Below are 57671 nucleotides of genomic sequence, written 5' to 3'. Positions count from 1 at the left end.
GGCCTGATCCGCTTCCGGCGCACGATGGACGGCGCGGAGCTGCTCGCCGAGGAGCGCGCCCACTTCTGGTGGCCGGGTCCACGCCTGTACACGGCCGTCGGCAACGGCCATCACCGTCTGGAGCAGCGCTTTTCCGCCTACGACGACGAGAAGCTCTACGGCCTGGGCCAGCACCAGCACGGCCGGCTCGACCAGAAGGGCCTGGTCCTGGACCTGGTCCAGCGCAACGCCGAAGTCGGCATCCCGGTGCTCACCTCCAGCCGCGGCTACACCCTGCTGTGGAACAACCCCGCGATCGGCCGCGTGGAGCTGGCGCACAACGGCACCCGCTGGGTCGCGGACTCGGCCCGGCAGATCGACTACTGGATCACCGCGGGCGACCCGGCCGAAGCGCAGCGCCGCTACAGCGCGGTGACCGGCCGTACGCCGATGCTCCCGAAGTGGGCGGCCGGCTTCTGGCAGTGCAAGTTGCGCTACCGCACCCAGGACGAACTCCTCGCCGTGGCCCGGGAGTACAAGCGCCGCGGACTCCCCCTCGACGCGATCGTCTGCGACTTCTTCCACTGGACGCACCTCGGCGAGTGGAAGTTCGACCCGAAGGAGTGGCCGGACCCGGCTGCGATGGTCCGTGAACTGGACGAGCTGGGCGTCAAGTTGGTGGTGAGCGTCTGGCCGTCGGTGTCCCCGCTGTCCGAGAACCACCCGGTGATGGAGCAGCGCGGCTACTTCATCGGCACCCAGTACGGCCCGATGGCGCACGCCGACTGGCCGGACAAGGAGGTCGCCTCCACCGTCCAGGTCGCCTTCTACGACGCCACCAACCCGGACGCCCGGGAGTTCGTGTGGTCGAAGATCCGCGACAACTACCTCCTCCCGTACGGCATCACGGCATTCTGGCTGGACGCCTGCGAGCCGGAGCTGAAGCCGGGCTTCCAGGAGAACCTGCGCTACTGGGCGGGCCCGGGCCTGGAGGTCGGCAACCTCTACCCGGCGGAGAACGCCCGTGCCTTCTACGAAGGCCTGCTGGCGGCGGGTGAGTCCGACATCGTCACGCTCAACCGCTCGGCTTGGGCCGGCAGTCAGCGCTACGGCGCCGCCCTGTGGTCCGGTGACATCGGCACCGACTTCCCGACGCTGCGCCGCCAGATCGCGGCGGGCCTGAACACCGCGCTGTCGGGCATCCCTTGGTGGAACACCGACATCGGCGGCTTCCACGGCGGCGACCCCGAGGACCCGGCGTACCGCGAGGTCATGGTCCGCTGGTTCCAGTTCGGCGCGCTGTCGCCGCTGATGCGTCTGCACGGCTTCCGCGACCCCGGTATGCCACTGGGCCCGGACATGACGGGCGGCCCCAACGAGGTCTGGTCGTACGGCGAGGAGGCCTGCGCGATCCTGGAGCGGTACCTGCGTTTGCGCGAACGGCTGAAGCCGTACGTCCTCCAGGTCATGCGTGAGGCGCACGAGGAGGGGCTGCCCGTGATGCGGCCGCTGTTCCTGGAGTTCCCCGAGGACCAGGCCACCTGGGCGGTGGACGACGCCTATCTCTTCGGCCGCGATCTGCTGGTGGCGCCGGTACTCACTGCGGGCGCCACGGCCCGGACGGCGTATCTCCCGGCGGGCGCGAGCTGGACGGACGCGTGGACGGGTGAGACGTACGAGGGAGGCGCGGCCGTGACGGTCGACGCGCCGCTGGACCGCATCCCGCTGTTCCTGCGGGACGGGGCGGAGCTGCCGATCGCCGAATGACGGGTGCGGCCCGGTCCCGTAGGGGAGGGACCGGGCCGCACCTTCTCTCACCAGGTCAACTGCTGCTGACCGTCAGGTTGTTGGTGATGAAGTCCAGGCCGCCGGAGGACGAGGTGATCTCGTAGCCGAACTGGACGTCGCCGATCGTCTCGTTGCTGGACATCCAGCCCTTGGTGCTCGATATCCAGGTGAGGATCGGCTTGATGTTCACGGTGCCGGAGTTCGAGTCCGAGGTACGCAGGAACGAGAAGACCTCGTTGGCGCCGTTGTTGCCCTTGTAGACGTTCCAGGTGTGGCCGCCGAGCGTGACCGAGCCCTGGGAGGTGCCGAGCGGGCCGACGGCGCCGTTGTAGTTGACCCACAGCATGATCTCGTAGTCGTAGTCCGTGTCCCAGATGTCGTACGACGTGTTGTAGGCGCCGGACGACGGGACGGTGACGTTGTAGCTGCTGGTCAGCGAGGCGAGCGAGGTGATCGTCTTGTTGACCACCTTCTTGGAGTTCGGGTACGACTTGATGCCGCCGGTGTTGGGGTGGTTGGCCCAGACACCCCAGTTGGTACCGGAGTTGGCCCAGACGCACTGGCTGCCGGCGCCGGAGCCCCAGATGTTGTTGTAGAGCGTGTAGCCGTTCAGGGTCGTGTTGCCCCACTGGTCGCAGGAGCTCCAGACGGCGGCCTGGGCGGGCGCGGAGGCGAGGCCGACGGTGGCGCCGAGGGCGAGCGCCGGGGCCAGCAGGGCCTTGGTGATGCGGCCGAGCGTGCTGGTTGTTGCCATGGTGTCCCTTCCATGGGTGGGGGGAATTGCGGGGAGTTACCACGTCCCCGGCGACAGGGCGTGGTCTTCTCCGGCGACGAGGTCGAGCGGTCTCGCGCCGGTGGAAGTCCTGAGCTCGACGCGGAGGGTGCGCGTGGGGCGGATCACCACGGTCGCTCCCTCCGGGGTCCAGCTGAGGTCGATCTCGGCACCGAACCGGGTGCGGATTCCACGGAGTTCGCCCTTCGGGTACGCCTCCGGCAGTGCGGGCAGCAGGACCAACCGGTCGGGGGTCGACTGGACGAGCGCCTCGATCAGCACCGCGGGCAGGGTGTGGGCGGCGTCCGCGTTGTAGACGTCGCGTTTCGGGTAGTGCGCGCTCATCAGGGAGGCGTGGAAGAAGTCGCCGTCCAGGACCTGGCCGAGGGCGTGGGCGACGCGGTCGCCGTCGCGCAGCCGGGCGGCGACCAGGGCGTGGTGGAGATGGCCGTGCGCGGAGTCGTTCTCGGCGCCGCGGAGTTCGAGCGCGCGATGGGCGGCCCGGGCGAGGTCGGGGGTGTCGTAGGGGTTGATCTCGTCGAGGGGCCACACGCCGTACAGATGGCTGAGGTGCCGGTGGTCGTAGGTGTCCTCAAGGCCGGGCCAGGCCCATTCGGCGAGGGCGCCTTTGTCGTTGACGCGGTGTGGGGGGAGCTTGTCGGCGAGCGCTCTCCAGCGCTCGGCGTGCTCGGGGTGGTAGTCGGCGGCCGTACGGAGTGCGTGCCGGGCCGCCGAGAGGTCCATGGCCGCGTTGAGGGTCCCCCAGCTCGCGTTCGCGGGCCGGTTCTCGGGTGAGTAGGAGGGGACGACGATCAGGTGGCCCTCGTCGTCGATGCGGGTGAGGAAGTCCTCGTAGAACCGGGCGATTTCGGCGAGCACGGCTCCGGTCCCGGGGTCGCGCTCGCCGCGCGTCTCGTCGTGGTCGACGAGGGGCTTGAGCAGCCAGTCGGCGCCGGCGGTCCACAGGTGCAGGGGGTATTCGCGGCTGAAGTGGTAGGCGTGACCGGACTCGCCGTCGGTGTGCGCGGGTGCGACGACGCCTCGGGCGCCGAAGACCGCGCGGGCGTTCTCGCGCCAGTGCGGGAGCTGACGGTGAACCAGGGCTGCGTAAGCCTCGGTGACTTCGGGAAGAGCGGCGGCTACAGCCGAAGCCGTCTGGAGGTTGAGGTTGGCGTCGTTGGTGAAGGCGCCGGACCAGGCCGTGTTCCAGTCGCCGGTCCACAGTCCGGTGAGCCGGGGCGGAAGGAGACCGCTGCTGGACAGCAGGTGGTAGCGGCCGGATGCGAAGAGCCGCTCCAGCAGGGCGGCGCTGCGGGTCCGCTTGAGCAACTCGGATCCGGGCAGGGCGCGTTCGGCCGGGTCGCCGTCGAGGTCGAGGGTGACGCGCTCGTAGGCGGTGCGGTGCAGGGGCAGATGGCGGGCGAGGAGGGTCTCGTACGGCTGCTCGCCCTCGGGGAGCAGCCCGCGCAGGGCACGGCCCTCCTCGATCACGTCGAGTTCGCCGGTGTGCCGGTGGACCCGGGTGAGCAGCAGGACCGAGGCGGCGCCCTCGACGCGCAGGCCGGGCGGTACGAGCGTGGAGGTGCCGCCGGTGACCACGACGAGGGTGGCTCCGGTGTACGCCCGGTCGCTGTTCGGGTAGCGGGCGCGCAGGCTGAGCAGGGCGCCCTCGGGGGTGAGCAGCGCGCCCTGGCCGACGCCCAGGCCGTCCGGGGCGCCGGGGAGGCGGTGGTCGAGGGCGATGTCGAGGCGCGGGCCGCCGGTCGTGACCTCCTGGACGATCACGTCGTCCGCGCGGGAGACGAAGACACGGCTGGACCAGTCGGCGCACTCGGCGGTGGTCTCGCCGGTGGTGAAGTCGACGGAGCGGCGGTAGCCGTGGGCATCGCCGGGCGGTCTGCGCAGCCGTACCTGGAAGGCCGGGTGGAAGGGCTGGACCCATTGGAGGGGGCGGCCGTCCGTGAAGGTCTCGGCGGCGGTGGTGTCGCCTGCCAGCAGGCGGTCCTGGAGTTGGTGAAGTTCGGCGGCGAGCTCCGGCGGGCGGGCCTCTTCGCCGCCGTTCGGGCGGACGAGGGCGTGCTGGGTGACGATGACGCGATCATCGTTCGGATCGCCGAACACAAGGGTGCCCTGGTGGCCGTTGCCGCTCAGGAAGGCGTCCTCCCAGCGGGCGGCGGCGGTGGGTTCCCAGGTGCCGTGGACGGGGGCGTCGGTCATGGCCTCAGCACCGCCACTCCGTAGCGGCCGAGGGTGAGTTCGTCCGTGACGGTCGTCCCCGTCAGAAGGTCGCGGTGGGTGCCGGGGACCTTCGCCGTGACGGGCTCGCGGCCGTGGTTGAGCACGAAGAGGGACTCGCCCCGACGGACGGCCTCGACCTGCGGGGGCAGCCCGTCGAGCACGGGCCGGACGCCCGCCTCGGCGCCGATCCGCCGGAGCAGCCCGCGCAGTTCCGGCGGCTCGGGGAGCGTGGAGAGGTACCAGGCGCGGCCGGTGCGCAGAACGGCGGGCAGGCCGTCGAGATCACCGCCCTTGTACGCGGCCTCGGTCCGGGCGTCGTCGGTCTTCTCGATCTCCTCCGACCACAGCGTGCCGCGGAATCCGTCGCACTCGACGCTCTCCCCCGCCTCCAACGGCCACCACTCGTGCAGCGTGCGGATGCCGAACAGCTCACGCAGTCGGGCGTCCATGCCTCCGGGGCGCACCCGGTCGTCCTCGTCGGCGACACCGGTGAGGAAGCCGGAGACGAGGGTGCCGCCCTGGCGGACGTAGGCGAGGAGGTTGTCGATCGCGGTGTCGGTGAGGGCGTACAACTGGGGGACGACGACCAGTTTGTACCCGGTCAGGTCGTGCTCGGGGTGGGCGAAGTCGGTGGTGAGGTGGGCCTCCCAGAGGGCCCGGTGCCAGGCGGTGAGGACCTGGGCGTAGTCGACCTCGGTGGAGAGACGGCCCTCGTGGGCGCCGGCCCACCAGGAGTGCCAGTCGTGGAGCACGGCGATGTCATTGTCGCTGTGACTGTCCGTCACCTCATCGGCGATGCGGGCGAGTTCCGCACCGAGCCGCTTGATCTCCTGGTACGTACGCCCCTGCTCCCCCGCATGGCCGACCATCCCGGAGTGGAACTTCTCGGCGCCCTGCCGGGACTGGCGCCACTGGAAGTAGCAGACGGCGTCCGCGCCTCGGGCCACGGCCTGGAGGGACCAGAGGCGGTTGAGGCCGGGGGGCTTGGGGTGATTGACGCCTCGCCAGTTCACCGGCCCGGCCGCCTGTTCCATCAGCATCCAGGGGCCGCGCGCCTGGGAACGGGTCATGTCCTGGACGAGGGCGCCGTGTTGGGCGCCCAGGGGGTCGCGGGGGTCGGGGTACAGGTCGACGGAGACGACGTCCTCCTCCTCGACCCAGCGCCAGGCGTCCTGTCCGGCCCACAGCGGCATGAAGTTGGTGGTGACCGGGAGGTGCGGGGTGTGCCGGCGGACGATGTCGCGTTCGGCGAGGTAGCACTCCAGGAGCATGTCGGAGGTGAACCGCTTGAAGTCGAGCACCTGGGTGGGGTTCTTGAGGTAGTGGGCGTGGCGTGGGGTGTGGATCTCCTCCCAGTCGCCGTAGCCCTGGCTCCAGAAGGCGGTGCCCCAGGCGGTGTTGAGGGCGTCGAGAGTGCCGTACCTTCGCTGGAGCCAGCCTCGGAAGCGGGCGGCGGCCTGGTCGCTCCAGTCGTAGGTGCAGTACTCGTTGTTGATGTGCCACATGGTGAGGGCCGGGTGGGTGGCGTAGCGGGCGGCGAGGTCCTCGGTGATGGCGGCGGCGTAACGGCGGTAGGTGGCGCTGGAATGCGAGAAGTGCTGGCGGCCGCCCCACCATTCGGTGCGGCCGTCCTGGTCGACGGGGAGGGTGTCGGGGTGGAGGCGGCCGAGCCAGGGCGGGGGTGAGGCGGTGGGGGTGGCGAGGACGACGCCGATGCCGCTGTCGTGCATCAGGTCCATCAGGCGGTCGAGCCAGCCGAACTCCCGCTCTCCCGGCCGGGGTTCGAGCTTCGCCCAGGAGAAGACGCCGAGGGTGACGGAGTTGACGCCGGCGTCGCGCATCAGCCGGACGTCGTCCCGCCAGGTCTCCTCGGGCCACTGCTCGGGGTTGTAGTCGCCGCCGAAGAGGATGCGGCCTCGGGTGGCGTCGGCGAGGGTCGGCTTCACGTGGGCTCCCCGTACTGGACGCCCCGGCCGTTGGTCGCCAGGTACACGCGGCCGTACACGCGCGGGTCGCCGGTGATGGTCTCGCCGATCCAGCCCCACTGATGCTGGTCGTCATTGATGCGGACCCAGCTCTTGGCGCCGTCGTCGGAGCGGTGGACGGCGGTGATCGCCTCCGTCGAGCCGACCTGGTAGATCGCCGGATAGTCGGCGCCGTCGGCCGCCTTGCCGAATCCGAGGGTGTACGAGGCCCAGCAGCTGTCGACCTTCGAGAAGCTCGCTCCGCCGTCGGTGGAGCGGTAAAGGCCGTTCCACTTGGCGCTCAGCCATAGATCGCCGGATCTGCCCGGCGCCGCGACCACCTTGAACTGGCTGTCGCCGGAGGGCAGCCCGGTCGCACGCGCTGTGAAGGAGAGGCCACTGTCAGTGCTCGCGAGTAGCGTTCCTGTATCGGTGTCGTACGCGTAGAAGAGCGTCGGGTCGGCCGGGTCGGCGACCGGCGTGGCGCCCTTCGGGAAGGAGGGGACCTCGGTCCAGGTGGAGCCGTTGTCCGTGGAGCGGTAGGCGGGGTACTTGGTGCCGTCCCAGTGCACGAAGACCCAGAGCAGCGCGCTGCCGTCCGCGTTGGTGGCGATCGGCCCCGGTGCGTTCCTGGCGATGTCGGGCTGGCCCGCGAAGGGCGCCCAGGTCCGTCCGCCGTCGTCGGAGTACGCGCCGTTGCCGTGGTCGCCCCAGCCCGTGCGGACGACGTACGCCGGCTTCGCCGCGGCCTGCGCGAGTCCCGTCGCCGACCCGAACACGGGGTTCGTGGCCATGCCGCGCGAGGGGGACGCGGTGAGCGTGTCGTGGTACATCACGCCGATGTCCCTGGACCCGCTGAGCAGGTGCGCCTCCCCGACCGGGGGCGACACCAGCTGCACCACCGAGGCCTCCTCCAGGCCGCGGATCTGCGGGGCCCAGTTCTTCAGGTCCCGGGTGCCGTAGAGGGTGGCGCCGGTGCCGAAGACGAGGTGCTTGGAGTCGTACGGGTCGAGGGCGAGCGCCTGGATCCACCAGCCGAACTTGGGGGCGTCACCGCCCCACTTGAGATAGGGGGTCTCGGACACGTCGAGAACAGCGGAGTCCTTCAGGGACGTCCAGGTGCGCCCGCCGTCGGTGCTCCGGAAGACGGTGTCGACGGCGGCCCACCGGTTGTTGGTGGAGACGACGACGGTTCCGGGCCGACGGGGGTCGACGGCGACACCGCCGTACCCGAAGGCGTCGTCACCGCCTGGCTTCACCGGCGTGACCTCGGTCCACTTCCCGTCGAGGGTGCACAGCCGGTGCACGCTGCCGTCGGACTGCCCATTGGGCCCGGGCGCGTTGGCGTACGTCAGGTACAGGTGCCGGGTGGCCTTGTCGTAGGCGGCGCGGATCGGCACCCTGGCGGCGGTGCCGGAGGGCTGCCCGGGTACGGCTTGCCAGGTGGTGCCGTCGGAGGTGCGGTAGAGGTTGGCGCCGGTGCCGTCGGAGTCACCCCAGCCGGCATAGACGGCACGCTCGGCGGCGACGAGCAGGGTGACGCCCTGCCCGGAGGCACTGGGCGCGCCCGGGAAGCCACTGACGGCGGCCCAAGTGGCCCCCCGGTCGGTCGACTTCAGCAACCCGTCGTGCCGGGTCCCGAGCCACAGGGTGTCACTGTCCCGAGGATCGACGAGCAGCCGCTCACCGGCCCCCCGCCCGTCCTCATTGGCCCCGAGCTTCACATCGAGGTCGGTACGGGTCCAGGTGGCACCGCGGTCGTCGGAGCGCAGAACGGCACCATTGGAGGCCCAGGACTGGGCGTACGTACCGACGGCGAGATAGAGCCGCCCGGGGTGGGCCGGATCAACGGCCATGGCCTCGACACCGAGCAGATTCCAGTCGTCCCACCCGAGGTGATCGAGGAGGGGGGTCCAACGGGCGGTGCGGTCGTCCCATCGATAGGCGCCCCCGATATCGGTACGGGCGTAGGCGAGCCCACGGACGGAGGGATGGAAGAGAACACCGGTGATGAATCCGGTACCGCCGATGACGGCGTTGCGCCAGCGGTACCCAGTGGGGGCGGCAGAGGCGGCCTGCGCGCGCCCTTGGACGGACGGGAGGCCGGCGAGCACCACACCGGCGGCACTCCCGACGAGGACGGCTCGTCTGGTAGGTCGGGACATGTGCATGACACACCTCAGTCTTATAAGAAGGGGGACGTGAACCTACCCAGGGGCGCGAGGAACTGCATCAACCCTTTACCGCACCGGTCAGCATGCCCTTCTTGAAGTGCCGCTGGACAAAGGGCGAAAGAACAGCCACCGGAAGCAACGCCATCACCATGACCGCCATCTGCACGGCCAGCCCGGACAGTTGCCCCGTCTTGATGGCCTGACCCAGTCCCACTGGGGCCTCTTGCTTCTGCACCAGCTGAATCATCACGTTCTGCAACGGCATCATGTCCTGATCGTTCAGATACAGCGACGCGTTGAACCACGCACTCCAGTACCCGACCGCGTAGAACAACGTGATCACGGCGACGACGGCCCGGGACAGCGGAAGGACGATCCGCCAGAGGATCCGGACATCCCCCGCCCCGTCGATCCGCGCACTGTCGATCAGCTCCTGCGAGATCCCCATGAAGAACCCACGCAGCACAAGGATGTTGAAGACACTGAGCGCACTGGGCAGGATCAGCGCGAGATAGCTGTCGGTCAGCCCGAGCGTCTGCACCAGCAGATACGTCGGAATGAGACCGGCACTGAAGAACATCGTGGCCAGCAGGGTCATCAGAATCCACCGGTGCCCGAGCGACCCGCTGCGGGAGAGCCCGTACGCGCACAGCACGGACACCGTCATCGAGAACGCCGTACCGACGAGCGTGACGAGCACGCTGATGATCGCCGCCCGGGTCACCTGCCCACCGCTCAGCAGCTCCTGATAGGCGACGAAGGTGATGTCCTTCGGCACCATCACCAGACCACCTGCCTCGTCGATGGTCCTGCGCGTGGAGAGACTGGTGACGATGACGATCCAGAGCGGGAACAGGATCGCGAGGCAGGCGATGCCCAGCACCAGCCCCTTGCTCGCGAGGCCGACCTTCGTCGGCTGTTCCTCCCAGACCGGCCGTGGCGGAGCGGCCCAGCGATTGCGTACCGGCTTCTCAAGGACCGTGGTCACTTCTTGTACACCCCCTGCTCTCCCATCAGATGGGCCACCTTGTTCGCGGCCAGGACGAGTCCGATGCTGATGACGCCCTTGACGAGCCCGGCGGCGGCCGCGTAGCCGAAGTCCTGGTTGCGGACGCCGTTCCACCACACGAAGGTGTCGAGCACTTCCGACGCGCCCGGTCCCACGGCATCGCGTTGGAGCAGGATCTGTTCGAAGCCGACGGTCAGGGCGTCGCCGACGCGCAGCACCAGCAGCAGCGCGATCACCGGCCGCAGCGCGGGCAGCGTGACGTGCCACATCCGGCGCCGGCGGCCCGCGCCGTCCATCGCGGCGGCCTCGTACAGATCGGGGCTGACGGCCGCCAGCGCGGCGAGGAAGACGATGATCCCCCAGCCGGCGTCCTTCCATACCGCCTGGGCGGTGACCAGGAACTTGAAGGTGCTCGGGTCGGTCATGATGTCGAGCCCGTCGTACCCGTGGTCGCGCAGCAGTGTCGAGAGCAGCCCGGCGCCGCCGAGCAGTTGCTGGAAGACCGCGATCACCAGCACCCACGAGAAGAAGTGCGGCAGATAGAGAACAGCCTGCGCGATCGCCCGCACCCGGGGCCTGACCACGCTGTTGATGAGCAGCGCGAGCAGAATCGGGATCGGGAAGAACAGCACGAGCTGGAGGAAGAACAGCACCAGCGTGTTCTGGACCGCCTGCCAGAAGGCGGAGTCCTCGAAGATCCGCTGGAAGTTCTCAAAGCCCACCCAGGGGCTGTTCCAGATGGAGACGATGCCGTTTTCACTGATGTACGGGTCGTAGTCCTGGAAGGCGACCACGTTGCCGAGAATCGGCACGTAGTTGAAGAGCAGGATCAGGGCGACGGCCGGCAGGGTCATCAGGAGCAGGACGCGATCGTGTCTGAATCTGAGCCGCAGACTCAGTTTCCCCGAGGGCGGCTTGCCCCCCGCCCCGGCGGCGCCGTCGGACGCCACCGGGGACTTCGCCGTCATGTCGGCCTCGGGTCTGCTCCGAGGCACCGTGCTGTGGGACACGGCCGTTCTCCTTGCCTCGGTGCCCGGTCAGTTGGCCGCGGAGCCGTTCTCGTCGAGGATCTGCTTGTACCAGTCGCGCAGCTTGTCGCCGCCCTTGCTCTTCCAGTCGGAGATCCACTGCTGCATGTCGCTGATCTTCTTGCGGCCGCGGACGACGTCGTCCTCCATCTGCTCCATGTCGTTGGACAGGTTGGTGTAGCGGCTCGGCTCGGTGATCTGCATGCCCCAGAAGGAGGACTTCTTGGTGAAGGCACCCATCCGCTGCTGCCACTCGACCTGGCCCTTGGCGACCTCGGGGAAGTCGGGGTGCGCGAGGGTCGCGGCGGGGCTCGCCACCATGACATAGGCGTTCATCACGTCGATGTTGCCCTGGTCGGTCTTGGTGGGGACGCCGTCCTTGACGGTGTAGTGGGTGCCCTCCACACCGTAGTTGGTCATCATGTACTCCTTGGTGCCGTACGGCGCCGCGGTGACGTTCGCGACGGCCAGCACGTCACGGATGACCGCCTCGGAGGCCTTCTTGTTGACGAAGGCGAAGATGCCGGCGGGCTGTTCGGCATAGATGGTGGGGTCGCCGCCGTCATGGCCCCAGACGTCCATGCCCCAGATCTTGAAGTCCGGGTTCTGGACGGCCTGTTCAGCGGTGCGGCTCCACCACTGGGAGATGTTGTTGGGGTAGATCAGGAACTCGCCCGCCGCGAACTTGGGCCCCGCGTCAGGGGCGTTCTTGCCCATCTTGGAGTCGGGGTGGACGACGCCCGCCTCGAAGAGCTTGCGGGACCACTCCAGCGCTTCGAGGTACTCCTCGGTCTCGATGCGGTAGACCAGCTTTCCGTCGACCATGTTCCAGCCGAGCGGCTTCTCGCTGCCGGAGAAGACGCCGAAGGCCTGCCAGGCGGTCCACTTCATGTCCAGGCACGCCCAGCGCTTGGCCTTGGCGTTGGTGATGTCCTTGGCCAGGGCCATGAACTCGTCGCAGGAGGTGGGGATTTCGTACCCCTCCTTGTCGAAGATGTCCTGGCGGTACAGGGGCACGATGCTGGGGGCCCATGGCGCCGGCATCGGCAGACCGCGCAGCTTGCCGCCGAAGATGGAGCGCTGCCACGACTCCGTGGGGATCGCGGCGAGGTTCGGGTAGTCCTTGACCGCGTCGCCGGACAGGTAGGGGCCGAGGTCGGCGAACTTGCTGATGATGGCGGTGGGTATCTTGCCGTTCATGTTCCAGCCGGGGACGACCACCACGTCCGGGACGTCGCTGGAGGCGAGCACGGCGCCGAGCTTCTGCTCGTAGGTGTTGCCGTCCTGGTTCTGCCAGACGACATCGACGCCGATGAGGTCGTTCATGCCCTTGTAGTAGGCGTTGTCGCTCTTGGGCGGCGAGCCCCAGAACGGCGACATGATGGTGACCTTGGAGCCCTTGCCGAGCTTCTTGGGGACCGACGTCTTCAGGGTGGCGAGGTCCAGCTTGCTGGTGAAGCCGATCGCGGAGCCGTTCTTGGCGGGGATGTCCGGCACGACGACATTGCTGGCGACGTAGGCCGGCAGGATCTTCTTGGCGTCCTTGCCCGAGGTGGTGCCTTCGCCCGAGCCGCTGCCCGAGTCGCCGCACGCGGCAAGCAGCGGCATTCCTCCCGCCACCGCTGCGGCGGCGACCGCCGAGGAGGCGAGGAAGCTTCTCCGGCTGGGTGCGGACGAGGCGGAGGAGGCGTTCGGCGTCATTGCGTCAACCCTTCATGGCGCACCTGGACACCCGGCGGTGGGCCGTCGGCTGCGGTGTCGTAAGTGGAACTGGCTGAGCGGAAGCAGTCCTCCGACCAATCTGTCGCCCTGTAGTCGAAGCGCTTCGATGTGCTGTGAGGTTAAGTGAACACCCAGGGGTGCACAAGGGTCGCTTCCAAGATTCCTCCGACGCAGGTGACCCGACCATTCCTTATGCGCCGCTTGAATGGGCGGTCCTGATCCCTTGACACCCACCCCTCTGTCGAATGAGCATCGAAGCGCTTCGAAAGAGCCGCGCCGATCCATCGCAAGGGGATCCCAAGTGACCGCACCCTCGCCGCCCACTCCACCCTTTCGCGATCCCCGCCTGCCGGTCGCGAAGCGCGTCGACGATCTGTTGGCGCGGCTCACGCTCGACGAAAAGATCGGATTTCTGCATCAGTTCGCCCCCGCCGTCGAGCGGCTCGGTGTCGCCGCGTTCCGCACCGGCCAGGAGGCGCTGCACGGCGTGGCGTGGATGGGCCCGGCGACGGTGTTCCCACAGGCGGTCGGGCTCGGCGCGACCTGGAACCCGGACCTGGTGCGCCGGATCGGCGAGGCGGTGTCCCGGGAGACCCGCGCGATGCGCGCCCGCGACGAGCGCGTCGGCCTGAACGTCTGGTCCCCGACGGTCAATCTGCTGCGCCACCCCTTGTGGGGCCGCAACGAGGAGGGCTACTCCGAGGACCCGAAGCTGACCTCGGCCATCGCCACCGCGTACACCCGGGGCCTGCGGGGCGAGCATCCGACGTACTGGCGCACCGCGCCGGTCCTCAAGCACTGGCTGGCCCACAACAACGAGACGGACCGCGACACCTCGTCCTCCTCGATCCACCCGCGCGTCCTGCACGAGTACGATCTGCGCGCCTTCCAGGAGACGGTGGAGGCGGGCGCGGTGGCCGGGGTGATGCCGGCGTACAACCTGGTCAACGGCCGCCCCAACCACGTATCGCCCCATCTGCGCGAGCACTTGCGCACCTGGACCGAGGAGGAGCTGCTGGTCTGCTCGGACGCGGGCGCGCCCTCCAACCTGGTCGACTCCGAGCACTACTTCGACACCCACGAGGAGGCGACGGCGGCCTCGCTGCGGGCCGGTGTCGACAGCTTCACTGACCACGGTACGGACAGCTCGAAGATCACCGCCCGGGTGCGGAAGGCGTACGAGCGGGGCCTGCTGACCGAGGCCGACGTCGACACCGCGGTCCGCCGTCAGCTCTCGGTCCGCTTCCGCCTCGGCGAGTTCGACGACCACGAGGACCCCGGCGCCTTCGACACCCCCGAACACCGCGCACTCGCCCAGGAGGCGGCCGAGCAGTCGGTCGTCCTGCTCCGCAACGACGGCGTACTGCCCCTGGCCCCCGGCAGCCGTGTCGCCGTGGTGGGCCTGCTCGCCGACGAGTGCAAGCTCGACTGGTACAGCGGCACGCTGATCCACCGCTCCACCCCACTGGAGGGCCTGTACGAGCGATTCGGCGCCGAGCGCGTGGAGTTCGCGGAGGGCGTGGACCGCATTCGGCTGAGAACGTCGACGGGTCTCTTCCTGTACGTCCAGGAAGGCGCCGCCTCCGACGAAGTGCGGGGAGCCGAGGGCGCGTTGGACCCCGCCCTGCTCGCGGGCCGCACCGACCTGCCACCGCTCACCACCGACCCCGTCGGCACCGAACTCGCGCTGGTGGACTGGGGCGAGGGCCTGCTGACGCTCCGGGCGCCCGACGGCCGCTATCTGTCGGTCGCCGAGGACGGGTACGTACGCGCCTCCGCCGACCAGCCCGGCGGCTGGGTCGTACAGGAGACCTTCCGGCTCGAACCGCACGGCAAGGGACACCTCCTCAGGCACATCGGTACGGGTCGCCACGTCTGTGTCGCCGCAGACGGCGTGAAGGTTGCCGAGGAGAATCCGGAGGTCTTCGAAGCGGTCGTGGTCGAGCGAGGCGAGCAGGCGGTGGCCCGGGCCGCGGCACAGGCCGACGTGGTACTGGTGGTGGCGGGCAACGACCCGCACATCAACGGCCGTGAGACCGAGGACCGTACGAGCCTGCACCTGCCCGCCCACCAGGAGCGGCTGCTGCGCGCGGCCCGCGCCGTCAACCCGAAGACGGTCCTGGCGCTGGTCTCCGCCTACCCCTACGCGGTCGAACCGGGCTCCCTTGCGGCCCTGCTCTGGACGGCCCACGGCGGCCAGGCCACGGGCACCGCGCTGGCCCGGATCCTGGCCGGTGACGTCTCCCCCGCCGGCCGCCTCCCGCAGACCTGGTACGCGAGCGACGCCGACCTCCCCGACCTGCTCGACTACGACGTGATCGGCGGCCGTCAGACGTATCTGTACTTCGAGGGCACCCCGCTCTACCCGTTCGGCCACGGGCTGTCGTACGCGTCGTTCTCCTACGGCGACCTGTCCACGCGCGTGACCGAGGACGCGGTGCACGTGTCGTTCACGGTGACCAACATCGGCGGGGTGACCGCCGACGAAGTGGCCCAGCTGTACACCCGCGCGGTGGACCCCTCGGTCCCGCGCCCCCGTCGCGAACTGCTCGACCACCGCCGCGTCACCCTCGGCCCGGGCGAACGCACCGAGCTCACCTTCGAAGTCCCGCTGTCCGCCTTCGCGTTCTGGGACGTGGCACACGGCCGATGGCACCTCGACCCGGGCCTGTACGACGTGATGGCCGGCGGCTCCAGCGAGGACATCCGGCTGCGAACGACGGTGATCCTCGACGGCGACCCCGTGGCCCCGCGCGCGGTGCGCGAACGCGGCCTGGACGCGGCCGACTTCGACGAGCAGAGCGGTACCGGGATCGTCGACCGCACGAGGACGACGGGCGACGCGGTGACACCGGCCGGCGACCGGGCGGGCGAACTCCTCTACCGGGCCTGCGACTTCGGCACCGGCGTCACCGAGGTGACGGCGACGGTGGCCGGCGAGGGAACGGTGGAGATATCCCTGGGCGGCACGCCACCGCTGGCGACCCTCACAGCGGACACCTCGTCAGGCCCGTACGCCTACACCACACTCACCGCCGAGTTCACGGCCGAGGGCGTCCACGACGTCCGCCTCAGACTGCGCGGCCCGCTGCGGCTCGCGCACGTCGGCTTCTCCGGTTGAGGGTCCGGACCAGGCCGACGCAGAGGAAGGGGCCCGGCGCCGGAAGGCATCGGCGCCGGGCCCCTTCGGGCAGCGTATATGAAAATGGTTCCCATTAGCCAGGGGTTGGAGGCGGAAAGAAGCGACGGCCGGAGCCCCCGCACAGTGGGCTCCGGCCGTCGGGGCCGTCGGGTCGGCTCAGAGGGCGAGGCCGGTCAGGACCAGCACCCGCTCGTAGGTGTAGTCGTCCATCGCGAATTTCACGCCCTCGCGGCCCACGCCGGACTGCTTGGCGCCGCCGTACGGCATCTGGTCGGCGCGGTAGGACGGGACATCGCCGACGACCACGCCACCGACCTCCAGCGCGCGGTGGGCACGGAAGGCGGCCTGGAGGTCGTGGGTGAACACGCCCGCCTGGAGGCCGTACTTGGAGTCGTTGACGGCGGCGAAGGCCTCGGCCTCACCATTGACCTTCTGCACGGAGAGCACGGGACCGAAGGCCTCCTCGCAGGCCAGCGTGGTGCCGGCCGGCAGGTCGGTCAGGACGGTCGGCGCGTAGGAGGCGCCGTCGCGCTTGCCGCCGGTGAGCAGCGAGGCGCCCGCCTCGACCGCCTCCTGCACCCAGGCCTCGACGCGCTTGGCGGCGTCCTCGCTGACCAGCGGGCCGACGTCGGTCTTGTCGTCGGAGGGGTCACCGGTGACCTGGGCCTCGACGGCGGCGACGACACGCGGCAGCAGACGGTCGTAGACGGACGCGTCGGCGATGACCCGCTGCACCGAGATGCAGGACTGGCCGCCCTGGTAGTTGGAGAAGGTCGCGATGCGGGTCGCGGCCCAGTCGAGGTCCTCGTCGCTCGCCCAGTCCCCGAGGACGACGGCCGCGCCGTTGCCGCCCAGCTCCAGCGTGCAGTGCTTGCGCGGCACCGAGTCCATGATCGCGTAGCCGACCTTCTCGGAACCGGTGAAGGAGATCACCGGCAGCCGCTCGTCCTGGACGAGGGCGGGCATACGGTCGTTGGCGACCGGCAGGATCGACCAGGAGCCGGCGGGCAGCTCGGTCTCGGCGAGCAGGTCGCCGATGAGCAGGCCGGAGAGCGGGGTCGCGGGCGCGGGCTTCAGGATGATCGGCGCGCCCGCCGCGATGGCCGGGGCGACCTTGTGCGCGCACAGGTTCAGCGGAAAGTTGAACGGCGCGATGCCGAGCACGACGCCCTTCGGGAAGCGCCGGGTGAGGGCGAGGCGCCCCTGGCCGCCGAGGTCGGTGTCGAGGCGCTGCGCCTCACCGCCGTTGAACCGCCGGGCCTCCTCGGCGGCGAACCGGAAGACGGAGACGGCACGGCCGACCTCACCGCGGGCCCACTTGATCGGCTTGCCGTTCTCGGCGGAGATCAGCTGCGCGATCTCCTCGGTGCGCTCGACCAGACGGCGGCTGACGTGGTCCAGGGCGGCGGCCCGTACATGCGCCGGGGTGGCGGCGAACTCGTCCCGCACGGCGTACGCGGCGGCCACGGCCTCCTCGACCTGGGCGTCGGTCGGCACGCTCACCTTGCCGACGACCCGGCCGTCCCACGGAGAGGTGACGTCGAAGGTGTCCTCGCCGGAGACCTGGCGGCCGGCGAGCCAGAAGGCGTGGGTGGAAGTCATGTTGAGTCCCGGCCCTTCCGCGTTGGGGGTGGGTGTTCCTTGGTTCGTGGTCCACGGTAGGGGCGCGGGGGCGGTGTGGCGTTTGTCCGAGTCGTAGTAGTGGCGGATGGGCGCACTACGGATTGGCGGAGTGGGCTACTCGGCCGACGTCGCCTTCAGCGCCAGCCACAGCTCCATCCGTACGTCCGGATCGTCCAGGGAGCGGCCGAGGATCTCCTCGACGCGGCGCATCCGGTAGCGCAGGGTGTGCCGGTGGACTCCGAGGTCGGCCGCGGCCGCGTCCCACTGGCCGTGCCGGGACAGCCAGGCCCGCAGGGAGGCGACGAGGTCGCCGCGTCCGGTGGCGTCGTGCTCGTGCAGCGCCCTGAGCAGCCCGTCCGCGAAGGCCCGTACCGCGTCGTCCGCGAGCAGCGGCAGCACCGATCCGGCCGCCAACTGCTCGTGCTCCACGAACACCCGTCCCCTTCGCCGGGCGACCGACAGCGCCTGTTCGGCCTGCTTGTAGGCGGCGGCCGCGGCGATCGGCCCGGCCGGCGCCGACAGCCCGACAACCAGTTCGTCCTCCTCACCGGCCGCCGTCTCCCGTACGGCGCTGCCCGCCCGCGCCGCCTCCAGCGCCGTCGCGTACTCCGCGCACGCGGACACCGCGGCGCCGCCGTCCGCGGCCAGCACCACAAGACGCTCCCCGTCCGGGACCACCAGCACGGCCTCTCCGGCCCGCGCGGCCGCCGACTCGACGATCTCGGCGAGGGCGCCGAGCGGATCGCCGTTGGTGTCGGAGGCGGCGGCGAGGGCGGCGGCCGAGGGCTTGGCGCCGACGGGCACACGCGGTGGGTTCTCCACGGCGGCCAGGGCGACCGACGCCGAGCCCGACACCGCCACCGACTCCGCGACGATCATCCGGAAGGGGGCGTCCAGCAGGACGCCGTACAGATCCCCGGCGACCGCGCGGGCGTGGTCCGGCTCGCCCGCGAGCAGCATGCGCAGCACCGCCGTGCCCAGCCGCTGCTCGGCCGCGTACAGGGAGCGGGAGCGTTCCGTGGTCAGGGTGAGCAGGGCGATGGCCGAGTGGACGGCGTACCGCTCTGCGGTGCCGAGGGCCGCGGCCGTGCCGACCGCGAGTGCCGCGCGCGGCCTGCGGCCCGTGCCCAGGCTGTGCAGCTCGACCCGGTCCTCGTTCTCCGGGCCGCCGACCACCGACGAGGCGGGCGCCGGCCGCTCCCGCAGCCGCTCCACGTCCGCCGTGATCCGCGCCGCCCGGCGGCCCGCCCATTCGGGTGCGGTGGCGACGACGGCGCCGGAGGCGTCGTAGAGCGCGGCCCAGCCGTCGACCTGCGAGGCAAGCGCGGCGAGCAGCCCCTCGGGGCCGTCGGTCAGTGCCTGTTTGGTCAGCTCGCGCTGCGCGGCGAACCCGGCCGTGACGGCCCGGTACTGGTCGGCCGCGATGGCCGCGGAGACGGCCTTGCTGATGGCGAGGAAGGGCGTGCGGCGCGGCACCTCCAGCAGCGGAAGACCCTCCTGCCGGGCCGCCTCGACCAGGGCGCTCGGGATGTCCTCGTAGTTCACCCCGACGGCGAAGCCGAGACCGACGACCCCGGCGCCGACCAGCCGCTTCACATAGCGGCGCATCGCCTCGGGGTCCTCCGCGTCCAGCTTCAGCGCGGTGATCAGCAGCAGCTCCCCGCCCTCCATGTAGGGGACGGGATCGGCGAGCTCGCTGACGTGCGCCCAGCGGACGGGCACGTCCAGGCGGTCCTCGCCCGCACGCACGGTCAGTTTGAGCGCGGAGTGGTGGACGAGCGAGGCGAGCGTGGGGGGCATGAGGCCTTCAGGTCGGTGAAGTCAGCGTGATCGTTGTGATCATTTGGCCGCCACGTATGAACGGCCTATGCCGATTCTGCCTCACCGTACGGTCGCCGCGCCGCCTCGAATCAGTCCCGTAGATCCACCAGCAGCGGCGGCGCATGCTCACCCCGCACATCCGTCAGCGACAGCACCGCGTGCCCCGGCGGCACCGCGTGCGCCAGCTCGGAGGCGGACCAGCGCTCCCTTTCGACTTGGCGGACGGTGACGGCCCGCGCGGTCGGCGCCTTGCCGGTGATCACACGGCGCACCGCGTGCAGCGCCTTCCCGGCAGGTGTCTCCGCGATGATCTGCCGGTCGGTGACGTCCCTCGCCTCGGTCCACTCCTTGCCCCACGCCTCGGCGAAGTCCTGCCCGTCCCACGGCGTCAGCCCGGACAGCGCCATCCGGCATCCGGCCGCCCCGAGCAACGGCCCGCGCAGCGGCCTCGGTACGTCGTCCAGGCTGCGCAGCGTCAGTACGGCCCCGGCGTTCCCGGACCGCAGCCGCTGGATGCCCCGAACCGCCTCGGGCGTGACCACGCCGGTGGCGTCGTCAAGGATCAGACAGGCGAACAGAGACCGGTCCTCGCGCACCGCCACGCTCGCCGTGAACTGGGCGAGCACAAGCCGCGCCAGCATCCGCGAAGCGTCCGCGTGCCCGCGCGCGGGCAGGTCGATCCGTACTCGCACCGGATGGTCGAGCGCCTTGAGCGAGAAGGGCCGCGACAGCCCGGAGGCGTCGAAAAACCCGGCGAACGCGGGCCGGTCCAGCAATGCCACCCGGTCGGCGAGGACGCCCCCGACATCACCGGGATGCGCCATCTGCCGCTCCCGCGCGTCCAGTTCCCGCAGCAGCGACTCCTGCCCCGAGCCCTCCAGCGCCGTCCGCAGCGCGGCGAGCGGTCCGGGCGCGCCGTCGAGCAGTTGGCGCAGCTCGGGGACGGACGGGAAGCGCCCGTGCACCGCCCGGAACGGGCCGAGCAGTTGGGCAAGCACGGTCGTGGAGCGGCGGCTGTCGCTGCCGGGGTGCGGATCGGCGAGGTCCCCGACCAGCGCCTCGGCCAGCACGGCGGCGGCCTCGTCGGGGTCGGTGGTCCCGCCGTACAGATCGAGGTCGTACACCGATTCCGGATTCCCGATGCGTACGACGACGTCATAGGCGTCGGCCGGGCCGAGCCCCGCGCCCGCGGCGCCGACCACCACGACCGCGGCGCGTCCGGCGAGGGCGTGCAGGCACAGCGACTCGGCGAGCGGGCGCACGACGGTGCCGGTCTTGCCGGAGCCCGCCGGGCCGACGGCGAGCAGGGAGGTGCCGAGCAGTTCGGGGCCGAGGGCGAGGCCGGTGCCGCGGTAGGCGTAGGGGTTGCGCGGGTCGTCGGCGGTGGTGCCGAGGCGGACCTGGCCGGTGACCAGGTCGTGCCGGGAGAGCCGGGTCGGCAGATCGCGTTCGCCGGAGGGATGCAGACAGGCGGCGGCGCCGTCCTTGAGGACCGCGCCGGTGAAGGTGGCGAGGCTGTGCCGGCCGCTGCGCACGCTCTGCCAGGCGCGGGCGATCCGGGCGTGGTCGACGTCCCGCATCATCCCCGCCCTCGCCTCGGCGGCGAGCCGCTCGGCGACGTCGACGGCACCGACGGCACGGAGCGCTGGCCACTGGGCAGGGTCCTCTTGAGGGGGCGGCGGCGCTTCACCGGTCTGCGGGGCGGTGATACGGCGCAGAGCCGGACGGAGGTAGCGACGCCAGATCTCGGACCAGCGCCCCAGCCGGCCAGCCCCGATCATGATCCCGACAGCAACCAGGCCGTAGTAGAGGTAGGAGGCGATGGACCCCACGATCTCTTCCCCCTCGGTCTTGGGCTTCGTCCAGGACTCTGGAGTGAGTGCGTAGTAGGGCCACATCCAGTACCCGCCCAGGTACTCGTTCCACAGCAGCGACCAGATCAGCCACCCCACCAGAAAGGCGATCAACGCCCCGCTGAAGAGCTGACGTGCGGGGATGACCTCGGGTTCCTCCTCTGGCCTGGCCACATGACCGAACCGCCACACGCCGGGCGCGGCCTCCGGCCGGGGTGTCCGAAGCCAGGTCAGAAAAGCCGAGCCGTCCGGCATCGGCGGCGCCGTTGGCCTCGGTGGAACAGCGGAGCGTGATCGCGGCACCGGAGTCGCATGCGTACCCCGCGCGTCCTGCGTCCCGTCGCTGTCCATCGCCTTTGCCCCCTGACCAGCCGTTCCGTACCACCGTCAGCGAGCCAATCTAACGCCCCCGCAAAGGGAGTTCACCGTTAGCCGCCCCGGCACGCCCGGGGGAGCCGTACTCCCGCTATGTCCACCACGGACAACCGGCCTCGCCGACAACGCCCACATGGAGCATGCCCACCCCCCGCTCCCCGCCCTAGCCTGCGAGAAAAGAAGAAGACAAGCATCCGCAAAACCCCCAGGAGCCCCTCATGACCGACCTTCCGCAGGAGCGCCGCGTCGTCACCGCCATCCCCGGCCCGAAGTCGCAGGAGCTGCAGGCCCGCCGCACCGCCGCGGTGGCGCAGGGCGTGGGCTCCGTGCTGCCGGTGTTCACCGCGCGCGCGGGCGGCGGCATCATCGAGGACGTCGACGGCAACCGTCTGATCGACTTCGGCTCCGGCATCGCCGTGACGTCCGTCGGCGCCTCCGCCGAGGCCGTCGTACGGCGCGCCTCCGCACAGCTCGCCGACTTCACCCACACCTGTTTCATGGTCACGCCGTACGAGGGCTACGTGGAGGTCGCCGAGGCCCTCGCCGAGCTCACCCCGGGTGACCACGCCAAGAAGTCCGCGCTGTTCAACTCCGGTGCCGAGGCCGTCGAGAACGCCGTCAAGATCGCCCGTGCGTACACCAAGCGCCAGGCCGTCGTCGTCTTCGACCACGGCTACCACGGCCGTACCAACCTGACGATGGCGCTGACGGCGAAGAACATGCCGTACAAGCACGGCTTCGGCCCGTTCGCGCCCGAGGTATACCGAGTGCCGGTCGCCTACGGCTACCGCTGGCCGACCGGGCCGGAGAACGCGGGCCCCGAGGCCGCCGCGCAGGCCATCGACCAGATCACCAAGCAGATCGGCCCGGAGAACGTGGCCGCGATCGTCATCGAGCCGGTGCTCGGCGAGGGCGGCTTCATCGAGCCGGCCAAGGGCTTCCTGCCGGAGATCGTGAAGTTCGCCAGCGCCCACGGCATCGTCTTCGTCGCCGACGAGATCCAGTCCGGCTTCTGCCGTACCGGCCAGTGGTTCGCCTGTGAGGACGAGGGCATCGTCCCGGACCTGATCACCACCGCCAAGGGCATCGCGGGCGGTCTGCCGCTCGCCGCCGTCACCGGCCGCGCCGAGATCATGGACGCCGCGCACGCGGGCGGCCTGGGCGGCACCTACGGCGGCAACCCGGTGGCCTGCGCCGGTGCGCTCGGCGCGATCGAGACGATGAAGGAACTCGACCTCAACGCCAAGGCGAAGAACATCGAGGCGGTCATGAAGGCCCGCCTCGGTGCCATGGCCGAAAAGTTCGACATCATCGGCGAGGTCCGCGGCCGTGGCGCGATGATCGCCATCGAGCTGGTCAAGGACCGTACGACGAAGGAGCCGAACGCGGAGGCCACCGCCGCGCTCGCCAAGGCCTGCCACGCCGAGGGCCTGCTGGTCCTGACCTGTGGCACCTACGGCAACGTGCTGCGCTTCCTGCCGCCGCTGGTCATCGGCGAGGACCTCCTGAACGAGGGTCTCGACATCATCGAGCAGGCCTTCTCCCGCATCTGACGCACCTCGGGCCCCAGCCCCTTCGAGCTTCGCGCTCGCGGGACAGGGGGCCGCGGGGGTCAGAGGGTGTGAAGAAGGTGTGCGAGGTGTCTGTCAGGACGCGATTCCGACTGTCTTGGGCGCACCCCCTGTCGTAGGTTCTACCCAGATGAGAGATACACCCCGCCCACAGGGGACTGTGGGCGACATCAGGACGGGGCCTCCCCAGCTTCGACCTGGTCGTGCCCTCGCGCACATGAACGGAGCCTCTGGCTCCGGATCTCCTCACCGATCGGACAGTCGCTCGCCCCAAACCCCCCGGGGCGCGCGACCACCCGATCCGGACGGCCGCCTCGGAACTACCCCCCCTGTTCCGGGGCGGCCGACCTCCCTTCTCGGACTTCTGGGGCTTTCCGCCCTTCTCTTCGCGATCATCACCTGGCAGGTCGTGGCCGACGGCCCGCTGGTGAGGGTGGACGAGCGGCTCAGCAGAGCCCTCGTCCACCCCGACCGCGTTTCCGAACGCCTCTCCGACCTGGGCGATGTCCAGATCGCGGGGCGGGTCCTGCTGGCGTGCCTGCTCTACGTCGCCGTGCGGTCCCGGCGCAGTGGTACAGACCGCTGGTGGTGGCCACCGACGGGCGCGGCCCTGCTGCTGGCCCTGGTTCCGGTGCTGGTCGTCCCCCTCAAGGTGCTGACCGACCGCCCCGGCACCCCGGCCGTCCCACCGGCCACCGGCTTCTTCCCGTCCGGCCACACCGCGACCGCCGTCGTCGCCTACGGCGCCGCGGCCCTGCTCCTCCTCCCCTGGCTCCGGTCCACGCTCGCCCGCCGCGTCTGCGTGACCGTCTGCGCCGCCCTGGCGCTCGGCGTCTCCTACGGCCTGGTGCGGCGCGGCTACCACTGGCCACTGGACGTCGCGGCCAGTTGGTGCCTCGGCGCGGTCCTGCTGACCGGCTTCGTCCTCGTCGCCGGCCGAAGTCATCAGCCGAACTGACCTGCTCTCCCGAGTGACAGTCGGCCGAGTCAGCTGTCGAAGCCCAGGCCCAGCCGGTCCATGGCTTTCAGCCAGAGGTTGCGCCGCCCGCCGTGCGCGTCGGCGCGGGCCAGCGACCACTTGGTGAGCGCGATCCCGGTCCAGGCGAAGGGTTCCGGCGGGAAGGGCAGCGGCTTCTTGCGGACCATCTCCAGCTCGGTGCGCTCGGTGGACTGACCCGACAGCAGGTCCAGCATGACGTCCGCGCCGAACCGGGTCGCGCCGACGCCGAGCCCGGTGAAGCCCGCCGCGTAGGCCACCTTGCCGTGGTGGGCGGTGCCGAAGAACGCCGAGAAGCGCGAGCAGGTGTCGATCGCGCCGCCCCAGGCGTGGGTGAAGCGGACGCCCTCCAACTGCGGGAAGCAGGTGAAGAAGTGCCCGGCGAGCTTGGCGTACGTCTCCGGGCGGTCGTCGTACTCGGCGCGCACCCGGCCGCCGTACGGATAGATGGCGTCGTAACCGCCCCACAGGATCCGGTTGTCGGCGGACAGCCGGAAGTAGTGGAACTGGTTGGCACTGTCCCCGAGGCCCTGGCGGTTCTGCCAGCCGATCTCCTTGAGCTGGTCGTCGGTGAGCGGCTCGGTCATCAGGGCGTAGTCATAGACGGGGACGGTGAAGGCGCGCACCCGCTTGACCAGGCTCGGGAAGATGTTGGTGCCGAGGGCGACCTGGCGGGCGCGGACCTGCCCGTAGGGCGTGCCGACGGCCATGCCGGCGCCGTACGGCTTCAGGGTGAGGGCCGGGGTGCGCTCGTAGACGCGGACGCCGAGCCGGACGCAGGCCTGCTTCAGGCCCCAGACCAGTTTGGCGGGGTTGAGCATGGCGACGCCCCGGCGGTCGTGGAGTCCGGCCTGGAATGTCGGTGAGTTGACTTGTTCCCGTACGGCGTCCGCGTCCAGGAACTCGACGCCCTCGGCGAGCCCACGGCGCTCGATCTCCTCGTACCAGTCGCGCAGTTCCCACGCCTGGTAGGTCTCGGTGGCGACGTCGATCTCTCCGGTGCGTTCGAAGTCGCAGTCCAGGGAGTAGCGGGCGACCGCCGCCTCGATCTCGTCGAGGTTGCGGGCGCCCAGCTCCTGAAGCTTGTGGATCTCGTCCGGCCAGCGGGTGAGCCCGTTGGGCAGACCGTGGGTGAGGGAGGCGGCGCAGAAGCCGCCGTTGCGGCCCGAGGCGGCCCAGCCCACCTCGCGGCCCTCCAGCAGGACGACATCCCGCTGCGGGTCGCGCTCCTTGGCCAGGAGCGCGGTCCATAGTCCGCTGTATCCGCCGCCGACGACCAGCAGATCGCAGGTCTCGGCGCCGGTGAGCGCGGGCTCGGGGTGGGGCCTGCCGGGGTCGTCCAGCCAGTACGGAACCGGCTGCGCTTCAGAAAGTGCCTTTGTCCAACGGCTCATGGCGCTTGGGGCCATGATTTCAACTCCCTACAAGGGCTTATGCCTTTTGCTTGCTACGGCGGTTGCTGATGACCATCGAGGCCAGGACGAACAGTACGGCGATGATGAACATGGCCGTGCCGATGACATTGATCTGAACGGGCGTTCCGCGCTGTGCCGAGCCCCAGACGAACATGGGGAAGGTGACGGTCGAGCCCGCGTTGAAGTTGGTGATGATGAAATCGTCGAAGGAGAGCGCGAAGGCGAGCAGCGCGCCCGCGGCGATTCCGGGTGCCGCGATCGGCAGGGTGACCCTGACGAAGGTCTGGAACGGGCCGGCGTAGAGGTCCTGCGCGGCCTGCTCAAGCCTCGGGTCCATCGACATGACGCGCGCCTTGACGGCCGTCACGACGAAGCTGAGGCAGAACATGATGTGGGCGATGAGGATCGTCCAGAAGCCCAGCTGGACACCCATGTTGAGGAACAGGGTGAGCAGCGAGGCGGCCATGACGACCTCGGGCATCGCCATCGGCATGAAGATCAGCGAGTTCACCGCGCCGCGCGCCCGGAACCGGTAGCGGACCAGGGCGAAGGCGATCATCGCGCCGAGGACGGTGGCGCCCAGCGTCGCCCAGAAGGCGATCTGGAGGCTGAGGGTGAGCGAGGAACACAGCCCCGAGACACCGCAGGGATCGGTCCAGGCGTCGGTGGAGAACTTCTGCCACTCGTAGTTGAAGCGGCCCTTCGGGTCGTTGAAGGAGAACAGCGTCACGACGACGTTGGGCAGCAGCAGATATCCGAGCGTGAAAAGTCCCGCGATGACGACGAAATTGCGCTTGAGCCAGTTGACGAAGGCCATTTAAACCAGATCCTCCGTCCCCGACTTGCGGATGTAGAGCGTGACCATGATGAGGATCGCGAACATCAGGATGAAGGAGAGCGCCGCCGCCGTCGGATAGTCGAGAATCCTCAGGAACTGCGACTGGATGACATTGCCGATCATGCGGGTGTCGGTGGAGCCGAGCAGATCGGCGTTGACGTAGTCACCGGCGGCCGGGATGAAGGTGAGCAGCGTGCCGGAGACGACACCCGGCATCGACAGCGGGAAGGTGACCTTCCGGAAGGTCGTGACCGGCTTGGCGTACAGATCGCCCGCCGCCTCGTGCAGCCGTCCGTCGATCCGCTCCAGCGAGGTGTAGAGCGGCAGGATCATGAACGGCAGGAAGTTGTACGTCAGACCGCACACGACCGCCAGCGGGGTGGCCAGCACCCGGTCCCCCGCCGTCATGCCGAGCCAGCTGGTGACGTCCAGGACATGCAGCGAGTTGAGCGCGCCGACGACCGGGCCGCCGTCCGCGAGGATCGTCTTCCAGGCGAGGGTGCGGATCAGGAAGCTGGTGAAGAACGGCGCGATCACCAGGATCATGATCAGGTTCCGCCAGCGGCCGGCCCGGAAGGCGATGAGATACGCCAGCGGGTAGCCCAGCAGCAGACACAGGATCGTCGCGGAACCGGCGTACAGCACCGACCGCAGGAACTGCGGGTAGTACTCGGCCAGCGCGTCCCAGTACGTCGAGAAGTGCCAGGTGACCTCGTAGCCCTGCTCCAGGGAGCCGGTCTGCACGGAGGTGGACGCCTGGTAGACCATCGGCAGCGCGAAGAACACCAGCAGCCAGGCGAGACCGGGCAGCAGCAGGAGGTACGGCGTCCAGCGGCCCCTCTTGCGCGGGGGCTTCTTCTCGGGGGCGGGCGCCAGGGGCGGCGCCTCGGTGACCGTCGCCATCAGACCGCCTCTTCCTCGGTGCCCGCGTCGATGTCCTGGGCGGCATCCAGACCGAAGGTGTGCGCCGGGGACCAGTGCAGGACGACGTCGGCGCCGGGGACCAGGCGGGCGTCGCGGTCGACGTTCTGGACGTAGACCGAGAGCTCGGGGCAGACGGGGCTGTCGATGACGTACTGCGTGGAGACGCCGATGAAGGACGCGTCGGCGATCTTGCCGGTGACGCGGTTGCGGCCGTCCGGGATCTCGCCGGCGTCGTCCGCGTGGGTGAGGGAGATCTTCTCCGGGCGCACCCCGACCAGCACCTTGCCGCCGGTCGTGGTGGGCGCGGAACAGCGCGCCTCGGGCAGCACGAGCTTGCCGCCGCCTGCCTTGAGGACGATGTCCTCGCCGCTCTTGGCGTCGACCTCGGCCTCGATGAGGTTGGAGGTGCCGAGGAAGTTGGCGACGAAGGTGGTCTTCGGGTTCTCGTACAGATCGGCGGGGGCGCCGAGCTGCTCGACGCGGCCCGCGTTCATCACGGCGACCGTGTCGGCCATGGTCATGGCCTCCTCCTGGTCGTGCGTGACATGCACGAAGGTGATGCCGACCTCGGTCTGGATGCGCTTGAGCTCCAGCTGCATCTGGCGGCGCAGCTTGAGGTCGAGGGCGCCGAGCGGCTCGTCGAGGAGGAGCACCTTGGGGTGGTTGATCAGCGCGCGGGCGACGGCGACCCGCTGCTGCTGGCCGCCGGAGAGCTGGTGCGGCTTCTTGCGGGCCTGCTCGCCGAGCTGGACGAGCTCCAGCATCTCCTCGACCTGCTTCTTCACGCTCTTGATGCCGCGTCGGCGCAGGCCGAAGGCGACGTTCTCGAAGATGTCGAGGTGCGGGAAGAGGGCGTAGGACTGGAATACCGTGTTCACCGGCCGCTTGTACGGAGGCAGCCGGGTCACGTCCTGGTCGCCGAGGAAGACGGTGCCGGAGGTCGGCTCCTCAAGTCCCGCGATCATGCGCAGGGTTGTGGTCTTGCCACAGCCGGAGGCGCCGAGCAGGGCGAAGAAGGAGCCCTGCGGGACGGTGAGGTCCAGCGGGTGTACGGCCGTGAAGTTGCCGTAGGTCTTGCTGATGCCCGTGAGTCGGACGTCGCCGGTGTTGTCGTTCTTGGTGGTCACGTCGATCACGCCCCCGTCAGCTTCGCGAACTTCGTTTCGAACTCGGTCTCTTCCTTCGAGCTCAGCGAGCGGAAGGCGCGGGACTTCGCGGCCATGGCCTTGTCGGGGATGATCAGCGGGTTGTTCGCCGCATCCTCGTCGATCTTCGCCAACTCGGCCTTGACCCCGTCGACGGGGCAGACGTAGTTGATGTACGCGGCGAGTTCGGCGGCCGCCTTCGGCTCGTAGTAGTAGTCGATGAGCCGCTCGGCGTTCGTCTTGTGCCGGGCCTTGTTGGGGACCAGGAGGTTGTCCGTCGACGTCATGTATCCGCTGTCCGGGATGATGAAGTCGATGTCCGGGCTGTCCGCCTTGAGCTGGACGACGTCTCCGGCCCAGGCGATGCAGGCGGCGAAGTCGCCGCTGGACAGGTCGGAGGTGTAGTCGTTGCCGGTGAAGCGGCGGATCTGGCCCTTGTCCACGGCCTTCTGGATGCGGGCGATGGCCGCGTCGTAGTCGTCGGCGGTGAAGTCGCCCGGGTCCTTGCCCATGTCGAGCAGGGTCATGCCGATGCTGTCGCGCATCTCGGACAGGAAGCCGACCCGGCCCTTGAGCTTGGGGTTGTCGAGCAGATCGGAGATCGACTTCACCTCCTCGCCGTCCAGCGCCTTCTTGTTGAAGGCGATGACCGTCGAAATGCCCTGCCAGACGTACGAGTAGGCGCGGCCCGGGTCCCAGTCCGGGGAGCGGAACTGGGAGGACAGGTTGGCGTAGGCGTGCGGCAGGTTGGCAGGGTCCAGTTTCTGGACCCACCCGAGGCGGATCAGGCGGGCGGCGAGCCAGTCGGTGACGCAGATGAGGTCGCGCCCGGTGTCCTGGCCGGCCGCCAGCTGCGGCTTGATCTTTCCGAAGAACTCGACGTTGTCGTTGATGTCCTCGGTGTACTTGACCTTGATTCCGGTCCGCTCGGTGAACGTGTCGAGCGTGGGGTGGTGCTTCTCGCTCTCGTCGACGTCCATGTACTCGGTCCAGTTGGAGAAGTTGACTTCCTTCTCCTTGGTCGAGTGGTCGTCCGAGGACACTCCGCCCTCGGTCTTGCCCGCGGCCGGGATGCCGCAGGCGCTCAGCGTTCCCAGACCGCCGACCGCGAGCGCGCCGCCGGTGGAGGCGCGCAGCAGCGAACGGCGGCTGAGCGAGGCCCTGCCGTTGCGGAAGCTGCGCCGCATGGCGGCCACTTGGGCCGGGGACAGGCGGTCGGGCTCGAACTGCTCCATGCGCTTGGTGCCCTTTCGGAGGGTGGGCGGCCGCGGGTCGGGCGGCCTGGCTGCTATCGGTCCCCGAAGATCGTGCGGTGCCAGTCCTTCCTGGCGACCGCCGTGTTGTCGAACATGACGTGCTTGATCTGCGTGTACTCCTCGAAGGAGTAGGTTGACATGTCCTTGCCGAAGCCGGACGCCTTGTAGCCCCCGTGGGGCATCTCGCTGATGATCGGGATGTGGTCGTTCACCCATACACAGCCCGCCTTGATCTCGCGGGTGGCCCGGTTCGCCCGGTAGACGTCCCGGCTCCAGGCGGAGGCGGCCAGACCGTACGGGGTGTCGTTGGCGAGCGCGATCCCCTCGTCGTCGGTGTCGAAGGGGAGGACGACGAGGACGGGCCCGAAGATCTCGGACTGGACGATCTCGCTGTCCTGGGCGGCGTCGGCGACGAGCGTGGGCCGGTAGTACGCCCCCTTGCCCTCGGGGATCTCACCGCCGGTCACCACGCGCGCGTAGGCACGCGCCCGGTCGACGAACCCGGCGACCCGGTCGCGCTGCACATGGGAGATGAGCGGGCCGAGGTCGGTCCCGGCGGCGAAGGGGTCACCGAGCCGGACGCTCTCCATGAGGGCGGCGGTCTTCTCCACGAACGCCTCGTACAGCGGCCGCTGTACGTACGCGCGCGTGGCGGCCGTGCAGTCCTGGCCGGTGTTGATGAGCGCGCCCGCGACAGCGCCGTTGGCGGCGGCCTCCAGATCGGCGTCGTCGAAGACCACGAAGGGCGCCTTGCCGCCGAGCTCCAGGTGGATCCGCTTGACGGTGGCGGTGGCGATCTCGGCGACCCGCTTGCCGACGGCGGTGGACCCGGTGAAGGAGGTCATGGCGACGTCCGGGTGCCCGACGAGATGCTCACCGGCCTCCTTCCCCGTCCCGGTGACGATGTTGACGACACCGTCGGGGATGCCCGCCTCGGTGCAGGCCTCGGCGAAGAGCAGCGAGGTCAGCGGGGTGAGCTCGGCGGGCTTGAGCACGATGGTGTTGCCCGCGGCGATCGCCGGGAGGATCTTCCAGGCGGCCATCTGGAGCGGGTAGTTCCAGGGGGCGATCGAGCCGACCACGCCGATGGGTTCACGGCGAATGTACGAGGTGTGGTCGCCGGAGTACTCGCCGGCGGACTGACCCTGGAGATGACGGGCGGCACCCGCGAAGAACGAGGCGTTGTCGATGGTCCCCGGTACGTCGAACTCACGGGTCAGCTTCAGCGGCTTGCCGCACTGGAGGGACTCCGCGCGGGCGAACTCCTCGGCTCGCTCGGCGAGGACGGCGGCCAGCTTGTGCAGCGCGTCGGAGCGCTCGCCGGGGGTGAGCCCGGCCCAGACCGGGAAGGCGGCGCGGGCAGCGGCGACAGCGGCGTCCACGTCGGCCGTGCCCGCCAGCTCGTAGGTGAGCACCTCCTCCCCGGTGGCCGGGTCGACGACCGCGTGGGTGCGGCCCGAGGTGCCCTTCGTCGGGCGGCCCGCGATGTACTGCGCACCGGCCGCGAAGCGCTCGTGTGCGGGGAATCGTTCCGGGATGGCGTTGCCCGGGTTGTGCATGTCGCTCTCCTCCGCCTTCGCCCCGCTGTCCACGGGGGCGGGTGGCGTAGCTCCAGCTCGATTTGAGTGCCGATCCTGACAGAGCAATAGCACTCCAACAAGTGATTCCGTTGTTTCCTTTTGGTTACGCGACGGAATCTGTCGACCAGGTGTCGACTGAACTCGAAAAAGCCAGGACGGAGTGTCAGTGGTGCGTGCCAGACTCGCGTGCATGGGAAAGATCGATTCTCGGGATGCCCTGGTCAGGGAGGTCCGCGCGGGGGCGGGGATCAAGTATCTGCACTTCTGGGGACACCGGCCCAGACCCGACGGCCGTATCGGCGCCAGCTGTCTGAGCCAGTGGTGGCCGTCGCCGTTCACGGTGGACGGGGTGGAGTACGCGACGGCCGAGCACTGGATGATGGCGGGAAAGGCCCGCCTGTTCGGCGACGCCGAGGCCGAGCGGAAGATCCTGGCCGCCGGGCATCCCTCGCAGGCGAAGAACGCCGGGCGGCTGGTGCGCGGGTTCGACGAGGAGACATGGGCGCGCGAGCGGTTCGGCATCGTGGTCGAGGGCAGCGTGCACAAGTTCGGGTCGGACGAGGGGCTGCGGGGGTTTCTGCTGGGTACGGGGGAGCGGGTGCTGGTGGAGGCGAGCCCTGTGGACCGGGTGTGGGGGATCGGGCTCGCGGCGAGCGACGACGCGGCGATGGATCCGGAGCGGTGGCGGGGGCCGAATCTGCTGGGGTTCGCGTTGATGGAGGCGCGGGAGCGGTTGCGGGGGTAGGGGTTTTTCGCCCCCGCCGCCCCTACCCGTCCCATCCCGGGGCTCCGCCCCGGACCCCGCTCCTCAAACTCCCCCGGAGGGGGCACCCCCAAGGGGCTGATTTTCAGCCCGTCCGGCGTTTCAAAACCCGGCGGTGCCTACCGTGTGGCGATCACGAACGCCAGCATCGCCAGACCGAGCACGATGCCCGCCGCGCCGCAGATCGCTCCGGCCAGGGCCGGGCCCGAGTTGGTCGCCTCGCCCCGCCGGATCTTCCCTCGGCCGATCAGACCGAAGATCAGCGCCAGGACGCCCAGCAGGATGGCGATCGGCCAGAGGCAGAAGACGGCCGCCGAGATGATCCCGAGCACCAGCGAGGTCGTGCCCATGCCGTTGCTGGGCAGGGGGTGCATGCCGGGCCAGCCGTAGCCGTAGCCACCGCCCGGCTGGTGCGGGTAGCCGGGGGTGCCGTAGGCACCGGGGTAGCCGTAGGGGACCTGCCCCGGGCCGTCGGGGGCGATGGGCGGCGGAGGCACGGGCTCGCCCTGGGCGTACGGCGGATTGAAGGCGGGCGGAGCGAAGGGGTTGGCCGGGGCCGACCACGGCTGCGGCTGTCCCGGCGCCTCGGGCCCCGGCATCGACGTCACCGTCTGCTGGTCGTGCACCGAGGGCGCCGACCAGGCCGGCGACGACGAGGCCACCGTGTGCCCGGGACCGTCGGCACCGCCGGAGGCGTCCGGCGTCGGCGGCGCCCAGGGGTTCGGCTCGGCCCGGGACGCGGAGGCGTCCTTCGTCAGCCCGACCTTCGGGGCGGCCCCGGGGTTCTCCGGCGCAGCCGGCGTCGGCGTGTCGTCGGACATGCGCGGGACCCCCTCTGTGTGCGTCCCGTCATGCTACGGCGCCGCACCGGACCGCGTGGCCCCGGCCTACGATGATCCCGGAGTCACCGATCAGCCGATCACCCGCGTCCCGCCGCACTCCGGCCGGGGACGCCGTTCCCGGGGAGGAACCTTGACCGACCACACCGCCACCGGCCTCGCGGACGCCACGCGCGACCCGCACGCCTTCATCGCCGGACTGCCCAAGGCCGAACTCCATGTGCACCACGTCGGCTCCGCCTCCCCGCGTATCGTCTCGGAGCTGGCCGCCCGCCACCCCGACTCCAAGGTGCCCACCGACCCCGAGGCCCTGGTCGACTACTTCACCTTCACGGACTTCGCCCACTTCATCGACGTATACCTGTCCGTGGTCGATCTGATCCGCACCCCGGAGGACGTACGTCTGCTGACGTACGAGGTGGCCCGGGACCTGGCCCGGCAGCAGGTGCGGTACGCCGAGCTGACCATCACCCCCTTCTCCTCCACCCGCCGGGGCATCGACGAGCGGGGCTTCATGGACGCGATCGAGGACGCCCGCAAGGCGGCCGAGGCCGAGTTCGGGACCGTACTGCGCTGGTGCTTCGACATCCCCGGCGAGGCGGGTCTTGAGTCCGCCGAGGAGACCGTGCGGCTCGCCACCGACGAGCGGCTGCGCCCCGAGGGCCTGGTGTCGTTCGGGCTCGGCGGACCCGAGATCGGTGTCCCTAGGCCCCAGTTCAAGCCCTACTTCGACCAGGCCATCGCCGCGGGACTGCGCTCCGTGCCGCATGCCGGTGAGACCACGGGTCCTGAGACGGTGTGGGACGCCCTGACACATCTGCGGGCCGAGCGCATCGGGCACGGCACCAGTTCCGCGCGGGACCCGAAGCTGCTCACGCACCTCGCCGAGAACCGGATCCCACTGGAGGTGTGCCCGACCTCCAACATCGCCACGCGCGCGGTGCGCACCCTCGACGAGCACCCGATCAAGGAGTTCGTCCGGGCCGGTGTCCTGGTCACCATCAACTCCGACGACCCCCCGATGTTCGGCACCGACCTCAACAACGAGTACGCCGTCGCCGCCCGCCTGCTGGAACTCGACGAGCGCGGTCTGGCCGAGCTCGCGCACAACGCGGTCGAGGCGTCCTTCCTCGACGAGCCCGGCAAGGCCCGCATCAAGTCCGAGATCGACGCCTACACCGCCGCCTGGCTCGCCCCCTGACCGCGCCGATGAACACCCAAGTCACCGCGGTCGCCCACCGAGGCGACCCCTACCTGTTCCGCGAGAACACGCTCGACTCCCTGCGCTCGGCGATCGTCAGGGGCGCCGACGCCGTGGAGATCGACGTACGGCTGACCCGGGACGGCGTGCCGGTCCTGCTGCACGACGAGTCGCTGAAGCGGCTGTGGGAGCAGGACCGCCCGTTGCTCTCGCTGTCGGCGGACGAGCTGCTCGGGCTCACGGTCGGCGGAGTGCCGACGCTGGCCGAGGCGCTGGACGCGACCGACGGGCACCGGGTGATGCTCGATCTGCCCGGCGCACCGGACCTGCGCACCGCGCGCCGGATCGTGGACGTCGTACGGGAGTCGGGCGCCTCCGACCGCGTGTACTACTGCGCCGGTGCACCCGCCATGCTCGCCGTTCGCGCCGCCGACCCGGGCGCCGAGATCGCGCTGACCTGGACGACCTTGGCGCCGCCGCGGCCCGCGTTGCTGGAGGCGGTGCGGCCGCGCTGGCTCAACTACCGTTTCGGCCTGGTCGACCGGGCCCTCGCCGAGCGCGTCCACCGGGGCGGGCATCTGCTGTCGGTGTGGACCCCCGACACCCGCCGCTCGATGCGCCGCCTGATCGGCCTGGGCGTCGACTCGATCACCACGAACCGCATCGACGCGCTCCGCGCGCTCACACGCGCGAACGCTGCGCCACCGTCGCCGGATCGGCGGGCGCCGCGCGCGTGACGTACTGCGGCACGGGCGCGGTGTCATCGCCGGTGTCACGGACCAGGCCGTAGCGGATGGCGCCCTGGTCGGGGCCGTAGTGGATGTCCTTGTCCACTGCGGCCCAGTCCACCGGCATGACGGTCAGGCCGTAGGAGGCGCCGCGCTCGTTCTGGTTCAGGGTGACGGTGCCGTCGACGTAGAAGTACTCGTTCTGCCACATCTGTTGAGTGCCGTCGGGCAGCACCGTGTAGCCGATGTCCGGGCCGCCCATGCCGGTGACGTAGCCGCGGTCGGAGCCGTCCCCGACGACGTCGTCCATACGACGGCCGCCGCCGGACGCGACGTGGAACAGCCTCCCCTTCAGACCGGTCCAGGTCGGCATGGTCAGCCCGCCGGGCCGGTCGTGCGGGGCGATCTGCCAGCGCACCAGGACATAGCCCCGCCCGCTGAGCGTGACGCTCTCGCCCCGGTGCTGCATGACGGCCTTCGCGCCCAAGGTGCTGTTGAGCCCGGTCTCGGGGCGGCGGGGCAGGGTGCCGGGGTCCGCGTTCGGGCCCGGTGCCTGGTCGACGGCGTCGACGACCGTGCCGTAGAGCTGGACCTTGCGCTGGGTGACCGACGGGGAGGGAGAAGGGGTCGCCGAAAGCGTCGGCGACGGGGAGCGGGTGGTGGCGGGCGTCGTGGGTGCGGTGGCGCGCGGGGGCGAGGTGTCGGACGGCTGGGTGACGACGTAGGCGCCGCCCGCGACGATGGTCGCCCCGGCCGTGACGGCGACGACGGGCTGGGTCAGCGCGCCCAGCACCTTGGCCGACCAGCCGACGGAGGCCGCCGCGGCGGCCGTCTTGCCGCCGAAGGCCAGCGAGAGCGTGAAGCCGACCGGGAGCGGGACGAGGGCGAGGCCGACCAGGAGCCGTTCGGCCGGTACGACGGTCTCGCGGGCGTCGCCGCAGTAGCCGCAGCCCCTGATGTGCCGAGCCAGCCGCTTGCGCCAGACCGAGTCGGGGCGGCCGTTCCAGCGGGAGGTGAGTTCGCGCAGGTCGGGACAGGCGCCGTCGAGGGCACGCACGATCCCGCGCGCGGTCTCAAGACGCTCCTTCACCCGCTGCACACGCACCGCCGCGTGCTGTCGGCTGATCCCGGCCGCGGCCGCCAGCTCGCGCCGGCTCAGCTCGCCCGCGACCTCCAGCCACCACAGCGACAGCAGTTGCCGGTCCTCGTCGTCGAGCCACGGCACGGCCTCGGCGACCTCGCGCCGCTGGCCCTCAAGTCCGAGGCGCAGCACGGTGAGTTCGGCGAAGTCCTGCTGGGCCGCCGAGTCGTCGAGCGGCGCGGGCTGCCTGCGGCGCGCCCGGTCCCGTATCTGCCGCATGGCGATGGCGACGAGCCAGGACCGGAAGCTGTCCGGATCGCGCAGCGAACCGAGGTTGTCGACGGCCCGCAGCATGGTCTCCTGGACGACGTCGTCGACATCGGCGTGCCCGTTCAGCGCACGCCCGACGACGTTGTAGACGAGCGGGAGCCACCCCGCCACCAGCTCGTCCAGCGCGCGCCGGTCCCCCGCCTGCGCGGCCGCGATGGTGGAGCGCCACTGCCTGCCGGCTGCCTCGTCCACGTACGTCCTCTCCGATGTCGTCGCCCCTTCGTACGCGCTGTGTCAGGGACCGGCCATGAGGGAGATCACGGGTGAGGAGACGAGGGGAGGCCGACCTGGATAACACTTTTTGCGGCCCGTAGGTGCGATCCCCCACAACACCCTGAAATGGTAAGTGAGTTACTAGGGGCCACCCCAGGGGCGGCTGCCCTCCTCACCGACGATCCGGTGCGGGCCCCGCGCTCGCAGGATGATCACCGACACATAGCCGGATCCCTGGAGCACCCGATGCGACGCATCCGCACCTACGCCCTGACCGCCTCCGTGGCCCTCGCGCTGACCGCCGTCCCACTGGCCGTGCCCGCGTTCGCCGCGCCCACCCCGGCCTCCGCCGCGAGCGAGACGACAGGACCGGACGTCGAGGCCCTGCGCGCGGCGCTGGCCGGGCTGCCGGACGAGACCGCGACCGCCGCGCAGGTCCGCGTCGGCGGCAAGGGGAGCTGGCACGGTGTCGCCGGGGTGCGCGACCTGAGGCCCGGCGCTCCGGCACTGGCGAACTCTGTCTTCCGGGCGGGCTCGACGACGAAGATCGTGACGGCGTCGATCGTGCTGCAACTCGTCGCCGAGGCCCGGATCTCCCTCGACGGCACGGTGCAGCAGTACCTCCCGGGCCTGCTGACGGACGACTTCGGGCCCATCACCGTACGGCAGTTGCTGAACTTCACCAGCAACCTCCAGCCGGGCGCCTCGCTCGGCGACAGCGTCGAGGAGGGCTACGAGCACCGCTTCGAGACCCTCACCCCCACCGAGGTCGTCGCCGCGTCGGTCGCCAAGGGCCCGAACCCCGAGTACGAATCCGGCGAACAGCAGCGCTACGGCAACATCCACTACACCGTGCTCGGGCTGCTGATCGAGAAGGTCACCGGTGACACGTACGCCCACCAGGCGCAGGTGCGGATCCTCAAGCCGCTCGGCATGCGGCACACATCCTTCCCCAAGGGCGCCGACCCGCGTATCCACGGCCCGCACAACCGTGGATACGACTGGATCGACGGCGAGTTGGTGGATGTCACCGAATGGAACATGGTCGACCGTTTCGCGGCCGGCGACATGATCTCGACGACGGCGGACCTGGAGCGGCTGCTGGTGGCCGTGTTCCGTGGCCGTGTGGTGCCGGAGCCGCAGTTGCGGGAGATGTTCACGGTGCCGGACGTGCCGAAGGCGTCGATGGGCATGGGCCTGGAGCGCTTCGAGCTGAACGGCAAGGAGATCTGGGGCAAGACGGGCTCCCGCCCCGGCTATCATACGGTGGTCGCGGCCACCCGGGACCTGTCCCGGACGCTGGTGTACTCCGTCAACTCGACCGACGCCAAGGGCGACGGCCTGTCGATCGTCCAGCGCTTCGCCTTCCCGGCGTTCAACCGCTGACGGCCGCGTCCGAGGCGGACGGATCGGCCCCGGCGCGATCACCCGGCTCGGGAGCCGGACGATGGCCGCCACGTCAAACGAAACCGCGGGTGTCCGACACCTTGTCAATGACGTGGTGTCGGACACCCGCGGCCCCGGAGCGACCGTCAGCCGTCCAGCGACGTCATGACGTGCTTGATCCGCGTGTAGTCGTCGAACCCGTACCCCGACAGGTCCTTGCCGTACCCGGACTTCTTGAAGCCGCCGTGCGGCATCTCCGCGACCAGCGGGATGTGCGTGTTGATCCAGACGCAGCCGAAGTCCAGGGACTTCGACATCCGCATCGCACGCGCGTGGTCCTTCGTCCACACCGAGGACGCGAGGGCGTAGTCCACGCCGTTGGCCCACTCGACGGCCTGGGCCTCGTCCGAGAAGGACTGGACGGTGATGACCGGACCGAAGACCTCGTTCTGGATGATCTCGTCGTCCTGCTTGAGCCCGGACACGACGGTCGGCGCGTAGAAGTAGCCCTTGTCACCGACCCGCTGACCGCCCGCCTCCACCTTGGCGTGCGCGGGCAGCCGCTCGATGAAGCCGGAGACCTGCTTGAGCTGGTTCGGGTTGTTGAGCGGGCCGAAGAGCACGTCCTCGTCGTCCGGCTGCCCCGTCTTCGTGTCGGCCGCGGCCTTCGCGAGCGCCGCCACGAACTCGTCGTGGATGGAGGCCTGTACGAGCACGCGCGTGGCGGCCGTACAGTCCTGCCCGGCGTTGAAGAAGCCCGCCACGGAGATGTCCTCGACGGCCTTCGCGATGTCGGTGTCCTCGAAGACGACGACCGGCGCCTTGCCGCCCAGCTCCAGGTGGACCCGCTTGAGGTCCTTCGACGCCGATTCGGCGACCGACATGCCGGCGCGGACCGAGCCCGTGATGGAGGCCATCGCCGGCGTCGGGTGCTCGACCATCAGCCGGCCGGTGTCACGGTCGCCGGTGATGACGTTGAAGACGCCCTTGGGCAGGATCGAGCCGATGATGTCGGCGATCAGGACGGTGGAGGCCGGGGTGGTGTCCGACGGCTTCAGCACGACGGTGTTGCCCGCCGCGATGGCCGGCGCGAACTTCCATACGGCCATCATCATCGGGTAGTTCCACGGCGCGACCTGCGCGCAGACGCCGACCGGCTCACGGCGGACGATGGAGGTCATCCCCTCCATGTACTCACCGGCCGAGCGGCCCTCCAGCATGCGGGCCGCACCCGCGAAGAACCGGATCTGGTCCACCATCGGCGGGATCTCCTCGGACCGGGTCAGTCCGATCGGCTTGCCGGTGTTCTCCACCTCGGCCGCGATGAGCTCCTCGGCGCGCTCCTCGAACGCGTCCGCGATCTTCAGGAGCGCCTTCTGGCGCTCGGCCGGGGTGGTGTCGCGCCAGGCGGGGAAGGCGCGGGCGGCGGCCTCCATGGCGGCATCGACATCCGCCTGCCCGGACAGCGGCGCGGTCGCGTACGCCTCGCCCGTCGCGGGGTTGACCACCTCGGTGGTCCGTCCGTCGAGGGCGTCCCGGAACTCACCATCGATGTAGTTACGCAGACGACGCAGCTCGGTGCTCACTGCCGGCCTCCTGTGTCAGGGTCGAACTGTCCAATCACTGAGACACCTACCCTAGTCGGCGACCCGACGTTTTCAACAGCCCCACCGCCGCCATATCTGCGAAATCCGCAAGTCTCGGCGACGTAAACAACGAATTTCATCGATACGGCCTTGCGGAACTGTCGAGACCTCGTGCACAGTGAGGTCGTGGCCAGTCGAAGCGCAGACCCCAGGGACTCCCGTGAGTCCCCCCGCGAATCCAGGAACGGCAGCACGCCGCACCTGGACGCCGTCTCCCTCGCCATCATCGAACAGCTCCAGGAGGACGGCCGCCGGCCGTACGCCGCCATAGGCAAGGCCGTGGGTCTCTCCGAAGCGGCCGTGCGCCAGCGCGTCCAGAAGCTGCTCGACCAGGGCGTGATGCAGATCGTCGCCGTCACGGACCCGCTCACCGTGGGCTTCCGGCGCCAGGCGATGGTCGGCATCCATGTCGAGGGCGACGTGGAGTCCGTGGCCGACGCGCTGACCGAGATGTCCGAGTGCGAGTACGTCGTGATGACCGCGGGCTCCTTCGACCTGATGGTGGAGATCGTCTGCGAGGACGACGACCACCTGCTGGAAGTCATCAACCGCCGCATCCGTGCCATCCCCGGAGTGCGCTCCACCGAGAGCTTTGTCTATCTGAAGCTCAAGAAGCAGACCTACATGTGGGGAACCCGATAGCCGTGAGGACCCGATAACCGTGAGCACCAAGGACCTCAGCCAGACCGCGTACGACCACCTGTGGATGCACTTCACCCGCATGTCCTCGTACGAGAACTCCCCCGTCCCCACCATCGTCCGGGGCGAGGGCACCTACATCTACGACGACAAGGGCAAGCGCTACCTCGACGGACTCGCGGGCCTGTTCGTGGTCCAGGCCGGCCACGGCCGCACCGAGCTCGCCGAGACCGCCTCCAAGCAGGCGCAGGAGCTGGCCTTCTTCCCGGTCTGGTCCTATGCCCACCCCAAGGCCGTCGAGCTCGCCGAGCGCCTCGCGCACCACGCGCCCGGCGATCTGAACAAGGTCTTCTTCACCACCGGCGGCGGCGAGGCGGTCGAGACCGCCTGGAAGCTGGCGAAGCAGTACTTCAAGCTCACCGGCAAGCCCACCAAGTACAAGGTCATCTCCCGCGCGGTCGCCTACCACGGCACCCCGCAGGGCGCCCTGTCCATCACCGGCCTGCCGGGCCTGAAGGCCCCCTTCGAGCCGCTGGTCCCGGGCGCGCACAAGGTCCCGAACACCAACATCTACCGCGCCCCGATCTTCGGCGACGACCCGGAGGCCTTCGGCCGCTGGGCCGCCGACCAGATCGAGCAGCAGATCCTCTTCGAGGGCCCGGACACGGTCGCGGCCGTCTTCCTGGAGCCCGTGCAGAACGCGGGCGGCTGCTTCCCGCCCCCGCCCGGCTACTTCCAGCGGGTCCGCGAGATCTGCGACAAGTACGACGTCCTGCTGGTCTCGGACGAGGTCATCTGCGCCTTCGGCCGACTCGGCACGATGTTCGCCTGCGACAAGTTCGGCTACGTCCCGGACATGATCACCTGCGCCAAGGGCATGACCTCGGGCTACTCCCCGATCGGCGCCTGCATCATCTCCGACCGGCTGGCCGAGCCGTTCTACAAGGGCGACAACACCTTCCTGCACGGCTACACCTTCGGCGGCCACCCGGTCTCCGCGGCCGTCGGCCTCGCCAACCTCGACCTCTTCGAGCGCGAGGGCCTCAACCAGCACGTCCTCGACAACGAGGCCAACTTCCGCGCCACGCTGGAGAAGCTGCACGACCTGCCGATCGTCGGCGACGTCCGCGGCAACGGCTACTTCTACGGCATCGAGCTCGTGAAGGACAAGGCGACCAGGGAGTCCTTCAACGCGGAGGAGACCGAGCGCGTCCTGTACGGCTTCCTCTCCAAGGCCCTCTTCGACAACGGCCTGTACTGCCGTGCCGACGACCGCGGTGACCCGGTCGTCCAGCTCGCCCCGCCGCTGATCTCCGACCAGGACACGTTCGACGAGATCGAGCAGATCCTGCGCGCGACGCTCACGGAGGCGTGGACGAAGCTGTAGCCTCCGGAGGTTCCACGGCCCGGGTACACCCATGCGAGTGAGAAGGGTGCACCCGGGCCGCGTGCTGTCCGGCGTCGCTGCCCCGGATCCTTAGCGTGCCTGGTAACCGATCGGCCCTGCTCTCGTTCCCCCGCACGGGGGACTGCAAGGCACAACGGACCAGAACGAGGTGTACGCCCATGGAGGCTCCGCCGGACAACGACGTGCTCTGGGCACGGTCCCTGCACTTCACACACCAGGACGGCTCACCCGCGCTGAGCGGCGTATCCCTCGGCGTGCGCGAGGGCGAGATCCTCGCGGTGTGCGGCCCGCGCGGCAGCGGCAAAACGACTCTGCTCAGTTGCCTGGCGGGGCTGGCCGCGACGCGGCACGGCGAGGTCTGGTTCAACAGCGTGCCGATGCACACCATGGGCCCCATCGGCCGTGAACGGCTGCGCCGCGACCGCTTCGGCTGGATCGACCCCGAGCCGGTGCTGGTCCCCGAGCTCAACGTCTGGGAGAACGCCGCCCTGCCCCTGATGCTGCGCGGCACGAGCCGCCGGCGCGCCAAGACGGCCGCGCTGGAGTGGCTGGAGCGCCTCGACATCGGCGACGGCGCCCGCAAGCGCCCCCGGGAACTGACCCAGGCGCAGCGGCAGCGCGTCTGCATCGCCCGCGCGCTGGCCCCGGCGCCCACGGTCCTCTTCGCCGACGAACCGACGGCCCCGCTGCACCGGGCCGACCGCGCGCATGTCCTGCGGACGCTCACGACGGCGGCCCGCTCGCACGGCATCACGGTCGTCCTCGCCACCCACGACACGGAGACCGCGGCCCTGGCCGACCGCACGGTGTCCCTGCTGGACGGGCGCCGTGTGAACACGGTGCATCTGCCCCCGATGGCCGACTCGGAAGGGCGGGCCGCGTGCTCGCTCTCCGCCTGACCCGCCGAGCCCACCCCGCCGTACAACTGCGCCGCCTGCTGGTGGCCACGGCCTCGGCGGGCACGGGCTTCCTCCTGCTGTGCACCCTGGGCCACGCGATGACCCACCCCGGCTCCCCCGGCGCATCGTTCCTACGCCTGACGTGGTGCGCGGCGCCACTGGCAGCGACGGTCCACTTCGCGGTGGCGGTGGCCAGAACAGACCCCGGCACCCGCCCCCGCCCCGGCCTCGCGGCAATCGGCCTGAGCCCGGCCCGCCTGATGGCGGTATCGGCGACCACCACGCTTCTGTCGACCCTCCTCGGCTCCATGCTGGCCCTGCTCTTCTTCCTCCACCTACGAGGAGACCTGACGGGAATGCCGTTCGACGGAGCGGCGGCGGAGTTCTTGGCGGCGTCGGAGCCCTTGCCGCTACCGGCGGCACTGACACTGCTGTCGCTGGTCCCGACGGCGGCGTCACTGGCGGTGGCGGTGACACTGCGCCCAAGGGAGGCAAGGCCATCCACGGCGGAGGGCCCCAGACGCTTCGGCCGCTTCGGCGCGTACGGCACGACGGGGGAACGGGAGACGTTCGGAGCGTACGGAAGATTCGGCGCGCGCCTACGACGTGCAGAGCCTGCGGGCAGTCGTGACGCTGGGGCGTCCCCCGACCCGGAGAAGAGCGGCGCCCCGCATGCGCGGGCGAGCGAAACCCACCCGCCCGCAGGGGCCCCCGCAGACACACCGACCAGCACCCCCTCCGGCCTCCCCTGGGGCACAGCCATCCTCGCCGGGGGACTGGCAGTAGAGGCCTACGCCAGCACCGCCACCACCAACACCACGACCATGCCCACCGGCCTCCCCACAGGCCCCACCGCAGTCCTCATCGGCTGGGCCCTCACCGCGGTCGGCCTGGCACTGGCCGGCCCAGGCCTCACCCATCTCTGCGGCCGCCTCCTCCAGTCCCTGCGCCCCGGCGCCCTACGCCTCCTCGCCGGACGAATCCTCATGGAAGAGGCCACCAGAATCGGCCGCCCCCTCGGCATCGTCTGCGCCGTGGCCTCCGCCGCGTACGCCATGGCCGTACTCCACGACCCCACCGCGGACGGCCGCACCCTGGGCCCGCTCACCACCCTCGGCGCGACGGTCGTCACCGGCTGCGCGGTGGCCACCCTCCTCACCGCGGCCGTAGAGGCACGACAGGCCCGAGCCGACACCACGGCCGCCCTGCTCCGCCTGGGCGCCCCACCCACGATGCTCCGCAGCGCGGCAGCCCTCCGCGCAGGCGCACTGCTGGCCGTCTTCGGCCCGCTCACACTGATCGTCGCCGAGCTCGCGGCGCTCCCCCTGGCCCGCTGAAAAGCCGCAAAACCGGCGCCAAAAAATTCGTACGAAAAAAATCATCGCCCCCCGATGAGTTCCGCTCGGCCCCCCGGTCTACCCATCCGAACAGACCGACCCCGATGGGAGAGACCTCAGATGTACCAGCAGATGATCTTCGTGAACCTGCCCGTCGCCGATCTCGACGCCTCGAAGAAGTTCTTCACGGAGCTGGGCTACTCGATCAACCCCCAGTTCAGCGACGAGAACGCGGCGAGTGTCGTGATCAGCGAGACCATCGTGGCGATGCTCCTCACCAAGCCCTTCTACTCGACCTTCACCGACAAGGAGATCGCGGACGCCACGAAGACCAGCGAGGTGGCGATCTGTCTGAGCGCCGAGAGCCGCGAGAAGGTCGACGAGCTGGTCGAGAAGGCCGTCGCCGCCGGCGGCACCGCCTCGGACAAGGTCCAGGACATGGACTTCATGTACGGCCGCGGCTTCGACGACCTCGACGGCCACAGCTGGGAGATCGTATGGATGGACCCCGCCGCGATCGAGGGCTGAACAGCCGCCGTGTCTAGCATGGGCGCGTGCAGACGATGCCCGCCCATGCGGCCCACCACAACGACCGTGAGATCGAGACGCTCCAGGAGTTCGACGCCACCGTCTCGGCCCGCGGCACGCTCGCCGGATTCCGGATACAGGCCGTCGATCTGACGGACCGTACGCGCGAACTGCTCGGCACGGACACGGCGGGCGCCATATTCCTCGGCTGCCCGATGCGGGAGAACGCCGCCGCGAAGATCCGCGCGGACGGCGCCATGGTCTTCCCGCCGGTCCCGGAACTACCCTTCGAACCCTACCGGGGCCTGCTCTACTCGCCGGACGAACTCTTCGCCGGACTCGACAAGGGGTACGAACAGACGCCCGACGCCCTCTCCTACGCCTGGTTCCAGCGGACCAAGGCGGACGGCGACATATTCGCGTCGATGCTGCGCTCCGTCCACGACGACGCCGTCTCGGACGCCCTCGACGAACTCCTGCGCGGCACAAGGGTCGTGGGCGTCATGGGCGGCCATGCGATGGCCCGCGGCACGGAGGCCTACACGGGTGCCGCCCGCCTCGGCCGGGAGCTGGCCCGCGAGGGCTTCACGGTCGCCACCGGCGGTGGGCCGGGCGCGATGGAGGCGGCTAACCTCGGCGCGTACGCCGCCCCCTACGACGACACGATGCTCACCGAGGCGCTCGAACTCCTCGCCAAGGAACCGACGTTCACACCGTCGATCACCGGCTGGGCGGCCGCGGCCTTCGAGGTGCGCGCCCGCTGGCCCAAGGGCGGTGGCTCGATCGGCATCCCTACCTGGTTCTACGGCCATGAGCCGCCGAACGCCTTCGCCGCGCACATCGCCAAGTACTTCGCCAACGCCACCCGCGAGGACGGCCTGCTGGCCCGCTCCAACGCGGGTGTGGTCTTCCTGCCGGGCGCCGCCGGGACCGTACAGGAGATCTTCGACAACGCGACGCCGAACTACTACGAGTCACGGGGCGAGCCCACGCCTATGGTGCTGGTGAACCGTGCGCACTGGACGGAGAAGCTGCCGACATGGCCGCTGCTCCAATCGCTCGCGCGAGAGCGGTCGATGGAGTCCCGTATCGCCCTGGTCGACCGGATCGAGGAGGCTCCGGAGGCGTTGAAACGTCTCGGCGGTTAATAAGAGGGCAAAGCCAAGGTCCTTGTCCCGCATATGCGTTGACACTGCTTACGCAGCGCTTATAAACCTGTGAGCCTCTTGGGAGTGGTGATGCGGGTGCGTCTCCGCTCCCTCAACCCCCCGCATTTGCACACCATGTGAAGGACAAACGTGGCAGTCCTGTCAGCTTTGCCCATATCTCGCCGTACCATCGCTCGTTCCGTGCGCGTGCTCGGTATCGCCTCCGCCTCGGCCGCTCTCGTGCTCGGTGCCGGCGGCAACGCGTTCGCGTGCGACATCAAGGATTTCTCCGCCGAAGCGAAGTGTGACGGTGACAACGGTGTCATCACCGTCACCGACGTGGACCCGACCGGTGTCCCGGCCACCGTCACCGTCTACCTCCAGAACAACGGCGCCGACCTGAAGAAGGTCGGCGAGCAGGTGGTCGAGGGCTCGCGCGACGGCGTCACCATCACCTTCGAGGAGAAGTGGAAGCCGGACGCGGAGTATCGCGTCCACGTCAAGGCCGCCGGTTATGTCGACGAGGACATCGAGCCGAACCTGACCACTCCGTCCACGGCCTGCAAGAAGGAGGGCACCCCGGCCCCGTCGGACAGCCCCACGCCGACCCCGACGCCGTCGGACGACGCCTCCACCCCGGCCGAGGAGTCCCCGGTCCCGTCGCCCTCCGAGGCCGAGAGCAGCGCTCCGGCGGACACCACCAGCAACGCCCCGTCCCCGGCCGGTGAGTCCAACCTCGCCGAGACCGGTGCCGACTCCAACACCCCGCTGATCGCGGGCATCGCGGTCGCGCTGGTCGCGATCGGCGGCGGCGCCGTCTTCTTCGGCCTGCGCAAGCGCAGCTCGCGCTGACCCCCGGAGCGGGCCATCACCCGGGGTTCACCCGAAGGTGGCCCGCTCCAACCAGACAGTCGAGGTTCCGCTCGGCCCCGGTGCGCTCCAGCGCAAGCAGACCGACGAAGTCCACTCCGGTTCGGCAGCGCCCTCAAGAGGCGCGGGGCTGCATCTATTTGCGTCTCCGCCGCGGGGCGCGACAAGCCACGACGGCGCCGCGGTCGAGCGACGGCCTATCGCGGCACTCTCAGCGGAGCGCCCAGCACCACGATGTCGGCCGCCTCGAACTCCACCCCGATCTCGTCCCCGACCTCCGGCGCCGCCCTGAGCGCACACGCCGCCTCCAGCCGGGGCGCGTCCTCGGGTTGCAGGTGTACGGCGACATGGGTGCCCTTGAAGGTGCGGGCGGCCACCGTGCAGCGCAGGCCCTGGTCGGCCGCGACCAGGCGGACCCCGGCGGGCCGGACGAGGAGCGTGCGGGTGCCCTCGGCGGTGTCGTCGGGCACCGGCAGCTTGCCCCAGGGCGTGTCGGCGGCCTGCCCGGCGACCGTCGCCTGGACCACGTTGTCGAAGCCGAGGAAGCGGGCCACGAACTCGTCCGCCGGCCGCTGCCACACCTCAAGCGGCGTGCCGGACTGGGCGATCCGGCCGTCCCGCATCACCACGACCCGGTCGGCGAGGGCGAAGGCCTCGCCCTGGTCGTGCGTCACCGCGAGCACGGTCGTTCCCAACTCGCTGAACAGCTCCCGCAGTTCGACGACCAGCCGCTCCCGCAGCGAGCGGTCGAGCTGGCCGAGCGGTTCGTCGAGCATCAGCAGCCGCGGGCTGGGCGCCAGCGCTCTGGCCAACGCCACGCGCTGCTGCTCCCCGCCGGAGAGCGCGGCGACAGCCCGGCGGGCGGCGCCCGGCAGCCCGACGAGGTCGAGCAACTCCTGGACCCGGTCGGCCTGTTGCCGCTTCGAGGTCCCGTGCATCCGCAGCCCGAAGGCGACGTTCCCGCCCACGTCCCGCTGTGGGAAGAGCTGGTGGTCCTGGAACATCAGGCCCACGCCACGCCGGTGCGCGGGGACACCGGTCTGGTCGCGCCCGTCGAGCGACACCCGCCCGGCGTCCAGGGGCTGAAGCCCGGCGACCGCCCTCAGCAGCGTCGACTTACCGCTGCCGCTGGGCCCGAGGACGCACACCACCTCGTGCTCGGCCACCGCCAGATCCACGGCGTCGAGCACGGCCCGCCCGCCGAACCGCACGGTCGCGTTCTCCAGGCTCAGCAGCATCAGAACTCCCCCGTCCGATCGGTCCGCAGCCGCTCAAGCACCAGCAACGCCACCGCGCACACCACCATCAGAATCGTCGAAAGGGCCATCGCCTGGCCGTAGTTGAGCTGCCCGGCCCGCCCGAGCAGCTTGGCCACCGCGACCGGCAGCGTCGGATTGTCCGGCCGCGCGATGAACACGGTCGCCCCGAACTCCCCCAGCGACACCGCGAAGGCGAACCCGGCCGCGATCAGCAAGGCCCGCCGCACCATGGGCAGATCGACCTCCCGCCACACCCGCCAGGGCGAGGCCCCCAGCACGGCCGCCGCCTCCCGCAACCGGTGATCGACGGCGCGCAGCACCGGCAGCATGGTCCGTACGACGAACGGCACCCCGACCAGCGCCTGCGCCAGCGGCACCAGGATCCAGCTCGCCCGAAGATCCAGCGGCGGCTCGTCCAGGGCGATCAGGAACCCGAACCCGACGGTCACCGCGGACACCCCGAGCGGCAGCATCAGCAGCGCGTCGAATCCCCGTACGAACCGGCCCGCGTCCCGTCGGGTCAGCGCGGCGGCGGCGAGGCCTCCGATCAGCACGGCGATGGCGGTGGCGACGACGGCGTAGGACAGCGAGTTGCCGATCGCGTCGATCGGCGGGACCAGAAAGGCTCCGCCGTCGGCCGAGGTCAGCGCCCGGTAGTAGGCGAACCCGGGGGCGTCGAGGGACCGCTGCACCAGCACGGCGAGCGGCAGCAGAAGCAGTACGGCGATGCCGGCGAGGACCCCGGCCAGCAGCGCCCACTGCCCGGCCCCGCGCGGCCGGCGCGCGGTCAGCGAGGCGTCCACCAGGCGCAGGGCGGTCTCCCGGCGCCGTACGGTCCAGGCGTGCAGGGCGAGGATTCCGCAGACGGCCGCGAACTGGACGATGGTGAGGACCGCGGCCGTGGACAGGTCGAAGATCTCGGAGGTCTGGCGGTAGATCTCCACTTCGAGGGTGGAGAAGGTCGGGCCGCCGAGGATCTGCACGACACCGAAGGAGGTGAAGGTGAACAGGAAGACCATCAGGGTGGCGGCGGCCACCGCCGGACCGAGCGCCGGCAGCGTGATCTGCCGCCAGGCCGTGAAGCGCGACGCCCCGAGCATCCGGGCCGCCTCCTCCTGCCGCGGGTCGAGCTGCGCCCAGAGCCCGCCGACGGTGCGCACGACGACCGCGTAGTTGAAGAAGACATGCGCCAGCAGGATCGCCCACACGGTCGTGTCCAGCCGTACGCCCCACCACTCGTCGAGCAGTCCGCCGCGTCCGACGAGCGCCAGGAAGGCCGTACCGACGACGACCGTCGGCAGCACGAACGGCACCGTCACCACCGCCCGCAGGATCTGCTTGCCCGGGAACTCGAAGCGGGCGAAGACATACGCGCCGGGCAGGGCGACCAGCAGCGTGAGGGCCGTGGACGCGAGGGCCTGCCAGGTGGTGAACCACAGGACGTGCCGGATGTCCGGCTGGATCAGCACGTCCCAGATCCGGCCGAGGTGCCAGGCCCCGTCGACATGCAGACCGCGCGAGACGATCGCGGCGACGGGGTAGGCGAAGAAGACGCCGAAGAACGCGACGGGCAGGACCATGAGCCCCAGCCGCGCCGCGCCCCCCTTCCGGCCGGCTACTTCAGTACGAGCGAGGTCCACGACTTGACCCACTCATCGCGGTGGTCGGCGATCTTGGCCGGGTCCATGGTCTCGGGGTCCTTGGCCGCGGGCCCGTACTTCGTGAACTCCGCGGGCACGCTCGCCTCCTCGACCACCGGGTAGACGAACATGTTCAGCGGCATGTCCTCCTGGAACTTCTTGCTGACCAGGAAATCGATCAGCGCCTTGCCGCCCTCGCTGTTCTCGGCGTTGCTCAGCAGGCCCGCGAACTCGATCTGCCGGAAGCAGGTGCCCTCCGCGACCCCGGTGGGAGCGGTCGTCGGCTTCGGGTCGCCGTAGATCACCTCGGCGGGCGGCGAGGAGGCGTACGAGACGACGAGCGGCCGGTCGGCCTTCGCGGCCTTGCCGCCGGCGGAGCCGGAGAACTCCTCGTTGTAGGCCTGCTCCCAGCCGTCGACGACCTTCACGCCGTTGGCCTTGAGCTTCTTCCAGTAGTCCTGCCAGCCGTCGTCGCCGTACTGCGCGGCGGTGCCGAGCAGGAAGCCGAGGCCGGGCGAGGAGGTGGACGCGTTCTCGGTGACGAGGAGGTTCTTGTACTCGGGCTTGATCAGGTCGTCGAGCGAGGACGGCGGTGTCAGCTTGTGGTCCTCGAAGTACTTCTTGTCGTAGTTGACGCAGATGTCGCCGTAGTCGACCGGCGTGACCCTGTGCTCGTCCCGGTCGAGCTGGAAGGTCGCGTCGATCTGGTCGAGGCCCTTCGCCTCGTACGACTGGAACAGCCCGTTGTCCAGCGCCCGGGACAGCAGGGTGTTGTCGACGCCGAAGAAGACGTCGCCCTGTGGGTTGTCCTTGGTGAGGATGGCCTTGTTGACGGCCTGCCCGGCGTCGCCGTCCTCCAGGACCTTGACCTTGTAGCCGGAGCTCTTCTCGAAGTCCGCGAGGACGTCCTTGGACACGGCCCACGAGTTGTGGCTGACGAGGGTGACGGTCTTGGAGCCGCCGGAGGACTCGCCGTCGTCGGACGAACCGCACGCGGAGAGCACTGGCAGCGTGACGAGACCGAAGCCGACGACCATGACCGTGGCCTTCTTGGTGATGCTCACTGAATTCCTCCTGGAGTGGACCAGGAAGAGACGCGGCCCTGCCCCGGACCACGAGGTTCCGGGCAGGGCGCAACAGCTTGAGTGACGACCGATCTCCCTACCCAGAATGACCTGGGCGAGGTTCAGAGGGTCTGCGGCCTGTGCCGCACTCTCAGCGCTGTGGCGCTCCCCTGTCGGAATATGAAGATGTGTGGACTATGAAGATGTACGTACGACGATCAGACTACCGCTCGGTGGCCGCGAGCTGACCACACGCCCCGTCGATCTCCTGACCACGGGTGTCCCGGACGGTCACCGGCACCCCGTGAGCGGCGATGGCCTCGACGAACGCCTTCTCGTCCTCGGGCCGGGAGGCGGTCCACTTGGAGCCCGGGGTCGGGTTCAGCGGAATCAGGTTCACATGCACGGGCTTGCCCTTGAGCAGCCGCCCGAGCCGGTCGCCGCGCCAGGCCTGGTCGTTGATGTCCCGGATGAGCGCGTACTCGATGGACAGCCGGCGCCCGGACTTCGCGGAGTACTCGAACCCGGCGTCGAGGACCTCGCGCACCTTCCATCGCGTGTTGACGGGCACGAGGGTGTCACGCAGCTCGTCATCGGGGGCGTGCAGCGAGATCGCGAGCCGGCACTTGAAGCCCTCTTCGGAGAACCGGTGGATGGCCGGGACGAGACCGACGGTGGAGACGGTGATGCCGCGCTGCGACAGCCCGAGCCCGTCCGGCTCCGGGTCGGTGAGCCGCCGGATGGCGCCCACGACCCGGTTGTAGTTGGCGAGCGGCTCGCCCATGCCCATGAAGACGATGTTGGACAGCCGGGCCGGACCTCCCCCAGAGCCTGAAGCCTGGGCGGTACCCCCAGGCACATCACCGTCCCGCAGCGCCCGCATCCCGTCGACGATCTGATGGACGATCTCGGCGGTGGACAGATTCCGGTCGAGCCCGGCCTGCCCGGTCGCGCAGAACGGACAGTTCATGCCGCAGCCCGCCTGCGAGCTGATGCACATGGTCACCCGGTCCGGGTACCGCATCAGTACGGACTCGACGAGCGTGCCGTCGAACAGCCGCCACAGCGTCTTGCGGGTGGTTCCCTGGTCGGTCGACAGATGCCGTACGACGGTCATCAGCTCGGGGAACAGCTCCTCGCGCAGCTTGCCGCGCGAGGAGGCGGGGATGTCGGTCCACTGCTCGGGGTCGTGGGTGTACCGCGCGAAGTAGTGCTGCGAGAGCTGCTTGGCACGAAACGGCTTCTCCCCGATCGCCGCGACGGCGTCCTTGCGCTCGGCGGGCGAAAGATCGGCAAGGTGCCGCGGCGGCTTCTTGGCTCCGCGCGGGGCGACGAATGTGAGTTCTCCGGGCTTAGGCATGGCCGTACCAGTGTCGCAGATCGATTGGTGTGGCCAGGGCCGCCGGATTTCTGGGGCCGGGCGCTGGGCCGGGGCCGCCGCCCGGCTACGCGGTGGTTCCCTCCAGCCGTTGCTTGAGGAGTGCCTCGTCCCTCGGGAGCTCCTTGCGGACCTGGGGGCGGACGACCAGGGGCACCAGGACCTTGCCCAGGCCGTGTCCTTCGAAGTCGATCTCTATGGTCACGCGGGAGCGCCGGCCGTCGTCGAGCGGTTCGATCGAGCCGTGGGTACGGGGACGGACCGGCCCTTCGACTCCGTGCAGATCCCAGCTGCGCGGTGGGTCGAGGTCGTCGAACTCCACAGTCATCGGGATCTCACGGTTGCCGATGCGGCGGGTGACCTTGACTTGCGAGCCGGGGTGGACCGGCCCCTCCTCCAGCGGCTCCGCCTTGACGGCGCTCAGCTGCCATTCGGGCAGGTGGGAGGGGGTGGTGATGTACGCGAAGACTTCTTCGGGCGTGCAGTCGACGTCGATGGATTCTCGGATGGCTGACATGGTGGACCCCCTTTTGCGGGCGTACACCCAAATCGTCCCACCGGATCGCTCCCGGGAACAGCAGAGCCCCCGTCTTGGCGGGGGCTCCTGCGGATTCCTGCGGTTCCGCAAGACGCTCAGCCGGATCCAACGAACAGCACGAGCAGCAGCCAGACGACCGGAGCCGTCGGCAGCAGCGAGTCCAGACGGTCCATGATGCCGCCGTGGCCCGGCAGCAGCGTGCCCATGTCCTTGATGCCCAGGTCCCGCTTGATCATCGACTCGCCGAGGTCGCCCAGCGTGGCGCTCGCCGCGACCGCGAGGCCGAGCAGGAGGCCCTGCCACCAGGCGCCGTCGTCGATCAGGAACTGCATGCACAGCGCGCCCGCGACCATGGCGAACGAAACCGCCCCCAGCAGCCCCTCGCGGGTCTTGCCGGGGCTGATGCGCGGAGCGAGCTTGTGCTTGCCGAAGCGCCAGCCGATCGCGTACGCCCCGGTGTCGCTTACCACCGTCAGCAGCAGGAAGGTCAGCACCCGGGCCGGGCCGTCGTCGGCGGTGAGCATCATCGCGACGAACGTCGCCAGGAACGGGACGTAGAACGCGGCGAAGACGCCCGCGGTGACGTCCTTGAGGTAGCCCTCCGGTGGTTCCGTCATCCGCCACACCAGGACGGCCAGCGCGGTCAGCGCCATCGCCACCCAGGCACCCTCGGCGCCACGGACGTAACCCGCGACGACCATGGCCGCACCGCCGAGCGCGAGCGGGACGAGCGGCGCCCGGATGCCCTTGCGTTCCTCAAGACGCTTGGTGAGCTCCCACAGGCCCACCACCACCGCGACCGCCACCACGCCGACGAACACGGCCTTGACGACGAACAGCGAGACGACGATCACCGCGCCGAGCCCGATGCCGACACCTATCGCCGCACCCAGATCGCGCCCGGCGCTCTTCTTCTGCGGTCGGGGCGCCGGCTGCGGGGCGTCGTGCATGGGCTCCGGATTCTGCGGCGCGTTCCCGTGGGTCTGCGCCCGCGGCGTCTCGTCGCGGAACAAGGGGCCACTCAGCCGAGCGGCCCCCCGATCGTCATCCTGGTCGTCGCCGTACCGAGGCACAGCGGGTCCGTCGGGCACGATGGGCATGGGGCGAGTCTGCTGCGCCTCAGGCGCATCGTACGCGGGACCCGCCGGGGCAGCCCCCTGGACAGGTCCGTGGTCGGACGGCCCCCAGTACCCGGCTTGTGGCGGCGCCCCCCAGGAAGAGTCGTTCATCAGACTTCGAGGAGCTCCGCTTCCTTGTGCTTGAGGAGCTCGTCCACCTGCGCCACGTACTTGTGGGTGGAGTCGTCGAGCTCCTTCTCCGCACGGCGGCCCTCGTCCTCGCCGACCTCGCCGTCCTTGATCAGCTTGTCGATCGCGTCCTTGGCCTTGCGGCGCACGGAGCGGATGGACACTCGCGCGTCCTCGGCCTTGCCCTTGGCGACCTTGATGTAGTCGCGGCGGCGCTCCTCGGTGAGCTCGGGGAACACCACTCGGATGATGTTGCCGTCGTTGCTCGGGTTGACGCCCAGATCGGAGTCGCGGATCGCCTGCTCGATGTTGCGCAGCGCGCTCTTGTCGAACGGGGTCACGACCGCCATGCGCGGCTCCGGCACGGAGAACGAAGCCAGCTGGTTGATCGGCGTCGGCGCGCCGTAGTAGTCGGCCACGATCTTGTTGAACATCGCCGGGTGCGCACGGCCGGTGCGGATCGCGGCGAAGTCCTCCTTGGCGACCACGACGGCCTTCTCCATCTTCTCCTCGGCTTCGAGGAGGGTCTCTTCGATCACCACTTGCTCCTGCGTGTCTTGAGTAGGCCCGGCTGCGGTTCCTTGCGGGGGGCGGCGGCCGGCTGCGTCGCGTCTTCTTCCTGCACGGTTCCCGACCGGCAGAACATTGTCCATCCCCCGGTCAGGGTCGTTAGGTGTTGCCCGTCAGTGCCGACTGTCCTGGTCACCCACAAGCGTGCCGATCTTCTCACCCTTGACGGCGCGGGCGATATTGCCCTCCGCCAGCAGCTCGAACACCAGGATCGGAAGCTTGTTGTCGCGGCACAGCGTGATCGCGGTGGCGTCGGCGACCTTGAGGTCCCGGGTGATGACCTCGCCGTAGCCGAGGGCGTCGAACTTGACCGCGTCCGGGTTGGCCTTCGGATCGGAGTCGTAGACCCCGTCCACGCCGTTCTTGCCCATCAGCAGCGCCTCGGCGTCGATCTCCAGGGCGCGCTGGGCGGCGGTCGTGTCGGTGGAGAAGTACGGCATGCCCATACCGGCGCCGAAGATGACCACGCGGCCCTTCTCCAGGTGGCGCACGGCGCGCAGCGGGATGTACGGCTCGGCGACCTGGCCCATGGTGATGGCGGTCTGCACCCGGCTGTCGATGCCCTCCTTCTCCAGGAAGTCCTGGAGGGCGAGGCAGTTCATCACGGTGCCGAGCATGCCCATGTAGTCGGAGCGGGCGCGGTCCATGCCGCGCTGCTGGAGTTCGGCGCCGCGGAAGAAGTTGCCGCCGCCGATGACGACCGCGATCTGTGCTCCGTCGCGCACAACGGCCGCGATCTCGCGGGCGATCTTGTGCACCACGTCCGGGTCCACGCCGAGGCCCCCACCGCCGGAGAAGGCCTCTCCGGACAGCTTCAGCAGATACCGGCCGCGTACTTTGCCGTCGTCGCTCTTCTGGGCCTTGGTGGTCATCGGATTCTCACTTCTTTCAACGGGTCGCACATACGAAGAAGGCCACTGCCGGTGGGGTGTTGGCTCCCATGCGCGGCAATGGCCTCCTCGTCAGATCTGCTGTCGTCCGCCACCGGGGTGACGGCGTACGCGGACGACTGCTGTCGACCCTATCGGGGTCGCGCGTCGATCGCGGTACGGACTCAGATGCCGACCTTGATGCGCGTGAAGCGCTTCAGGGTGACACCGGCCTCGTCCAGGACCTTCTGGACGGACTTCTTGTTGTCGAGCGCGTACGGCTGGCCGAGCAGCGTGGCGTCCTTGAAGAAGCCGTTGAGGCGACCCTCGACGATCTTCGGCAGGGCGGCCTCGGGCTTGCCCTCGGCGCGGGTGGTCTCCTCGGCGACACGGCGCTCGGACTCGACGACCTCGGCCGGCACGTCCTCCTTGGAGAGGTACTTCGGCGCGAAGGCTGCGATGTGCTGGGCGACGCCCTTGGCCAGCTCGGCGTCGGCCTTGTCCAGCTCGACCAGGACACCGATCTGCGGCGGCAGGTCGGGCATGGTGCGGTGCATGTAGGCGTAGACGAAACCATCGGCGAACTGCGCGAAGCGGTCGAGGACGATCTTCTCGCCGAGGTTGGCGTTGGCCTCGTCCACGAACGCCTGGACGGTCTTGCCGGCCTCGATCTCGGAGGCGAGCAGGGCCTCGATGTCCGCCGGGGCGGTGGCGGCGACGTGCTGCGCGATCTGGTTGGCGGCGGTCTGGAACTTCTCGCCCTTGGCGACGAAGTCCGTCTCGCACTTCAGCTCGACCAGGACACCGGAGGTGTTGTCGTCGGCGATGACGGAGACCACGGCGCCGTTCTCGGCGGAGCGGCCCTCGCGCTTGGCGACGCCCTTCTGGCCCTTGATGCGGAGCGCCTCGACGGCCTTGTCGACGTTGCCCTCGGCCTCGTCCAGCGCCTTCTTGCAGTCCATCATGCCGGCGCCCGTGAGCTCACGGAGCTTCTTGACGTCGGCGGCGGTGTAGTTCGCCATGAGTCTGTGAATCTTTCTCGAAGTCTGGAAGATCGAAGATCTGCGGGGTTACGACGTCCATGTGGACGGAGGTCGCTGTCCGACCGCTGACCTACGGGTGAACGGCGGGAGCGGAGTTGATGTCACCGCTCCCGCCGTCAACTCTGACGCTGACGGGTCAGGCCTGCTCGCCCTCGGCGGCCTTCTCGCCCTCGGCCGGAGCGGCCTCGGCGGCCGGAGCAGCCTCAGCGGCCGGAGCAGCCTCGGCGGCCGGCTCCTCGGCCTTCTTCTCGCCCTCAAGCAGGTCGCGCTCCCACTCGGCGAGCGGCTCGCCCGCGGCCTTCTCGCCCTTGCCCTCCGTCGCCGCGCCGGAACGGGCGATGAGGCCCTCGGCGACGGCGTCGGCGATCACACGGGTGAGCAGGGTGACGGAGCGGATCGCGTCGTCGTTGCCCGGGATCTTGTAGTCGACCTCGTCGGGGTCACAGTTGGTGTCGAGGATGGCGACGACCGGGATGTTGAGCTTCCGGGCCTCGCCGACCGCGATGTGCTCCTTCTTGGTGTCCACGATCCAGACGGCGCTGGGCACCTTCTGCATCTCGCGGATACCACCGAGGGTCTTCTCCAGCTTGGCCTTCTCACGCGAGAGGACCAGGAGCTCCTTCTTGGTCAGACCCGAAGCGGCGACGTCCTCGAAGTCGATCTGCTCAAGCTCCTTGAGGCGCTGCAGACGCTTGTAGACGGTCGAGAAGTTGGTGAGCATGCCGCCCAGCCAGCGCTGGTTGACGTAGGGCATGCCGACGCGGGTGGCCTGCTCGGCGATGGCCTCCTGCGCCTGCTTCTTCGTGCCGACGAACATGACCGTGCCGCCGTGGGCGACGGTCTCCTTGACGAACTCGTAGGCGCGGTCGATGTACGACAGCGACTGGAGCAGGTCGATGATGTAGATGCCGTTGCGCTCGGTGAAGATGAAGCGCTTCATCTTCGGGTTCCAGCGACGGGTCTGGTGACCGAAGTGGACGCCGCTCTCCAGCAGCTCCCGCATCGTGACGACGGCCATGGCCGTATCTCCTTGAATTTCTCGGTTGTGCCGCGGATGCCGGACGGCTCCCGCGCCTGACGCCCACATGCGCCGTGCCACGAAGGACCGAGGAGCGCTGACAGGGGTCGTTTTGTCGACCCGATGTCGGGGCGTGCGAAGTCGACCCGGTGACCCGGATCGCCAGAAGAAGTGTACGGGACCGAGAAGGCACCGGGTGACGCCGATGTCCACAACCGCGTGGTGGTCCACAGATCGCGCCATGATCAGCGGGGTGCGGGGAGGCTGTGGGCATGCGAGCGAAACGATGGGCGAGTACGGCTGCACTGGCACTGGCACTGGCACTGGCACTGGCGACCGTGCTGCTGCCGGGCACGGGCGCCGAGGCCCCGCTGTCCCTCACGGCAACGACGACCACCATCTGGCCGGTGCCCGACCCCACCGTCCTACGCGGCTGGGAACCCCCACCGACGCCCTACGGCAGAGGCCACAGGGGGGTCGACCTGGCGGCCCGCGCGGGCACACCGGTACGGGCGCTGGCGGCAGGCCGAGTGTTCTTCGCGGGCCGTGTGGCAGGCAGAGGCGCCCTCTCCATCGAACACACGAACACAGGCACCCCACCCCTCCGAACGACGTACGGGCCGATCACGCCGGAGGTGAAAAAGGGCGACGAGGTGAAGCCGGGCCAGGTGGTAGGCACAGTGAGCGGACCTGCGCCCCACTGCCCGACGGCATGCCTCCACTGGGGCTTACGAAGGGGAGACACCTACCTGAACCCACTGACGCTGCTGAACAGGGGCCCATCGAGACTGCTGCCGGTACTGGGGATCCCCATC

General features: G+C 69.8%; 45 protein-coding genes (1 of these 45 running past the window's edge). 16 read left to right on the top strand and 29 right to left on the bottom strand.

What is annotated here, in order from left to right; translation table 11 throughout:
• Nucleotides 1-1746, top strand: partial view of a TIM-barrel domain-containing protein gene (locus H4N64_RS33420; RefSeq protein WP_186286274.1) — the 3' portion only. Its footprint begins 297 nt before the window's first position; 1746 of the gene's 2043 nt are visible here — the last part of the coding sequence; its start codon lies beyond the left edge, outside the window; the stop codon is at nucleotides 1744-1746.
• Nucleotides 1747-1801: 55 nt separating this feature from the next.
• Here H4N64_RS33420 and H4N64_RS33415 read toward each other — a convergent pair whose 3' ends face one another.
• From H4N64_RS33415 to H4N64_RS33385, 7 genes are all read right to left on the bottom strand, one after another.
• On the bottom strand, nucleotides 1802-2521 hold the full coding sequence (locus H4N64_RS33415) for a glycoside hydrolase family 12 protein (protein ID WP_186286273.1): 720 nt from the start codon (nucleotides 2519-2521) through the stop codon (nucleotides 1802-1804).
• 36 nt (nucleotides 2522-2557) lie between these two features.
• A complete protein-coding gene (locus H4N64_RS33410; RefSeq protein WP_186286272.1) occupies nucleotides 2558-4756 on the bottom strand; it encodes a glycosyl hydrolase family 95 catalytic domain-containing protein in 2199 nt (732 codons plus the stop codon).
• The gene (locus H4N64_RS33405) at nucleotides 4753-6723 is read right to left on the bottom strand and encodes a beta-galactosidase (protein ID WP_186286271.1); all 1971 of its coding nucleotides are present in this window, start codon (nucleotides 6721-6723) and stop codon (nucleotides 4753-4755) included. The genes H4N64_RS33410 and H4N64_RS33405 overlap by 4 nt, the downstream gene beginning before the upstream one ends.
• Nucleotides 6720-8912, bottom strand: a complete 2193-nt coding sequence (locus tag H4N64_RS33400; protein ID WP_186286270.1) for a sialidase family protein — start codon at nucleotides 8910-8912, stop codon at nucleotides 6720-6722. Before H4N64_RS33400 ends, H4N64_RS33405 begins: the two co-directional genes overlap by 4 nt.
• 61 nt (nucleotides 8913-8973) lie before the next feature.
• A complete protein-coding gene (locus tag H4N64_RS33395; protein ID WP_186286269.1) occupies nucleotides 8974-9903 on the bottom strand; it encodes an ABC transporter permease subunit in 930 nt (309 codons plus the stop codon).
• Complete coding sequence (locus H4N64_RS33390) at nucleotides 9900-10934, bottom strand: ABC transporter permease subunit (RefSeq protein ID WP_186286268.1); 1035 nt, start codon at nucleotides 10932-10934, stop codon at nucleotides 9900-9902. The genes H4N64_RS33395 and H4N64_RS33390 overlap by 4 nt, the downstream gene beginning before the upstream one ends.
• Nucleotides 10935-10961: 27 nt before the next feature.
• A complete protein-coding gene (locus H4N64_RS33385) occupies nucleotides 10962-12653 on the bottom strand; it encodes an extracellular solute-binding protein (protein ID WP_186286267.1) in 1692 nt (563 codons plus the stop codon).
• 322 nt (nucleotides 12654-12975) lie between these two features.
• On the opposite strand from H4N64_RS33385, the gene H4N64_RS33380 reads away from it, so the two are divergent.
• Nucleotides 12976-15795 (top strand): glycoside hydrolase family 3 C-terminal domain-containing protein, encoded by a 2820-nt coding sequence (locus tag H4N64_RS33380; protein WP_186286266.1) that lies wholly within the window; start codon nucleotides 12976-12978, stop codon nucleotides 15793-15795.
• Nucleotides 15796-15972: 177 nt separating this feature from the next.
• On the opposite strand, the gene H4N64_RS33375 is transcribed toward H4N64_RS33380, so the two are convergent.
• The 3 genes from H4N64_RS33375 to H4N64_RS33365 all read right to left on the bottom strand — a co-directional run bounded on the left by H4N64_RS33375 (nucleotide 15973) and on the right by H4N64_RS33365 (nucleotide 21464).
• Nucleotides 15973-17418: an aldehyde dehydrogenase family protein gene (locus H4N64_RS33375; protein ID WP_186286265.1), complete on the bottom strand. Its 1446-nt coding sequence runs from the start codon at nucleotides 17416-17418 to the stop codon at nucleotides 15973-15975.
• 135 nt (nucleotides 17419-17553) lie between these two features.
• Nucleotides 17554-19239, bottom strand: a complete 1686-nt coding sequence (locus tag H4N64_RS33370) for a PucR family transcriptional regulator (RefSeq protein WP_186286264.1) — start codon at nucleotides 19237-19239, stop codon at nucleotides 17554-17556.
• Between the two features lie 110 nt (nucleotides 19240-19349).
• Nucleotides 19350-21464 carry an ATP-binding protein gene (locus H4N64_RS33365; protein WP_186286263.1) on the bottom strand — a complete coding sequence of 705 codons (2115 nt, stop codon included), beginning with the start codon at nucleotides 21462-21464 and terminating at the stop codon, nucleotides 19350-19352.
• A 242-nt stretch (nucleotides 21465-21706) separates the two neighbouring features.
• Here H4N64_RS33365 and gabT point away from each other — a divergent pair, with 242 nt between their 5' ends.
• A complete protein-coding gene (gene gabT, locus H4N64_RS33360) occupies nucleotides 21707-23041 on the top strand; it encodes a 4-aminobutyrate--2-oxoglutarate transaminase (protein ID WP_186286262.1) in 1335 nt (444 codons plus the stop codon).
• A gap of 427 nt (nucleotides 23042-23468) precedes the next feature.
• A complete protein-coding gene (locus H4N64_RS33355) occupies nucleotides 23469-24017 on the top strand; it encodes a phosphatase PAP2 family protein (RefSeq protein WP_418896314.1) in 549 nt (182 codons plus the stop codon).
• A 29-nt stretch (nucleotides 24018-24046) separates the two neighbouring features.
• On the opposite strand, the gene H4N64_RS33350 is transcribed toward H4N64_RS33355, so the two are convergent.
• The 6 genes from H4N64_RS33350 to H4N64_RS33325 are packed head-to-tail and all read right to left on the bottom strand — an operon-like array spanning nucleotide 24047 to nucleotide 31193.
• Complete coding sequence (locus H4N64_RS33350) at nucleotides 24047-25465, bottom strand: NAD(P)/FAD-dependent oxidoreductase (protein ID WP_186286260.1); 1419 nt, start codon at nucleotides 25463-25465, stop codon at nucleotides 24047-24049.
• Nucleotides 25466-25487: 22 nt separating this feature from the next.
• A complete protein-coding gene (locus tag H4N64_RS33345; RefSeq protein ID WP_186286259.1) occupies nucleotides 25488-26288 on the bottom strand; it encodes an ABC transporter permease in 801 nt (266 codons plus the stop codon).
• The gene (locus H4N64_RS33340) at nucleotides 26289-27212 is read right to left on the bottom strand and encodes an ABC transporter permease (protein ID WP_186286258.1); all 924 of its coding nucleotides are present in this window, start codon (nucleotides 27210-27212) and stop codon (nucleotides 26289-26291) included.
• Nucleotides 27212-28369 (bottom strand): ABC transporter ATP-binding protein, encoded by a 1158-nt coding sequence (locus tag H4N64_RS33335; protein WP_418896313.1) that lies wholly within the window; start codon nucleotides 28367-28369, stop codon nucleotides 27212-27214. Before H4N64_RS33335 ends, H4N64_RS33340 begins: the two co-directional genes overlap by 1 nt.
• On the bottom strand, nucleotides 28366-29613 hold the full coding sequence (locus H4N64_RS33330; protein WP_186286257.1) for a polyamine ABC transporter substrate-binding protein: 1248 nt from the start codon (nucleotides 29611-29613) through the stop codon (nucleotides 28366-28368). Before H4N64_RS33330 ends, H4N64_RS33335 begins: the two co-directional genes overlap by 4 nt.
• Nucleotides 29614-29666: 53 nt before the next feature.
• Entirely contained in the window at nucleotides 29667-31193 is a 1527-nt protein-coding gene (locus H4N64_RS33325; RefSeq protein ID WP_186286256.1) for a gamma-aminobutyraldehyde dehydrogenase, read from the bottom strand.
• Between the two features lie 211 nt (nucleotides 31194-31404).
• On the opposite strand from H4N64_RS33325, the gene H4N64_RS33320 reads away from it, so the two are divergent.
• Nucleotides 31405-31959: an NADAR family protein gene (locus H4N64_RS33320; protein WP_186286255.1), complete on the top strand. Its 555-nt coding sequence runs from the start codon at nucleotides 31405-31407 to the stop codon at nucleotides 31957-31959.
• Between the two features lie 137 nt (nucleotides 31960-32096).
• On the opposite strand, the gene H4N64_RS33315 is transcribed toward H4N64_RS33320, so the two are convergent.
• Nucleotides 32097-32798 carry a DUF4190 domain-containing protein gene (locus H4N64_RS33315; protein WP_260860126.1) on the bottom strand — a complete coding sequence of 234 codons (702 nt, stop codon included), beginning with the start codon at nucleotides 32796-32798 and terminating at the stop codon, nucleotides 32097-32099.
• Between the two features lie 55 nt (nucleotides 32799-32853).
• Between H4N64_RS33315 and H4N64_RS33310 the strand changes: the two genes are divergently transcribed.
• Nucleotides 32854-34017, top strand: coding sequence for an adenosine deaminase (locus H4N64_RS33310; protein ID WP_186286254.1), 1164 nt, complete (start codon nucleotides 32854-32856; stop codon nucleotides 34015-34017).
• Nucleotides 34018-34025: 8 nt separating this feature from the next.
• A complete protein-coding gene (locus H4N64_RS33305) occupies nucleotides 34026-34754 on the top strand; it encodes a glycerophosphodiester phosphodiesterase (RefSeq protein ID WP_186286253.1) in 729 nt (242 codons plus the stop codon).
• Here H4N64_RS33305 and H4N64_RS33300 read toward each other — a convergent pair.
• Nucleotides 34699-36348: a sigma-70 family RNA polymerase sigma factor gene (locus tag H4N64_RS33300; protein ID WP_186286252.1), complete on the bottom strand. Its 1650-nt coding sequence runs from the start codon at nucleotides 36346-36348 to the stop codon at nucleotides 34699-34701. The two genes, H4N64_RS33305 and H4N64_RS33300, sit on opposite strands and share 56 nt — an antisense overlap.
• 267 nt (nucleotides 36349-36615) lie before the next feature.
• Here H4N64_RS33300 and H4N64_RS33295 point away from each other — a divergent pair, with 267 nt between their 5' ends.
• On the top strand, nucleotides 36616-37755 hold the full coding sequence (locus tag H4N64_RS33295) for a serine hydrolase domain-containing protein (RefSeq protein ID WP_186286251.1): 1140 nt from the start codon (nucleotides 36616-36618) through the stop codon (nucleotides 37753-37755).
• A gap of 146 nt (nucleotides 37756-37901) precedes the next feature.
• On the opposite strand, the gene H4N64_RS33290 is transcribed toward H4N64_RS33295, so the two are convergent.
• Nucleotides 37902-39341 (bottom strand): aminobutyraldehyde dehydrogenase, encoded by a 1440-nt coding sequence (locus H4N64_RS33290; RefSeq protein WP_186286250.1) that lies wholly within the window; start codon nucleotides 39339-39341, stop codon nucleotides 37902-37904.
• 171 nt (nucleotides 39342-39512) lie between these two features.
• Here H4N64_RS33290 and H4N64_RS33285 point away from each other — a divergent pair, with 171 nt between their 5' ends.
• The 7 genes from H4N64_RS33285 to H4N64_RS33255 all read left to right on the top strand — a co-directional run bounded on the left by H4N64_RS33285 (nucleotide 39513) and on the right by H4N64_RS33255 (nucleotide 46212).
• Nucleotides 39513-40043, top strand: a complete 531-nt coding sequence (locus tag H4N64_RS33285; protein ID WP_186286249.1) for an Lrp/AsnC ligand binding domain-containing protein — start codon at nucleotides 39513-39515, stop codon at nucleotides 40041-40043.
• Nucleotides 40044-40062: 19 nt separating this feature from the next.
• Nucleotides 40063-41427, top strand: a complete 1365-nt coding sequence (locus H4N64_RS33280) for an aspartate aminotransferase family protein (RefSeq protein ID WP_186286248.1) — start codon at nucleotides 40063-40065, stop codon at nucleotides 41425-41427.
• Between the two features lie 179 nt (nucleotides 41428-41606).
• Complete coding sequence (locus H4N64_RS33275) at nucleotides 41607-42347, top strand: ABC transporter ATP-binding protein (RefSeq protein ID WP_186286247.1); 741 nt, start codon at nucleotides 41607-41609, stop codon at nucleotides 42345-42347.
• Nucleotides 42329-43684 (top strand): hypothetical protein, encoded by a 1356-nt coding sequence (locus H4N64_RS33270; RefSeq protein WP_186286246.1) that lies wholly within the window; start codon nucleotides 42329-42331, stop codon nucleotides 43682-43684. Before H4N64_RS33275 ends, H4N64_RS33270 begins: the two co-directional genes overlap by 19 nt.
• A gap of 120 nt (nucleotides 43685-43804) precedes the next feature.
• Nucleotides 43805-44212 carry a VOC family protein gene (locus H4N64_RS33265; RefSeq protein WP_186286245.1) on the top strand — a complete coding sequence of 136 codons (408 nt, stop codon included), beginning with the start codon at nucleotides 43805-43807 and terminating at the stop codon, nucleotides 44210-44212.
• A 26-nt stretch (nucleotides 44213-44238) separates the two neighbouring features.
• Nucleotides 44239-45360 (top strand): SLOG cluster 4 domain-containing protein, encoded by a 1122-nt coding sequence (locus H4N64_RS33260; protein ID WP_186286244.1) that lies wholly within the window; start codon nucleotides 44239-44241, stop codon nucleotides 45358-45360.
• A gap of 201 nt (nucleotides 45361-45561) precedes the next feature.
• A complete protein-coding gene (locus H4N64_RS33255; protein WP_336246871.1) occupies nucleotides 45562-46212 on the top strand; it encodes an LAETG motif-containing sortase-dependent surface protein in 651 nt (216 codons plus the stop codon).
• Between the two features lie 215 nt (nucleotides 46213-46427).
• Here the strand turns inward: H4N64_RS33255 and H4N64_RS33250 are convergent, their stop codons facing one another.
• The 10 genes from H4N64_RS33250 to rpsB all read right to left on the bottom strand — a co-directional run bounded on the left by H4N64_RS33250 (nucleotide 46428) and on the right by rpsB (nucleotide 56856).
• A complete protein-coding gene (locus H4N64_RS33250) occupies nucleotides 46428-47468 on the bottom strand; it encodes an ABC transporter ATP-binding protein (protein ID WP_186286243.1) in 1041 nt (346 codons plus the stop codon).
• Nucleotides 47468-49069 carry an ABC transporter permease gene (locus H4N64_RS33245; protein WP_222109699.1) on the bottom strand — a complete coding sequence of 534 codons (1602 nt, stop codon included), beginning with the start codon at nucleotides 49067-49069 and terminating at the stop codon, nucleotides 47468-47470. Before H4N64_RS33245 ends, H4N64_RS33250 begins: the two co-directional genes overlap by 1 nt.
• 35 nt (nucleotides 49070-49104) lie before the next feature.
• The gene (locus H4N64_RS33240) at nucleotides 49105-50193 is read right to left on the bottom strand and encodes a thiamine ABC transporter substrate-binding protein (protein WP_186286241.1); all 1089 of its coding nucleotides are present in this window, start codon (nucleotides 50191-50193) and stop codon (nucleotides 49105-49107) included.
• Nucleotides 50194-50416: 223 nt separating this feature from the next.
• A complete protein-coding gene (gene rlmN / locus H4N64_RS33235) occupies nucleotides 50417-51553 on the bottom strand; it encodes a dual-specificity RNA methyltransferase RlmN (RefSeq protein WP_186286240.1) in 1137 nt (378 codons plus the stop codon).
• Between the two features lie 85 nt (nucleotides 51554-51638).
• Nucleotides 51639-52088, bottom strand: a complete 450-nt coding sequence (locus tag H4N64_RS33230; protein WP_186286239.1) for an SRPBCC family protein — start codon at nucleotides 52086-52088, stop codon at nucleotides 51639-51641.
• A gap of 116 nt (nucleotides 52089-52204) precedes the next feature.
• On the bottom strand, nucleotides 52205-53338 hold the full coding sequence (locus tag H4N64_RS33225; RefSeq protein ID WP_186286238.1) for a phosphatidate cytidylyltransferase: 1134 nt from the start codon (nucleotides 53336-53338) through the stop codon (nucleotides 52205-52207).
• A complete protein-coding gene (frr, locus tag H4N64_RS33220) occupies nucleotides 53338-53895 on the bottom strand; it encodes a ribosome recycling factor (RefSeq protein ID WP_186286237.1) in 558 nt (185 codons plus the stop codon). Before frr ends, H4N64_RS33225 begins: the two co-directional genes overlap by 1 nt.
• A gap of 144 nt (nucleotides 53896-54039) precedes the next feature.
• Complete coding sequence (pyrH, locus tag H4N64_RS33215; protein ID WP_186286236.1) at nucleotides 54040-54798, bottom strand: UMP kinase; 759 nt, start codon at nucleotides 54796-54798, stop codon at nucleotides 54040-54042.
• 182 nt (nucleotides 54799-54980) lie between these two features.
• Nucleotides 54981-55817 carry a translation elongation factor Ts gene (tsf, locus tag H4N64_RS33210; RefSeq protein ID WP_186286235.1) on the bottom strand — a complete coding sequence of 279 codons (837 nt, stop codon included), beginning with the start codon at nucleotides 55815-55817 and terminating at the stop codon, nucleotides 54981-54983.
• A 157-nt stretch (nucleotides 55818-55974) separates the two neighbouring features.
• The gene (gene rpsB / locus H4N64_RS33205; RefSeq protein ID WP_186286234.1) at nucleotides 55975-56856 is read right to left on the bottom strand and encodes a 30S ribosomal protein S2; all 882 of its coding nucleotides are present in this window, start codon (nucleotides 56854-56856) and stop codon (nucleotides 55975-55977) included.
• Between the two features lie 272 nt (nucleotides 56857-57128).
• Between rpsB and H4N64_RS33200 the strand changes: the two genes are divergently transcribed.
• A partial coding sequence (locus H4N64_RS33200; protein WP_186286233.1) for a M23 family metallopeptidase occupies nucleotides 57129-57671 on the top strand: 543 nt, incomplete at its 3' end.

Origin of the sequence: Streptomyces cupreus (assembly GCF_014257025.1) — a bacterium.
Taxonomy (GTDB): domain Bacteria; phylum Actinomycetota; class Actinomycetes; order Streptomycetales; family Streptomycetaceae; genus Streptomyces; species Streptomyces cupreus.
This window is presented reverse-complemented; position numbering and strand designations above follow the sequence as displayed.

Bases quoted from the DNA above. Each gene is read 5' to 3' on its own strand.
- rpsB (WP_186286234.1), bottom strand. From the start codon at position 56,856: ATGGCCGTCGTCACGATGCGGGAGCTGCTGGAGAGCGGCGTCCACTTC.
- H4N64_RS33275 (WP_186286247.1), top strand. From the start codon at position 41,607: ATGGAGGCTCCGCCGGACAACGACGTGCTCTGGGCACGGTCCCTGCAC.
- H4N64_RS33370 (WP_186286264.1), bottom strand. From the start codon at position 19,239: ATGCCCCCCACGCTCGCCTCGCTCGTCCACCACTCCGCGCTCAAACTG.
- gabT (WP_186286262.1), top strand. From the start codon at position 21,707: ATGACCGACCTTCCGCAGGAGCGCCGCGTCGTCACCGCCATCCCCGGC.
- H4N64_RS33295 (WP_186286251.1), top strand. From the start codon at position 36,616: ATGCGACGCATCCGCACCTACGCCCTGACCGCCTCCGTGGCCCTCGCG.
- H4N64_RS33385 (WP_186286267.1), bottom strand. From the start codon at position 12,653: ATGACGCCGAACGCCTCCTCCGCCTCGTCCGCACCCAGCCGGAGAAGC.
- tsf (WP_186286235.1), bottom strand. From the start codon at position 55,817: ATGGCGAACTACACCGCCGCCGACGTCAAGAAGCTCCGTGAGCTCACG.
- H4N64_RS33410 (WP_186286272.1), bottom strand. From the start codon at position 4,756: ATGACCGACGCCCCCGTCCACGGCACCTGGGAACCCACCGCCGCCGCC.
- H4N64_RS33350 (WP_186286260.1), bottom strand. From the start codon at position 25,465: ATGGCCCCAAGCGCCATGAGCCGTTGGACAAAGGCACTTTCTGAAGCG.
- H4N64_RS33330 (WP_186286257.1), bottom strand. From the start codon at position 29,613: ATGGAGCAGTTCGAGCCCGACCGCCTGTCCCCGGCCCAAGTGGCCGCC.
- H4N64_RS33305 (WP_186286253.1), top strand. From the start codon at position 34,026: ATGAACACCCAAGTCACCGCGGTCGCCCACCGAGGCGACCCCTACCTG.
- rlmN (WP_186286240.1), bottom strand. From the start codon at position 51,553: ATGCCTAAGCCCGGAGAACTCACATTCGTCGCCCCGCGCGGAGCCAAG.
- H4N64_RS33415 (WP_186286273.1), bottom strand. From the start codon at position 2,521: ATGGCAACAACCAGCACGCTCGGCCGCATCACCAAGGCCCTGCTGGCC.
- H4N64_RS33375 (WP_186286265.1), bottom strand. From the start codon at position 17,418: ATGACTTCCACCCACGCCTTCTGGCTCGCCGGCCGCCAGGTCTCCGGC.
- H4N64_RS33400 (WP_186286270.1), bottom strand. From the start codon at position 8,912: ATGCACATGTCCCGACCTACCAGACGAGCCGTCCTCGTCGGGAGTGCC.
- H4N64_RS33315 (WP_260860126.1), bottom strand. From the start codon at position 32,798: ATGTCCGACGACACGCCGACGCCGGCTGCGCCGGAGAACCCCGGGGCC.
- H4N64_RS33225 (WP_186286238.1), bottom strand. From the start codon at position 53,338: ATGAACGACTCTTCCTGGGGGGCGCCGCCACAAGCCGGGTACTGGGGG.
- H4N64_RS33345 (WP_186286259.1), bottom strand. From the start codon at position 26,288: ATGGCCTTCGTCAACTGGCTCAAGCGCAATTTCGTCGTCATCGCGGGA.
- H4N64_RS33365 (WP_186286263.1), bottom strand. From the start codon at position 21,464: ATGGACAGCGACGGGACGCAGGACGCGCGGGGTACGCATGCGACTCCG.
- H4N64_RS33245 (WP_222109699.1), bottom strand. From the start codon at position 49,069: ATGGTCCTGCCCGTCGCGTTCTTCGGCGTCTTCTTCGCCTACCCCGTC.
- pyrH (WP_186286236.1), bottom strand. From the start codon at position 54,798: ATGACCACCAAGGCCCAGAAGAGCGACGACGGCAAAGTACGCGGCCGG.
- H4N64_RS33265 (WP_186286245.1), top strand. From the start codon at position 43,805: ATGTACCAGCAGATGATCTTCGTGAACCTGCCCGTCGCCGATCTCGAC.
- H4N64_RS33325 (WP_186286256.1), bottom strand. From the start codon at position 31,193: ATGCACAACCCGGGCAACGCCATCCCGGAACGATTCCCCGCACACGAG.
- H4N64_RS33320 (WP_186286255.1), top strand. From the start codon at position 31,405: ATGGGAAAGATCGATTCTCGGGATGCCCTGGTCAGGGAGGTCCGCGCG.
- H4N64_RS33340 (WP_186286258.1), bottom strand. From the start codon at position 27,212: ATGGCGACGGTCACCGAGGCGCCGCCCCTGGCGCCCGCCCCCGAGAAG.
- H4N64_RS33250 (WP_186286243.1), bottom strand. From the start codon at position 47,468: ATGCTGCTGAGCCTGGAGAACGCGACCGTGCGGTTCGGCGGGCGGGCC.
- H4N64_RS33230 (WP_186286239.1), bottom strand. From the start codon at position 52,088: ATGTCAGCCATCCGAGAATCCATCGACGTCGACTGCACGCCCGAAGAA.